Below are 56,213 nucleotides of genomic sequence, written 5' to 3'. Positions count from 1 at the left end.
GGCCACCGGCAGCGCGGAGAGGCCGTCGAGGAACCGCGCGTACATGTCGTGCTTGCGGCCGCGCGGGTTCGTGCGCCCGGACTCCCAGTGCCGGACCGTCGCCACGGTGACGCCCACGGCCGCCGCGACCTCATCGAGCGTCAGTTCCGCGGCTTCGCGCAGTCTTCGGCGCTCCTGCGGGGTGGGCAGGTCCTCGACGCTTCGTGTCATCCCACACTCCCCGCGACCCGGCAGCCCTGAGCAATAAAGTACATAAACGTATATTGGGCGACACCACGGACATTCGCCTGTTACCCGCCCATAGCGCGTGTCGTTGGCACCATGGCGGGGTGACCCAAGTGACCGAACGCGGGACCCGGTTGTCGGCGGCCCCGCGAGCCGGCGTGCGGCGGCGTTCGCCGGCCGCCGCCGCATGCGTGGTGGGCGGCGCCGTGGCGGCCGGACTCGGGCTCGGCTTCCTCGCCGTGCTCGTCATCGTCCTGTGGATCAGTTCCCCCTATCCCGACAGCGGTCCCGGCGGGGCCCTGCACCTCGCCGCCGGGCTGTGGCTGCTCGCCCACGGGACCGAACTGCTGCGGTACGAGACGCTTTCCGGCGTCCCTGCACCCGTTGGTGTGACACCGCTGCTGCTCGTCGCGCTGCCCGTCCTGCTCATGCGGCGGGCCGCCCGGCTGGGCGGCGCTTCCGACGAGGAGGACGAGGAGGTGCTGCCCGCGACGGCGGTGTTCTCGGCCGTGCTCTGCGGATACCTCGCCGTCGGGGCGTTCGCCACGGTGTACGCCGCCGGCGGCCCGATGCCGGCCGACCCGATCAGCGCCGCCTGGCACGTCCCGCTGGTCGCCGTGCTGGCCGCCGCCGGCGGGGTGTGGGGAGCCAAGGGGCGGCCGCTCGGGCCGCTGCCGAACTGGCTGCCGGGGGGCGTACGGAGGGGGTTCGTGCGCCCGCGCTACGCGCTGGCGCTGCGGGCGGGCGCGGGCGGCGCCCTGGTGCTCCTGGGCGGTGGAGCGCTGCTCGTCGGCGCCTCGCTCGCCTGGCACGGCGCGCAGGTCCAGGCCTCGTTCCTTTCGCTGACCGGGGTGTGGTCGGGCCGGTTCGCGGTCCTGCTGCTCGCGCTCGCCCTGATCCCGAACGCCATGGTCTGGGGAGCGGCCTACGCCCTCGGCCCCGGCTTCGCCCTCGGCGCCGAGGTGACGGCCACCCCGCTGGGCTTCGCGGGCGCGCCCGCGCTGCCCCGGTTCCCGCTGCTGGAGGCCCTCCCGGCCGCGGGGCCGGGCACCCCGCTGACCTGGGCCGCCGCCGGGGTGCCGGTGGTCGCGGGGCTGGCGGTGGGCTGGTTCGCGGTACGCCGGGCGCGCGAGGTCTCGTACGGGGAGACCGCGCTCACGGCGGCCCTCGGGGCGCTGGTGTGCGGCGTGGCGATGGCCGGGCTCGCGGCGGTCTCGGCGGGGCCGCTGGGCTCGCGGAGGCTGGCCGAGTTCGGGCCGGTGTGGTGGGCCACGGGTGCGGCGGCCTTCGCGTGGACGCTGGTGCTGGCCGTGCCGGTGGCGGTGGGGGTGCACGCATGGCGCTACCGCCCGGCGGAAGGGCCGGTCGCGGTGGACGCGGATGCTCCGGTGGACGACGGCTGGCACGACAGCGGGGTGCGGGAGCTGCGGTGGGAGGCGATGCGGAAGGCGGCGGGGACGCTGGTTCCGGAGATCGTTCCCGAGCCGGCGCCTCTGGTGCCTCTGGGGCCTCCGGCGGTTCCGGCGGCTTCGGCACCTGCGGCACCTGCGGCACCTGCGGTGCGGGCGCGTCGGGCGGTGACCGTGGTGGCGGGGCTGGACCTTCGCCCGGGCCCGGGCCCGGCTCCGGTGGCACCGCCGGTTCCGCCCGGGCCGCCGCCGGTGATCGGGGTACGGGTGCTGGCCCGGCGGAAGCCGCCGGCCTAGCCGGCGCGGGGCCGTTGCGGGGCCTCCGCCCCCGAGCCCCCGCGCCGCGAACGTCGGCGGGGCGTGAAGAAAGGGGCTCCGACGCCGGGCTCCCGAGCCCCACCCGCCGGCGAGGCCGGAACGGCTACTGGGGGACCTTCAGGACCTTGCCGACGAAGTTGTCCGGGAGGAGGGTGTTGCACTGGAGTTCCGCCGTCTTGGTGAGGGCGTCGTCGCGGCAGACGTAGAAGTCCTTGTACGCGAGCTGCAGTGCGTACGTGCTCATGGCCAGCAGGATCGCCAGCGAGGCGGTGACCAGGCCGCTCACCGCCGCCGTGCGCTGCGGTCGGGCCGCCGGGCCCAGGGCGTCCAGGCCCTTCGGGGCGCCCGGCTCACCGACCGTCGCGGCCGGCTTGCCGCGCAGCGCGCTGATCCCCCAGTACAGGGCGAGCACGCCCAGCAGCAGGCCGACCGACGGAATTCCGAAGATCCCGAAGAAGAAGCCCCACATGCCCGCCAGCAGTGCGTAGCGGGCGCGGCGCTGGATCGGGTCCGTCGGGTCCCAGCGCGCCGGGCCGCGCTGCCCGCCCGAGTCCCCAGGGCCGTTCCCGTCGCCGTTCCCGCCGTCGTCGCCACCGCTGCGCGGCTGCCACGGCTGGTCGGGCCGGCCCTCCGGCGGGGCCGCGAAGGGGTTGTCGTCGGTGGGGGAGTCGGGCTGACGGCGGTCCGGCATCGGGTGTGTTACTTCCCCTGTGTCATGGACGTCACGAGGACATCGAGGCGAGGTGAGGCCAGTTTGCGGCTTGTACGCCAGACGCTACCGCCCGCCCGTCCCCCCGTCCCTCGGGGGCCGTCCGGTGTGCCGGTATCGTTGCAGGCGGTCGGCGCCTTCGTATGGTTCCCCGTATATCGGTACCCCGAAGTTTCGTATGACCACACAAAGACGAACACCGCAATTCCGCGAGAAAGGGCCTCCCATGGCCGCCTCCCGCCTGGTCGTGCTGGTCTCCGGTTCCGGCACCAACCTCCAGGCCCTGCTCGACGCCATCGACGCCCATCCCGGCGGACCCGAGGGCTTCGGTGCCGAAGTCGTCGCCGTGGGAGCCGACCGGGCGGACATCGTCGGCCTGGAGCGGGCGGAGAAGGCCGGGATCCCCACCTTCGTCTGCCCGGTGAAGGACTACGGGAGCCGCGCCGAGTGGGACGCCGCCCTCACCGCGGCGACCGACGCGCACGCGCCCGACCTCGTCGTGTCGGCCGGTTTCATGAAGATCGTGGGCAAGGAGTTCATCGACCGCTTCGGCGGCCGGTTCATCAACACCCACCCCGCCCTCCTCCCCTCCTTCCCCGGAGCGCACGGCGTGCGGGACGCGCTCGCCTACGGCGCGAAGGTCACGGGCTGCACGGTCCACTTCGTGGACAGCGGCGTGGACACCGGTCCGATCATCGCCCAGGGTGTGGTCGAGGTCCGGGACGAGGACGACGAAGCCGCTCTCCATGAGCGCATCAAGGAAGTCGAGCGACAGCTGCTCGTCGATGTCGTGGGGCGCCTGGCCCGGCACGGCTACCGCATTGAGGGACGAAAGGTAACAATCCAGTGACCGCCGCAGACACCGCAGCGAGCAACGACCCGACCACGACCCAGCGGCCGATCCGTCGTGCGCTCATCAGCGTCTACGACAAGACGGGACTGGAAGAGCTGGCCCGCGGCCTGCACGAGGCGGGCGTCGCGCTCGTCTCCACGGGCTCCACCGCCTCGAAGATCGCCGCCGCCGGGGTGCCCGTCACCAAGGTGGAGGAGCTGACCGGCTTCCCCGAGTGCCTCGACGGCCGGGTCAAGACCCTGCACCCGCGCGTGCACGCCGGCATCCTCGCCGACCTGCGTCTGGAGGACCACCGCAACCAGCTCGCCGAGCTGGGCGTCGAGCCCTTCGACCTCGTCGTCGTCAACCTGTACCCGTTCCTGGCCACCGTCCAGTCGGGTGCCACCGAGGACGAGTGCGTCGAGCAGATCGACATCGGCGGTCCGTCGATGGTCCGCGCCGCCGCCAAGAACCACCCGTCGGTCGCCGTGGTCACCAGCCCCGAGCGGTACGCCGACGTGATCGCCGCGGCCCAGGGCGGCGGCTTCGACCTCACCGCCCGCAAGCGGCTGGCGGCCGAGGCCTTCCAGCACACCGCCGCCTACGACGTGGCCGTCGCCTCCTGGTTCACGAACGCGTACGCCCCGGAGGGCGAGGAGGGCGCGCTGCCCGAGTTCCTCGCCGGCGCCTGGGAGCGCAAGTCCACCCTGCGCTACGGCGAGAACCCGCACCAGGCCGCCGCCCTCTACACGGACGGCCAGCCGGGCGGGCTCGCCAACGCCGAGCAGCTGCACGGCAAGGAGATGTCCTTCAACAACTACGTGGACACCGAGGCCGCGCGGCGCGCCGCCTACGACCACGAAGAGCCGTGCGTCGCGATCATCAAGCACGCCAACCCGTGCGGGATCGCCGTCGGCGCGGACGTCGCCGCCGCCCACCGCAAGGCGCACGCCTGCGACCCGCTGTCGGCGTTCGGCGGTGTCATCGCCGTCAACCGCCCGGTGACCGTCGAGCTCGCCGAGCAGGTCGCGGAGATCTTCACCGAGGTCATCGCCGCCCCCGCCTACGAGGACGGCGCGGTCGAGGTCCTGGCGAAGAAGAAGAACATCCGCGTCCTGAAGGTGGACGGCACCCCGCACCAGCCGGGCGACCTCAAGCCCATCAGCGGCGGTGCGCTGCTCCAGCAGAGCGACCTCTTCCAGGCCGAGGGCGACGACCCGGCCAACTGGACGCTGGCCACCGGCGACGCCCTGTCCCCGGCGGAGCTCGCCGAGCTGGCCTTCGCGTGGCGGGCCTGCCGGGCCGTCAAGTCGAACGCGATCCTGCTCGCCAAGGACGGCGCCTCGGTCGGCGTCGGCATGGGCCAGGTCAACCGCGTCGACTCGGCGAAGCTCGCCGTCGAGCGGGCCGGAGCCGAGCGCGCGCAGGGCTCGTACGCCGCCTCCGACGCCTTCTTCCCCTTCCCGGACGGCCTGGAGATCCTGACCGCCGCGGGCATCAAGGCCGTGGTCCAGCCGGGCGGTTCGGTCCGTGACGAGCAGGTCGTCGAGGCCGCGCAGAAGGCCGGCGTGACCATGTACTTCACCGGGACCCGGCACTTCTTCCACTGAGTCCGGCCCACCCCGACACGGCGGAGGGGCGGCTCAGTACTGGGGACGGCGGAAGTAGTCCCCGGCCTTGGCGAGGCCGATGACGATCGTGAGGCCGAGGGCGAGGGAGACCACGGACGGCAGCACGGAGATGACGGTGAGGCCGCCGGAGCCCGTGGTGTGCTCGCTCGCGCCGAGCGCGACCAGGTTCAGCAGGATGCCGAGAACGGCGAAGAGGGTCTGGACCGAGCCGTAGATGATGCCGGAGACGCGTACTCCGCCACGTCCCTTGCCCATCTTGGCCGCGGTCAGGATGGGCCACAGGGAGAAGCCGATGAACAGGAGGCCCAGGACGACGCCCGCGGTGCCCGCGATGGCGCCCGCGTCCTCGGCGGAGGAGCTGGAGGAGTCCGAGAGCGCCGCGGCGAACACGGCACCGCCGATGATGACGAACAGGCCGCCCAGCGCCTGCAGGGCACCCATGACGAAGAGGATGACGCGAGCGGCCTTCGCCCCGCCCGGCATCTCCATCTGGGCCCCGGGGTAGCCGCCCGGGTATCCGGCGGGGCCGCCGGGGTAGGCCTGCGGGGCCTGCTGCGGGTAGGCGTAGCCGCCGCCCTGCGGCGGGATGCCCTGCGGGGCCTGCTGCGGGTAGCCGTAGCCGGGCTGGCCCTGCGGCTGCTGTCCGTACGGATTGTGCGGGTCGCCGAAACTCATCTGGGGTGTTCCTCCGTGGAAGTGCGGGGACGCACGGCAATGAGCGCGGAGGAATCCTGCACGGTGCGGTCCGCCCCCCGGCACTGCCCGCGGCACTCAGTCGTTTCATCGTGGTCCGACCGGCGAGACCTTGTCCAGTTGGTTGGCATGCGAGCCGGTCACTTGTTGTGCAAGTGCAATGAACCCTACGGTTCCGCGAGCACCTTGACTGGAACCTGGGCCACCTCATCCGGGAGGATGGGGGTATGACCGCCCAGATTCTCGATGGCAAGGCCACCGCGGCCGCGATCAAGTCCGAACTGACCGCCCGTGTGGCGGCCCTGAAGGCCCGGGGCATCACCCCCGGCCTCGGCACCCTGCTGGTCGGCGACGATCCGGGCAGCCGCTGGTACGTCAACGGCAAGCACAAGGACTGCGCCGAGGTCGGCATCGCCTCCATCCAGCGCGAACTGCCCGCGACGGCCTCCCAGGAGGACATCGAGGAGGTCGTGCGGGAGCTCAACGCCAACCCGCAGTGCACGGGCTACATCGTCCAACTCCCGCTCCCCAAGGGCATCGACACCAACCGGGTCCTGGAGCTGATGGACCCGCTGAAGGACGCCGACGGCCTGCACCCGACCTCCCTGGGCCGGCTCGTGCTGAACGAGCCGGGCCCGCTGCCCTGCACCCCGTACGGGATCGTCGAACTGCTGCGCCACCACGGTGTCGAGATCAACGGCGCACACGTCGTCGTCCTCGGCCGCGGGATCACCGTCGGCCGGTCCATCGGCCTGCTGCTGACCCGCAAGTCCGAGAACGCCACCGTCACGCTGTGCCACACCGGTACGCGCGACCTCTCCGGGCTGCTGCGCCAGGCGGACATCATCGTCGCCGCGGCCGGCGTCCCGCACCTGGTCAAGCCCGAGGACGTGAAGCCCGGCGCGGCCGTGCTCGACGTGGGTGTCAGCCGCGACGAGGCCGGGAAGATCGTCGGTGACGTGCACCCCGGCGTCGCCGAGGTCGCCGCGTGGATCTCGCCGAACCCGGGCGGGGTCGGCCCGATGACCCGCGCCCAGCTGCTCGTCAACGTCGTCGAGGCGGCGGAGCGGACCGGCAGTGCGCGCTGAACCGGGCGCCGATCACGTGAACGGGAGCGGCGCGGCCAAGTCCCGCCGCTTCCCCTCCGTCACGCGGGACACGGCCCGCCCCGAGGGGAGCGGCCGCGCCGTCCCCGGGGCCGTGTCCACGCCCGCCCGCCAGTGGCCGATGCTCAGCGTGCTCGCCGCGACCGCGGTGGGGCTGCTGACCACCGCGCTCGGGCAGGCCCGGGCCGGGTGCCTGGTGATCGGTGTGGCCCTGATCGCGGCGGCGGTGCTGCGGCGCGTGCTGCCCTCGGTGGGGATGCTCGCGGTGCGCTCCCGCTTCACCGACATGATCACTTACGGACTGCTGGGAGTGGCGATCACGCTGCTCGCGCTGGTGATGGAGCCCAGGCCGCTGCTGGAGATCCCGTTCCTGGAGAGCGCGGTCCGCTTCACCGTGCGCTGACCGTGCCGGGCGCGCCGAGTGTGCCGGGCGCGCCGGGCGCGGTGAGGACCGCCAGCGCGGCCGCGACGGCCGGCCGGTTCTCGGTGCCCGACCGACCAGGACGTCCAGCGTCCGCCCCGGGCCCGGCAGCTGCCGTACGGCGGTGCCGGGCGGCGGGGCGTCGCACAGCAGTCCCGGCAGGATCGAGACGGCCTGGCCGGTGGCGACGAGCCACAGCCCGGCGGGATTCGACGCCGTACCGGTCGCCCGAGCGGCGAACGCCTACGCCAAGTCGATCGAGGGCCACCGGACGGGCCAGATCTCCTGGTCGAACAGAAGTCCTGGAATCGACTTGACCTTCGAAACGCCGGAGCCGTGTGCCGCTCACCACAGGGACCCGGGGGTTGGCCCGCGCCCGGGTCGGATAGCCTGACCGCGGATGTCTCTTCACGTCAAGATTTACAGGGGAGCGGCGTCCTCCAGCACATGGGGCAGGGACGCCCCACCGCCAGCTGTCTAACGGAGAAGGCCATGACCCGCACTCCTGTGAATGTCACCGTCACCGGCGCCGCCGGCCAGATCGGCTACGCGCTGCTCTTCCGTATCGCGTCCGGTCACCTGCTCGGCGCGGACGTGCCGGTCAAGCTCCGGCTCCTGGAGATCCCCCAGGGCATGAAGGCCGCCGAGGGCACCGCCATGGAGCTCGACGACTGCGCCTTCCCGCTGCTCGCCGGCATCGACATCTTCGACGACCCGAACAAGGGCTTCGAGGGCGCCAACGTCGCGCTGCTCGTCGGCGCCCGTCCGCGCACCGCGGGCATGGAGCGCGGCGACCTGCTCGCCGCCAACGGCGGCATCTTCAAGCCGCAGGGCCAGGCCATCAACGCGCACGCCGCGGACGACATCAAGGTCCTGGTCGTGGGCAACCCGGCCAACACCAACGCGCTCATCGCGCAGGCCTCCGCCCCGGACGTACCGGCCGAGCGCTTCACCGCGATGACCCGCCTGGACCACAACCGCGCGATCTCGCAGCTGGCAGCCAAGACCGGTGCCGCCGTCTCCGACATCAAGCGCCTGACGATCTGGGGCAACCACTCGGCGACCCAGTACCCGGACATCTTCCACGCGGAGATCGCCGGCAAGAACGCCGCCGAGGTCGTGGGCGACCAGGCGTGGCTCGCCGACACCTTCATCCCGACCGTCGCCAAGCGCGGCGCCGCGATCATCGACGCCCGTGGCGCGTCCTCGGCCGCCTCGGCCGCCAACGCCGCCATCGACCACGTCCACACCTGGGTCAACGGCACCGCCGAGGGCGACTGGACCTCGATGGGCATCCCGTCCGACGGCTCCTACGGCGTCCCGGCCGGTCTGATCTCCTCCTTCCCCGTCACCTGCAAGGACGGCAAGTACGAGATCGTCCAGGGCCTGGACGTCAACGAGTTCTCCCGCGCCCGCATCGACGCCTCCGTCCAGGAGCTGTCGGAGGAGCGCGACGCGGTCCGCGAGCTCGGCCTGATCTGATCCACCGCTCCTCGCCGAGGAGCGCGGACACCCCCGCCACCTCGGCAACCAGTACGAACCGAAGCGCCCCGGCCCATCAGGCCGGGGCGCTTCGGCGTGCTTCCGCCCGTGCCGCAGGCGCCGGGCGCGGGCCCTCCGGCCGGGCCTGGCCGGGGCATGGGGCTCCGGCTCCGGTCAGGCCTTGTACATGCCCGGCTTGTAGTGGCCCGGCACCATGCGGGTGGTCACACCGAAGCGGTTCCACACGTTGATCGTCGCGATGACGGTGATCAGCTGGGCCAGCTCGCGCTCCTCGAAGTGCGCGGCGGCCTTCTCGAACACCTCGTCGGGCACGAAACCGTCGGTCAGGACGGTGACGGCCTCGGTGAGCTCGATCGCCGCGAGCTCCTTCTCGGTGTAGAAGTGCCGCGACTCCTCCCAGGCGCCCAGCTGCACGATGCGCTCGACGCTCTCACCGGCGGCGATCGCGTCCTTGGTGTGCATGTCGAGGCAGAACGCGCAGTGGTTGACCTGCGAGGCGCGGATCTTGACGAGCTCGACGAGGGACGGATCCAGGCCCTTCTTGGAGGCGATCTCCAGGGCCAGGACGGCCTTGTAGGCCTCGGGGGCGAGCTTCGCCATGTTCAGGCGCGGGGTGTGCTCGGGGGCGTGGGAGTGGGAGTGCGAGGGGGTCTGCTGGTTTTCAGCGGTGGTGGTCACGCGTTCCACCGTAGGAGGCAGGCGGCCCGCCGGTATGGTCCATATTCATGACGGATTCCTGGGCCACTTTCGGTGCCGACCTGCATCTGGACCTCTCCGCCGGGCGCGGCCTGCGGGCCGGGCTCACCGAGGCCCTGCGCGAGGCCGCGCGCAGCGGGCGGCTGGCGGCCGGCACCCGGCTCCCGTCGTCCCGCACCCTCGCGGCCGACCTGGGCATCGCCAGGAACACGGTCGCCGAGGCGTACGCCGAGCTCGTCGCCGAGGGCTGGCTCACGGCCCGGCAGGGCTCCGGCACCCGGGTCGCCGAGCGGGCGCGCCCGCGCCGCCCCGCGGCCGCCGCCCCCGTACGGCGTCCCGCGCGCGGTGGGCCCGCGTACAGCCTGATCCCCGGCACCCCCGACCTGGGCGGCTTCCCCCGCGCGGCCTGGCTGTCGGCTGCCCGGCGGGCGCTGACCGCCGCACCGAACGAGGCCTTCGGCTACGCCACCGACGGGCGCGGCCGCGTCGAGCTGCGGCAGGCGCTGGCGGGGTACCTGGCGCGGGCGCGCGGGGTGTACGCCGACCCGGACCGGATCGTGCTGTGCGCGGGGTTCCTGCACGGGCTGAAACTGCTCGCGGCGGTGCTGCGGGCGCGACGGGTGCGGGAGGTGGCCGTGGAGGGGTACGGCCTGGACTTCCACCGGGACGAGCTGGCGCGGGCCGGGCTGCGGACCAGGCCGCTCGGGGTGGACGGCGACGGGGCCCGTACGGGGGAGCTGACCGCGGCGGCGGGCGCGGTGCTGCTGACCCCGGCCCACCAGTTCCCGACGGGCGCGGCCCTGACCCCGGCACGCCGGGCGGCCGCGGTCGACTGGGCCCGGTCCACCGGCGGGCTGATCCTGGAGGACGACTACGACGGCGAGTTCCGTTACGACAGGCAGCCCGTGGGAGCCCTGCAGGGACTGGACCCGGACCGGGTGGTGTACCTCGGAACCGCCAGCAAGTCCCTCGCCCCGGGGCTGCGGATGGGCTGGATGGTGCTCCCGCCGGGCCTGCCGGAGGAGGTGGCCGCCGCGAAGGGGTACACGGACTGGACCTCCAGCACGCTGGACCAGCTGACGCTGGCGGAGTTCATCGAATCCGGGGCGTACGACCGGCACGTGCGCGGGATGCGGCTGCGCTACCGGCAGCGGCGGGACGAGCTGGTGGCAGCGGTGGCCGGTCGGGTGGCGGGGGTCTCGGGGATCGCGGCGGGCCTGCACGCGGTGCTGGACCTGCCGGCGGGCACGGAGCGGTCGGTGCTGCAGTCGGCGGCCTGGCACGACCTGGCCCTGCACGGCCTGTCCGCCTTCCGCCACCCGCGGGCCGAGCTCGCGCCGCGGGACGCGCTGGTCGTCGGCTACGGGACGCCGTCGGACAGCGCCTGGTCCCCGACCCTCGCGGCGCTGGCCGCCTCGCTGCCGTGATCCTGCGGTGTGCCCGGCGCGGCCGGAAGACCCGGGGCTCCGCCCCGGACCCGCGCCTCAAACGCCGGCGGGGCTGGAGTTCGGCCCCGGCGGCGACTTCGGTTCGCCGAAGCGGGACAGGGCCAGGGAGCCGGCGACCGCCACCGCGAAGCCCGTCACCGCCAGCCACGCCAGGCCCTCCCGGGTGCGGTCGCCGAGCCAGACCACGCCCACCACCGCCGGGCCGATCGTCTCGCCGAGCACCAGGCCCGCCGTCGCGACCGTCACCGAGCCCCGCGCCAGCGCCGAGGTGAGGAGCAGGAACCCCGCCGCCCCGCCCAGAAGGAGCGCGTACAGGGCGGGGTTGCCGAAGTCCCACACCGAGTCGATGAGCCGCACCGAGACCTCCACCACGCCGAAGCCCGTGCCCGACCCCAGACCGAGGACCAGCGCCCGCGGTCCGTCCGGCAGGCCGCCCGCGACCGCGCCGACCAGCAGCACCAGTACCGCCACCCCCAGCAGCCCCAGCTTCAGCGCGAGGGAACCCGTCCCGCTGCCCTCCTCCCCCGAGGCGAGCCCCAGCATCAGCAGCCCCAGGCACACCACGCCCACCGCGCCCCACTCCGCCCGGGACAACCGCACCGCCATCAGCCGCGACGCGACCACCGCCGTCACGGCCAGACTGGCGGCCAGCGCGGCCCCGACCACGTAGATGGGCACGTGCCGCAGCGCGACGATCTGCAGGACGAATCCGGCGCCGTCCAGGCCGAGGCCCAGCACGTAGCGCCACTGCCGCGCGGCCCGCAGGAGCAGCGCCGCGTCCACCCCGGACCCGCTGCCCGGTTCCACCGACCGCGTCGCGACGGCCTGCAGAACGGACGCCGTACCGAAGCACACCGCCGCACCCAGCGCGCAAATCATCCCAATCAGCACGAACTGACTCTAGGTCACGGATCTCACGGCGGCCGGATTCCATCGGCCGGTGAGCCCGCTCTACTCTGTCGGGAGCACGCCAGGCCCCAGGGGGAGCAGCAGACATGGACATCAGCAGCACCAACCAGCGCCGTATGCGCTCCGGCGCCGTCGCCCTCGGAGGCATGGGCCTGCTCGCGGCCACCCTCGTGGCCTGCGGCAGCAGCGACGAGCCGGACCGCCGCTGCGCGTCCCGCTCCACGCTGGACCACCTGAACAGCAAGGAGTGCAAGACCGGCGGAACCGGCGCCTACTACTACGGCGGCCACGTCAACAACGGCAAGGTCACCGGCGGCAGCTTTGACAAGTCCGCGGTCACCCGCGGCGGCATCGGCGGCCACTCCAGCTCCAGCGGCGGCTGATCACACGATGCAGCGGCACACCATCGAGCCCCGGCCCGGCTGGCAGAAGACCGTCGAGGAGCAGGGGCTGATCTACCCCCTCACCCGCTACCCCGACGACTCGCTGCGCCCCTACTGGGACGAGAGCGCCTACTACTCCTTCACCCTCCCCGAGGTCGAGGCGCTGGAGAACGTCGTCGAGGAACTGCACGCCATGTGCCTGGCCGCTGCCGCGCACATCGTCGAGCACGACCGCTTCGCCGACCTCGGCATCACGGACCCCAAGCTCGCCGCGCTGATCGCCGAGTCATGGCGCCGCCGTGCCGAGCAGCCCTCCCTCTACGGCCGGTTCGACCTGCGCTACGACGGCACCGGCAGCCCGGCCAAGATGCTGGAGTACAACGCCGACACCCCCACCTCCCTGGTGGAGGCGGCCAGCCCGCAGTGGTTCTGGATGGAGGAGCGGTTCCCCGGCGCCGACCAGTGGAACTCCCTCCACGAGCGCCTCGTCGACGCCTGGCGCCGCCAGGCGGAGCTGCTGGCGCCCGGCCCGCTGCACTTCGCGCACTCCGAGACCGACGAGCTCGGCGAGGACCTGATGACGGTCGCCTACCTCCAGGAGACCGCCGACCAGGCCGGCCTGGAGACGCACGCCCTGTCGGTGGAGCAGATCGGCTGGGACAGCCTGTCCGGCCGGTTCGTCGACGAGAAGCTGCGCTTCATCCGCAGCTGCTTCAAGCTCTACCCGTGGGAGTGGCTGGCCACGGACGAGTTCGGCCCGCAGGTCCTCGGCACCTACGACCACGGCGGCGGCTCCGGCACCACCTGCTGGATCGAGCCGCTGTGGAAGATGCTGCTCTCCAACAAGGCGCTGCTCGCCATCCTGTGGGAGCTCTTCCCGGAGCACCCGAACCTGCTGCCCGCCTACCTCGACGGTCCGCGCGAGCTGGCCGGGCCCGGATCGGCCGGCTACGTGGCCAAGCCCCTCCTCGGCCGCGAGGGCGCGGGCGTCACCCTGCACGGGCCGGGCCCGGACGGCGAGCCGTTCGTACCGGAGCCGGGGGAGCGGTACTGCTTCCAGGGACTGGCCCCGCTGCCCGACTTCGACGGCAACCGGGTGGTGCTCGGCGCGTGGGTCGTCGAGGACGAGGCGGCGGGGCTCGGCATCCGCGAATCGGCGGGGCCGGTCACGGACGAGTACGCCCGCTTCCTGCCCCACGTCATCCTCTAGCTCGGTCGGTGCTCGGCGCGTCCTACGCGCCGAGCACCGACCGGAGTTGGTCCAGGCCCCAGTCCAGGTCCTCCTTGGTGATCACCAGCGGCGGGGCGATCCGGATCGTCGAGCCGTGGGTGTCCTTCACCAGCACCCCGAGCTCCATCAGCTTCTCGGAGATCTCCCGGCCCGTCCCGCGGGAGGGGTCGATGTCGACGCCCGCCCACAGCCCGCGGCCGCGGACCGCGGTCACGGCGCCCCCGCCGACGAGCAGGTTCAGCTCGTGGTGGAGGTGGTCGCCCAGTTCCGTGGCCCGCTGCTGGAACTCGCCGGTCCGCAGCATCGCGATCACCTCCAGGGCGACGGCGCACGCGAGCGGGTTCCCGCCGAAGGTGGACCCGTGCTGGCCGGGCCCGAAGACGCCCAGCACGTCCCGGTCGGCGACCACCGCCGACACCGGAACCACACCGCCGCCGAGCGCCTTGCCGAGGATGTAGACGTCCGGGACGACCCCCTCGTGCTCACAGGCGAAGGTCCGGCCGGTCCGGCCGAGCCCCGACTGGATCTCGTCGGCCATGAAGAGGACGTTCCGCTCGCGGGTCAGCTCCCGTACGCCGGTCAGGTAACCGGCGGGCGGCACCAGCACCCCCGCCTCGCCCTGGATCGGCTCCAGCAGCACGGCCACGGTGTTCTCGGTGACGGCGTGCGACAGCGCGGTGAGGTCCCCGTACGGGACGATCTCGAAGCCCGGCGTGTACGGGCCGAAGTGGTCGCGGGCGTCGTGGTCCGTCGAGAAGGAGACGATCGTCGTGGTCCGGCCGTGGAAGTTGTCGGCGGCCACCACGATCTTGGCGTGCCCGTCCGGGACGCCCTTGACCTCGTAGCCCCACTTGCGGGCGGTCTTCACCGCCGTCTCCACGGCCTCCGCACCGGTGTTCATGGGGAGCACCATCTCCTTGCCGCACAGCGCGGCGAGTTCGGTGCAGAAGTCGGCGAACCGGTCGTGGTGGAAGGCGCGCGAGGTGAGCGTGACCCGCTCCAGCTGGTCCCGCGCGGCGTCGATCAGACGGCGGTTGCCGTGCCCGAAGTTGAGCGCGGAGTACCCGGCGAGCATGTCGAGGTATCTGCGGCCCTCCACGTCGGTCATCCACGCGCCTTCCGCGGACGCGACGACGACGGGCAGCGGGTGGTAGTTGTGCGCGCTGTGCGCGTCGGCGGAGCGGATGGCATCAGCTGTTGTCGACACGGGGTCTCCGATCGTCCGTCTGGCCGGTGAAGCGGTGACGAGGGTGGCGTCACCTTCTTATCGTCGCTCGTATCCCGGACGCAGAAACCTGTTCCGCGGCGCGCCCGCTAAGGTGTTCGGTACGCACGGCGACTGGCGTACGGAGAACCAACTCCGGGGGAGTCGTGCGCGCTCGACCGCATACAGGGCCGCTCGCCTGGGCCTCGCGGGGTACCGATCACATCGACCCCGGAGGAGCCCGCCGTGTCCGCGAGCCGCCATCCCGCCCTGTCCGCGACCGACCCCGACCTGGCGTCCTACGTCGCCGCGGAGGAAGTCCTCCAGGCGGAGACCCTGCGCCTGATCCCCAGCGAGAACTACGTGTCCGCGGCCGTTCTCGAAGCCTCAGGCACCGTGCTGCAGAACAAGTACAGCGAGGGCTACCCCGGCCGCCGCTACTACGAGGGCCAGCAGAACATCGACCGGGTCGAGGCCCTGGCGGTCGAGCGGGCCAAGGGCCTGTTCGGCGTGGACCACGCCAACGTGCAGCCGTACTCCGGCTCGCCGGCCAACCTGGCCGTCTACCTGGCCTTCGCGCAGCCCGGCGACACGGTCATGGGCATGGCCCTGCCGATGGGAGGCCACCTGACGCACGGTTGGGGCGTCTCGGCGACGGGCTCGTGGTTCCGCGGCGTGCAGTACGGCGTCCGTGCCGACACCGGCCTGATCGACTACGACGCGGTGCGCGAGCTGGCCCTCGCCGAGCGGCCCAAGCTGATCTTCTGCGGCGGCACCGCCCTGCCGAGGACCATCGACTTCGCCGCCTTCTCGGAGATCGCGCGCGAGGCGGGCTCGGTCCTGGTCGCGGACGTCGCCCACATCGCCGGCCTGATCGCGGGCGGCGCGCACCCGTCCCCGGCGGGGCACGTGGACGTCATCTCCACCACGACGCACAAGACCCTGCGCGGTCCGCGCGGCGCGATGCTGATGTGCCGCGAGGAGCACGCGAAGGCGATCGACAAGGCCGTCTTCCCCGGCCTGCAGGGCGGTCCGCACAACCAGACGACAGCCGGCATCGCGGTGGCGCTGCACGAGGCGGCGCAGCCGTCCTTCGTCCGGTACGCGCACGCGGTCGTCGCCAATGCCAAGGCGCTCGCCGCGGCGCTGCTGGAGCGGGGCTTCGACCTGGTCTCGGGCGGTACGGACAACCACCTGATCCTGATCGACCTGACGGGCAAGGACGTGCCGGGCAAGGTCGCGGCCAAGGCCCTGGACCGGGCGGGGATCGTCGTGAACTACAACACGGTCCCGTTCGACCCGCGCAAGCCGTTCGATCCCTCTGGGGTGCGGATCGGTACGCCGTCGCTGACGTCGCGTGGGCTGTCCGCGGAGCACATGCCGGTGGTGGCGGACTGGATCTCGCGCGCGGTGGACGCCGCCGCGAAGGGAGACGAGCGGGCCCTCGGCGCGATCCGTGCGGAGGTGCGGGACCTGATGGCCGCCTTCCCGGCCCCGGGCCTGCCGCTGTCGTAGCCCCGCGGCACCGCTGCCGGGGCTCCGCCCCCGGACCCCCGCGCCTCACACGCCGGCGGGGCTGGAACGCAGCCCCGCCGGCGTCGCGCGGCGGACGAAACCGGCCGACAGCGGGCACGAGCCCGCCGCGCACCTGAGAGAATGGGGCCATGGCTTCTGATCGTCCTCGCGCGCTCTCCGGCATCCAGCCCACCTCCGGTTCGTTCCACCTCGGGAACTACCTCGGAGCCATCCGCCAGTACGTCGCCCTCCAGGAGACGCACGACGCGTTCTACATGGTCGTCGACCTGCACGCGATCACCATGCCCCAGGATCCGAAGGACCTGCGCGCGAACACCCGCCTCTCCGCCGCGCAGCTGCTGGCCGCCGGCCTGGACCCCGAGCGCTGCACGCTCTTCATCCAGAGCCACGTCCCCGAGCACGCGCAGCTCGGCTGGGTGATGAACTGCATCACCGGCTTCGGCGAGGCCAGCCGGATGACCCAGTTCAAGGACAAGTCCGCCAAGGGCGGCGTCAACAGCGCCAGCGTCGGCCTGTTCACGTACCCGATCCTCCAGGTCGCCGACATCCTGCTCTACCAGGCGAACGCCGTCCCCGTCGGCGAGGACCAGCGCCAGCACATCGAGCTGACCCGCGACCTGGCCGAGCGCTTCAACCAGCGCTTCGGCCGGACCTTCACCCTCCCGCAGGCGCACATCGTCAAGGAGGTCGCGAAGATCTACGACCTCCAGGACCCGGCGATCAAGATGTCGAAGTCGGCGTCGTCGCCCAAGGGCCTGATCAACCTCCTCGACGAGGCCAAGACCACCGAGAAGAAGATCAAGAGCGCGGTCACCGACATCGAGGCCGAGATCCGGTTCGACACCGAGAAGAAGCCCGGCGTCAGCAACCTGCTCACGATCTACTCCACCCTCACGGGCGAGTCGATCCCCGCCCTGGAGGAGCGGTACGTCGGCAAGGGCTACGGCGCGCTGAAGACGGACCTGGCCGCCGTGATGGTCGATTTCGTCACACCGTTCAAGCAGCGCACCCAGGAGTACCTGGACGACCCGGAGACGCTGGACTCCATCCTGGCCAAGGGCGCGGAGAAGGCCCGCGCGGTCGCCGCGGAGACGCTCGCGCAGGCGTACGACCGCCTGGGTCTGCTGCCCGCCAAGCACTGACGAACGCAACTACGGACAGACGGCTCTGGCACGAAGAGGGGTCCTGGCCCCACACTGGGGCGGCAGGAGTCCACAGGGTCCAGCAGAGGAGAGATACGTGGGGACCGTAACGCTCGGCGTTTCGATCGCGGTCCCGGAGCCGTACGGCAGCCAGCTCCAGGAGCTGCGCGCGGGCTTCGGGGACGCTGCCGCGCACGGCATCCCCACGCACGTCACCCTCGTACCGCCGACCGAGGTGGAGGCGGACCGGCTCCCGGCGATCCGGGCCCACCTCACCGAGGTCGCCGCCGCCTTCCCCGCCTTCCCGATGCGGCTGAGCGGGACGGGAACCTTCCGGCCCGTCTCGCCGGTCGTCTTCGTGCAGATCGTCGAGGGCGTCGAGGGCTGCACCCGGCTCCAGGGCGAGGTCCGCGACCCCGCCGGGCCGCTCAGCCGCGAGCTGGCCTTCCCGTACCACCCCCACGTCACCGTCGCCCACGGGATCTCCGAAGAGGCGATGGACGTGGCGTTCGCGACGCTGGCCGAGTACGCCGCCGAGTGGGTCTGCGAGGGGTTCGCCCTCTACGAGCAGGGCTCCGACGGGGTCTGGCGCAAGCTGCGTGAATACCCTTTCGGGAGCGGGCCCATAGGCGTTCCGGCGCAGCCGGGCTCTCCCGTCGACCAGACCGCCGAGGCGGCGGGGGCGACCGTACGTCCTTCCTGACGGAGGGGGCGCAGGGTCAGCCGGGCGGTGCGCCGGGCGCGGAACCTCAGCCTTCGCAGGACCAGGGTGTGGAACGGACGCCCCGTCGAGGGCGCTGGGCGAAAAGTCACAATCGACGACCGTAGTACCTGAAAGCGACAATCCCGGCTATTTCCGGCGTCTCATTTACGGTGACCCCATGGACTGGCTGACGAAACTCCCGGTGATCGGGCCGCTGGCGGGCCGTCTGATGCGGACGCACGCGTGGCGCTCGTACGAACGCCTCGACCGCGTGCACTGGACCCGGCTCGCCGCCGCGATCACCTTCATCAGCTTCCTCGCGCTCTTCCCGCTGATCACCGTGGCGGCGGCGGTCGGTGCGGCGCTGCTCAGCCCCGAGCAACTGGACCGGTTGGAGAAGAACCTCGCCGAACAGGTCCCCGGCATCTCCGACCAGCTCGACATCAACGGGCTCGTCGCGAACGCGGCCACGATCGGCCTCGTCGCCGGCGCCCTGCTCCTCTTCACCGGCATCGGCTGGGTGGGCTCGATGCGGGACTGCCTGCGCGCGGTGTGGGACAAGGACGACGAGGACGACGGGAACCCGATCGTCCGCAAGGGCAAGGACGGGCTCGTCCTGCTCGGCCTCGGCGCGGTGGGCCTGCTCTCCGCCGCGGCCTCGATCCTCGGGTCCAGCGCGGTCGGCAAGTCCGCCGACTGGCTGGGCATCCCCCGCGAGGGCCCCGGCGGCGCGCTACTGCGCACCTTCGCCTTCCTGGTCGGCGTGGTGGCGGCCTTCCTGGTGCTGCTCTACCTGCTGACCCTGCTCCCCGGGGTCGAACCGCCGAGGGGCCGCCTGGTCCAGGCGGCACTGATCGGCGCGGCCGGCTTCGAGCTGCTGAAGCTGCTGCTCAGCGGCTACATGCGGGGGGTCGCGGCGAAGAGCATGTACGGGGCCTTCGGCGTGCCGATCGCCCTGCTGCTGTGGATCAACTTCATGGCGAAGCTGCTCCTGTACGTCTCCGCCTGGACGGCCACCCGCGACGACGAAGGTGACGGTGAAGGTGACGGCGCCGCGGATCCCCCGGCGAGCGGCGATGCGCGCGAAACCCCAGGTGAGGGCTCCTAGGACCCGTTCGGGGGCCGCGGCCCGGACGGACGTCTCTCCGACACCACCTTCGACCTGACCAACCCGTCCAGCCAGGCGACCTGGCGCACGGACCGCACCTTCTGACCGGCCGGTCGCGGACCCCCGCCCGCGCGGGGGTCCACGACCGACGGGACACGTCCTAGACGAGCTCCTCGTCGCGGCCGCGGCTGCGGCGGCCGCGGGGCCAGCGGCGGTTGACCACGTAGGCACCGCCCGCCAGCACCACGAGCGCACCGCCCGCGACGCCGAGCGCGGTGCCCATGCCGCCGCCCGGGACCAGGCCGTCCGCCGACGCGTTGTTCTCGTGCGACTGGGCCGGCGAGCCGTGGGGGGAGGTGTCCGCGCTCTTCGGCGGCACCAGCTCACCCACCGGCTTGACCTTCCCGGCCGCCGCGAAGCCCCAGTCGAAGAGCGCGGCGGTCTCCTCGTAGACCGAGTTCGCGCCGCCCGCGCCCGGGTTCATCACGGTGACCAGCAGCTTGCGGGAGCCCTGCTGCGCCGCGCCCGTGAAGGTGGAGCCGGCCATGGTCGTGGTGCCGTTCTTCACCCCGGCGATGCCCTTGTAGGGGGAGAGCCCGCCCGCGCCCGTCATCAGCCGGTTGGTGTTCTGGATCTCGAAGTAGTCCCGCGGCTTCCCGGGCTCCTGCAGGCCGGGGAACTTCGCGCTCGCCGTGCCGCAGTACTCGCGGAAGTCCTGCTTCTGCAGCCCGGAGCGGGCGATCAGCGTGAGGTCGTACGCGCTCGAGACCTGCTCCGGTGCGTCGTACCCGTCGGGCGACACCACGTGGGTGTCCAAGGCCTGGAGCTCCTCCGCGTGCGCCTGCATGTCCTTGACGGTCTTCTCGACGCCGCCGTTCATGGCCGAAAGTACGTGCACGGCGTCGTTGCCCGACCGCAGGAACACCCCGAGCCACAGGTCGTGGACGGAGTACTCGTGGTCCTCCTTGACGCCGACCAGGCTGCTGCCGGGGCCCACGCCGTCCATGTCCCTGTCGGTGACCTTGTGCACCTGCTCCTTGGGCAGGCTCGGCAGCAGCGTGTCCGCGAAGAGCATCTTCATCGTCGAGGCCGGGGGCAGCCGCCAGTGCGCGTTGTACGCCGCCAGGACCTCGCCGGACTCGGCGTCCGCCACGATCCACGACCGGCCCGTGAGGTTCGTCGGCAGGGCGGGCGCGCCGGGCAGCAGGTTCACCTGCGTCCCCGGTTGGCCGAGCAGCGATCCGCCGACCGTGGACATCGACGCGGGCGGTGCGGGCGCCGCCGGAGCCTTGGCGGGCCGGCCCTTCCCGTCGGCCGGGGGGGTCGGCGCGGCGTGCACGGGCGCCACCAGCATGGTGGGCACCAGCAACGCGGCGGTAAGGACCGTCAGTGCGGTCGTCTTGGCAGACACGCAGGTGAAAGTACATCCCGATGAGCTGGATGGCGTCGCGGACCGGCCATTTCGCGGCAACCAACCCCGGGACAGCCCACCCCGGCGCGTCCCTCCCGGCGACGAAACCGATACTGGGGACATGAAACTCAGCCGTGCCGCCTCCTGGTTCCTGCTCGCCTTCGGGGTGTGGACCTGGATCATCTGGGTGTCTTTCGTCCGGAACCTGTGGAAGAACGGCAGTGGCCTGGCCTTCGACACGGCGGGTGACCCCACTGCCTACTTCTGGGTCCACCTGACGCTCGCGGTGACGTCCTTTCTCCTGGGGACGGCGGTCGGTGTGATCGGGTTGCGCGGGGTCCTGGCCCTGCGGCGTGCATCACGTTCCGGCGCCGAGGGCGGTGCGGCATGACGATCCTGGTCTTCGCACTGGTCGCACTGGCGGTCTGCGCCCTGCTCGTCGCGGTGCACCGCTGGCTGTGGATCCGCCTGGTCCGGGACACCACCGCCCCGGGTGGACTGCCCCGCCGCATCGGCACCGCTTTGACCATCGCCCTGCCCCTCCTCTCCGTGGCCGCCCTGACCGCGGGCCGCGCCGGGGCCCCCTTCTGGCTGCAGCAGACGGTGTCCTGGCCGGGGTACCTGTGGCTCGCGGTGCTCCTGTACCTGACCCTGACGATGCTGGTCGCGGAGCCGATCCGCGCGCTGTTGCTCCGCCGTCTGGCCCACCGCGACCCCTCCGGGGCGGTAGCCGGACCTCCGGCGGAGCAATCCGCCGCCGGAACCGGGACGGCCACGACCACGGCGTCGTCCTCCGCCGACGGCACCGAGGCGGAGCGCGGCGCGGTGCTCGCCGCGGACGGCGCGTCGCAGGAGCCGGACGCGGCGGCTCCGGTCGGCGGGCTCAGCCGGCGCACCTTCGTCGCGCGCGCGGTGGGCGGGGCGGCCGCCGCCGTCGCCGTCGGCACCGTCGCGGGCGGCGCGCACGGAGTGCTGCGCGGGCCGAGCGTGCGGCGCGTCCAGGTCCCCCTGGCCAAACTGCCGCGCGCGGCGCACGGCTTCCGGATCGCCGTCGTCAGCGACGTCCACCTCGGCCCGGTGCTCGGCCGCGCCCACGCCCAGCGCATCGTCGACACGGTCAACCGCACCCAGCCCGACCTCATCGCCATCGTCGGCGACCTCGTCGACGGCAGCGTCCCCGACCTCGGCTCCGCGGCGGAGCCGCTGCGCGGGCTGACCGCCCGCCACGGCTCCTTCTTCGTCACCGGCAACCACGAGTACTTCTCCGGCGCCGAGCAGTGGGTCAACCACGTCCGCGAGCTCGGCCTGACCCCGCTGGAGAACGCCCGGCGCGCCCTGCCGCACTTCGACCTCGCCGGCGTCAACGACATCCAGGGGGAGCAGGAGGGGAGCGGCCCCGACTTCCGGGCCGCCCTCGGCGACCGCGACCGTTCCCGGGCCGCCGTGCTCCTCGCCCACCAGCCGGTGGTCATCCACGACGCCGTCAAGCACGGCGTCGACCTCCAGCTCTCCGGCCACACCCACGGCGGCCAGCTCTGGCCCGGCAACTACCTCGCCGAACTCGCCAACCCCACCGTCGCCGGCCTGGAACGCTACGGCGACACCCAGCTCTACGTCTCCCGCGGAGCGGGTGCCTGGGGACCGCCGGTCCGGGTGGGCGCGCCGTCCGACATCACGGTCGTCGAACTCGCCTCATACCAGGCCTGACCCGCCCCAACCGTCAACTGGCCGTCCCTGAACCGATCTTCCGGTGGCTGATATTCCGTGATGGGATATCCGGTAATCGGACAGTGGGTCGCTGTCTCCGGGACAAGGGGTGGGGTACACGGGATGCGGTCTGTCCGCTGGAAGATCATCGCGGCCGGGCTGGTCCTCGGCACGGCCGGCGTCGCCGCCTGGCAGCTGCTTCCCGAGGACGGCGGGAGCCGCGGCGCCATCCGCGTCGGGACCAGCGACGTCGTGTCCTCCCTCGACCCGGCGGGGGCGTACGACGCGGGCTCCTGGGCCCTGTTCAGCAACGTCTACCAGTCGCTGCTGACCATGAAGCCAGGCTCGGACACCCCCGTGCCCGACGCCGCCTCCTCCTGCGGGTTCGTGGGCCAGAAGCTGACCGTCTACCAGTGCGAGCTCCGCCCCGACGTGACGTTCGGCGGCGGCCGCGCGATCACCGCCGAGGACGTCAAGCACTCCTTCGACCGCATCAAGGCGATCAACTCCGACCAGGGGCCGGCTCCGCTGCTCAACACCCTGCAGTCGGTCAAGGCCGAGGGCCGTACGGTCACCTTCAACCTGTCCGCGGGCGACGCCACCTTCCCCTTCAAGATCGCGACGGGTGCCGGCTCGATCGTCGACAAGGACAAGTACCCGGCCAAGTCCCTGCGCGAGGACGGCAAGGTCGACGGCTCGGGCCCGTACGCGCTGGGCGCCTACAAGGCCGGTACGAGCGCCGAGCTCAAGCCGAACCCCTCGTACAAGGGGCAGGGCAGGCCCGCCCGCGCCGCCGTCACCGTCAGGTACTTCAAGGACTCCGAGCAGCTCGACCAGGCCTGGAACGGCCGCCAGATCGAGGTCGCCCACCGGGAGATGCCGCCGGCGGTGCTCGCCGGCCTCAACCCGGGCATGAAGGACACCCGATACCAGGCCTCCGGCGGCAGTGAGATCCGCTCGGTCGTCTTCAACGTCCGCCCCGGCTCCGCCGCCGCCCCGCTCGCCGTCCGCCAGGCCGTCGCCGCCGTCCTGGACCGCGCCAAGGTGGCCGGCGACGTCTACCGGGGTACCGTCACCCCGCTGTACTCCCTTGTCCCGGCGGGCATCGCCGGACACAGCACCCCGTTCTTCGACGCCTACCCCGCGCCCAACGGGGCCACCGCCAAGAAGCTCCTCAAGGAGGCCGGGATCAACGGCCCCGTGCAGCTCAGGTTCGGTGTGAACGTGCGCGGGGCGAACATGCCCGAGGCCGAGGAGATCAAGCGGCAGCTGGAGGCCACCGGCCTCTTCCAGGTGACGCTCAAGCCGGTGGAGGAGTGGAACGACTTCCAGAAGGGTTACGCGGCCGGCGAGTTCGACGCCTACACGATCGGGTGGATCGCGGACTTCCCGGACGCGGACAACTTCCTCGCCCCGCTCGTCGGCGCCGACTCCTCCATGAACAACGGCTTCTCGGACAAGCACGTCGACGAGCTGATCACCCGTACCCAGTCCCACTCGGAGCGCTCCGAGGCCGCCGCCGGTTTCCGGGACCTGCAGAAAGCGGTCGCCCAGCAGGCCCCGATGGTGCCGATCTGGCAGAAGAAGGACTACGTGATGTCCCGCGAGGCCGTCACCGGTGCCCAGAACCTGTCCGACGGCACCGGTGTGTGGCGTCTGTGGGAGCTCAACTGGCTCTAATCGGATTCGGGGTGCGGGTCCGAGGCCTTGCGCCGGCCCGCCGCCGTCTGGGCCATGCCCGGCAGGAAGTCCGCGAACAGCTCGTGGACCTCGCGCACCAGCGGGCGCAGCACCCGGAAGCGGGCCAGCACGATGCCCCGCGTCGTGAGCTGCGCGCCGCGCTCGGCGAGCCGCCGCGACTTCTCGCTGTCCGGGGAGCGGTCGAAGACCCAGTAGAGCACCAGGCCCATCTGCGAGAGCCACATCAGCTCCGGCAGTACGTCGGCCAGCTCGGCCGGCACCTTGGTCTTCGCACCGGCCAGCACCTCGCGGTGGATGTCGATCGCGGCCTGCCGCGCCGGCTCCGACTCCGGTGAGAAGGGGCTGAGCGGACTCTCGGGGTCCGCCGCGTTCTTGAAGAACTGCGAGGCGAACTCGTGGTACGGGGCGCCGATGTCCAGCCAGCTGGTCAGTACGCCCGCGAGCCGCTTCTGCAGATCGGTCTCGTTGTCCAGGATGGGCCGGACCGCCGCCTGGTGGGCGGCGCTGATCCGGTCGTAGAACCCCTGGACCAGGTGTTCCTTCGACTCGAAGTAGTAGTAGGCGTTGCCGACCGAGACACCGGCTTCCTTCGCGATGCCCCGCATGGTCGTCTTGTCGAAGCCGCGCTCCTGGAAGAGGCGGAGCGCGGTTTCGAGGATGAGCGTGCGGGTCTGCTCGCTCTTGGGAGCCTTCTGATCAGTCACGGTGTATGAGCCTATCGGGGGACGGAGCACTGGTCGTCACAGGCCGGTCCCTCGACGGCCCCGGGCTGCCCTTCGGTGCGCACGGCCTGCCGCCAGGCGGAGGCCGTGAACATGGCGGCCCGGGCGAACGGGCGGCCTGCCGGCGTCGCCAGCCAGTTCGCCTTCGGCCGGTGTTCGACCAGTGCCCACAGGCACACGATGAAGGCGTCGGTCCCGGTCCACACCTGCCCGGAGTCCCCGACGACGGTGATCTCGCGGAGCGTCGAGGCGTGGTCCAGCCGCGGGAACCGCCGCCGCGCCTCCCAGGACGCGGCGGGGACCAGGGCGATCGGGATGAGGCACCGCTGCGCCAGCAGCCAGTGCCGGATGTGCACGCAGAGCGGGCAGTCGGCGTCGTAGAGGACGGTCAGCCGGTGCACGGCCCCGGTGGGCGCCACGGCTCAGGCTCCGACCGGCGCGGTCCACCCCTGCGGGGGGACGGGCGGGGTCTGCTGGCGCTCCATGATCCCGCGGCGGCGCATCTTGTTCAGCACCCACACGTTGCCGAGGTGCATGACGCCCAGGACCAGCAGGACGACGCCGAGCTTGACCGAGAGCGCCTCGAAGAGCGCGCGGGCGGTGTCGATCTCCTCGTTCGAGCGCAGGTAGAGGGTCACGAACCCGATGTTGACGAGGTAGAAGCCGACCACGAGGAGCTGGTTGACGGCGTCCGCGAGCTTTTCGTTGCCGTGGAGGACGTCGCCGATGAAGACCCGGCCGTTGCGGCTGAGCGTGCGGGCCACCCAGACGGTGAGACCGATGCTGATGAGCAGGTAGATGACGTATGTGACCACGGTGAGGTCCATCGCCCCAGCCCCCTTGAACGTGTTCAAATGCTGACGTCGATGACTCTAGAACCTTTTTTGAACAAGTTCAAGCGAGTGTTCCCCCGTGTGCTCGGCGCCCCTGGAACGCAGGCGGGCCCCGGCCGTTCGGCCGGGGCCCGCCTGCGTCGTGCCGGATCCTCACATGCTCAGGGCGCGCGCGTGATTGAGCTGCGACATCACCCAGTGATAGGTGTTCGCGTCCACGGCCGGGATCATCGTGGAGTGGTGGCGGCCGCCGCTGGTCACCGTGACCTGGATGTAGCCCGTGGTGGTCTTCTCCTTCATCAGGAGGAAGAGCAGGCCGAGCAGGCAGAACAGGAAGAAGACGATCGCCAGCACGATCGCGTGGGGCGGGATCTTCTCCTCGGTGCGCGAGAAGTCCGTCGCGTTCCACATCGCGCCCCTGAGCGGCATGGCTCCCGACGGGGTGATGATCTGGTCGCCCGCGATGGTGATGTCACCGAGGGCGAAGCCGGCGCCGCCGACCGGGGCGGCGGGGTAGCCACCGGGGACGGACATGCCCGCGCCGCCGATGGTCGGCTGGTAGGCCGGGGCTGCCGGGTAGGGCTGGGGGTATCCGTAACTGGCCTCACCGGGGCCCCACTTGTAGTCGCCCTGGCCGGGCGCGCCGGGCGGGCCGCCCTGACCGGCGGGGTCGCTCGCGTACGGGTTCGGCTGCTGCTCGCTCATACGGCCGATCCTTCCACAGGCACCCCCGCCCTGTATCCCGGGTCCCGCAGCTCGGTGTCCCCCTTCAGAGCGCCTCGCTCGGCAGCCGTTCGATGTGTGTCCCGCATCAACTCCCCGTCCGTGCCCGCCGGGAGGAGGGAGCGGGCCGCGGCCCGGCGGCCGTCCCGGCGCATTGTCAGTGGCCACCCCTACTGTCCGGGGCATGGGAATGGTGACCTTCGTCGACGAGACGACCGCCGGAAGCCGTGGCGACGGCTGGGGACTTGAGATCGCCGAGGAGCGGCTCGCACTGCGCGAGCTGATCCGGCGCAGGGTGTGCCATGAGGTCGCGGAGTACCAGTCCAAGCGGCCCGAGGTGTTCCGGGGGCTGGTGCAGCCGGAGGGCGCCGAGCGCACCCTCGACGGGTACGCGCTGCGGACGCCGCGCCGCATCGACCCGGAGAAGCAGACCGAGCTGGCGCTGCGCGCGTTCGAACGCAACGGATTCCTGGTGCTGGTGGGAGACCGTCAGATCACTGAGCTGGACGAGGAGATGGACCTGCCGCTCGGCGTCGAGGTCACCTTCCTGAAGCTCGTCGCGCTGGTGGGCGGCTGACGACGGACGACCGGCTGGTGCGCCGGGTGGTCGGCTGCTCCTTCCACCACCCCGCGGTGCAGCAGCGGCTCGGCGAGATCCGGGAGCCCCCGAGCCACACCGATCCGGTGCGGCTCAAACGGCTCACACTGACCGCGCTCGTCGGCCGGGACCCGGACGCCCCCCCCGCCGGCCCGCCGGCCCGCCGGCCCGCCGGCCCGGCGGCCCGGGAGGGGCGGGCGCCCCCGGGGCCGTCGACGCACGAGGGCCCCGCCCCCGGAAGAACCGGGGACGGGGCCCTCGTACAGGCAGGGACCCGTAAGGTCAGAAGCGGCGCGTGATCAGCGCACGCTTGACTTCCTGGATCGCCTTCGTGACCTCGATGCCACGCGGGCACGCGTCGGTGCAGTTGAAGGTCGTGCGGCAGCGCCACACGCCGTCCTTGTCGTTCAGGATCTCCAGCCGCTGCTCGCCGGCCTCGTCACGCGAGTCGAAGATGAAGCGGTGCGCGTTGACGATCGCCGCCGGGCCGAAGTACTGGCCGTCGTTCCAGAACACCGGGCACGAGGACGTGCACGCGGCGCACAGGATGCACTTGGTGGTGTCGTCGAAGCGCTCGCGGTCCTCGGCGGACTGCAGGCGCTCGCGCGTCGGCTCGTTGCCCTTGGTGACCAGGAACGGCATGACGTCCCGGTACGCCTGGAAGAAGGGCTCCATGTCGACCACGAGGTCCTTCATCACCGTGAGGCCCTTGATGGCCTCGACGGTGATCGGCTTCTCGGGGTTGATGTCCTTGATCAGCGTCTTGCAGGCGAGCCTGTTCTTGCCGTTGATCCGCATCGCGTCCGAGCCGCAGATGCCGTGCGCGCACGAGCGGCGGAAGGTCAGCGTGCCGTCCAGGTCCCACTTGATCTTGTGGAGACCGTCGAGCACGCGCTCCTTCGGGTCGATCTCGATCTGGAAGTCCTGCCACTGCGACTCGTCCGAGATCTCGGGGTTGAAGCGGCGGATCCGGAAGGTGACCGTGATGTACGGGGAGGCCGCAGCCGCCTCTTCCATCTTGTCCAGGGTGGGGGTAGCCATCAGTACTTACGCTCCATCGGCTGGTAGCGGGTCGTGACGACCGGCTTGTAGTCGAGCCGGACCGAGTCCGAGCCGTCGGCTCCGACCTCGCGGTACGCCATGGTGTGGCGCATGAAGTTGACGTCGTCGCGGTTGGGGTAGTCCTCGCGGTAGTGACCGCCGCGGGACTCCTTGCGCGCCAGTGCGGACACGGCCATGACCTCGGCCAGGTCGAGCAGGTTGCCCAGCTCGATGGCCTCCAGCAGGTCCGTGTTGAAGCGCTTGCCCTTGTCCTGGACGGACACGTTCTTGTAGCGCTCGCGCAGCTCCGCGATCTTCTCGACCGCGGTCTTGATGGTCTGCTCCGTGCGGAACACCATCACGCACGCGTCCATCGTCTCCTGGAGCTCCAGGCGCAGGTCGGCGACCCGCTCCTTGCCCGTGGAGTTGCGCAGGTGCTCGACCAGGTCGGCCACCTGCTGCGCCGGGTTCTCGGGGAGCTCGACGAAGTCGTTCTCCTGCGAGTACTTGGCGGCGGCGATGCCGGAGCGCTTGCCGAAGACGTTGATGTCCAGCAGCGAGTTGGTGCCCAGGCGGTTCGCGCCGTGCACCGACACGCACGCGACCTCGCCGGCCGCGTACAGGCCCGGGACGACGGTGGTGTTGTCCGCCAGGACCTCACCCTCGACGTTGGTCGGGATGCCGCCCATGGCGTAGTGGGCGGTGGGCTGGATCGGGATCGGGTCCGTGTACGGCTCGATGCCCAGGTAGGTGCGCGCGAACTCGGTGATGTCCGGGAGCTTCGCGTCGAGCTGCTCCGGCGGGAGGTGCGTGAGGTCCAGGTACACGTGGTCACCGGCCGGACCGCAGCCGCGGCCCTCACGGATCTCGGTGTAGATGGAGCGCGAGACGACGTCACGGGACGCGAGGTCCTTCATGACCGGCGCGTACTTCTCCATGAAGCGCTCGCCGTCCTTGTTGCGGAGGATGCCGCCCTCACCGCGGGCGCCCTCCGTCAGCAGGATGCCCATGCGCCAGATGCCCGTCGGGTGGAACTGGAAGAACTCCATGTCCTCCAGCGGCAGGCCGCGGCGGTAGCAGGCCGCCTGGCCGTCACCCGTGAGGGTGTGCGCGTTGGAGGTCACCTTGAAGAACTTGCCGGTGCCGCCGGAGGCGTAGATGACGGCCTTGGCCTGGAACACGTGGATCTCGCCGGTGGCGAGCTCGTACGCGACCACGCCGGCCGACTTCTTGACGCCGTCCTCCTCGACCAGGAGCTGGTCCAGGACGTAGAACTCGTTGAAGAACTCCACGCCCTCCTTGACGCAGTTCTGGTAGAGCGTCTGGAGGATCATGTGACCGGTGCGGTCCGCGGCGTAGCAGGACCGGCGGACCGGCGCCTCGCCGTGGTTGCGCGAGTGGCCGCCGAAGCGGCGCTGGTCGATGGTGCCGTCCGGCGTGCGGTTGAACGGCAGGCCCATCTTCTCCAGGTCGAGGACCGCGTCGATGGCCTCCTTCGCCAGGATCTCGGCGGCGTCCTGGTCGACCAGGTAGTCACCGCCCTTGACCGTGTCGAAGGTGTGCCACTCCCAGTTGTCCTCTTCCACGTTGGCCAGCGCGGCGGCCATGCCGCCCTGCGCGGCGCCCGTGTGGGAGCGGGTGGGGTACAGCTTCGTCAGCACCGCGGTGCGGCTGCGCTTCGTCGACTCGATGGCGGCGCGCATGCCCGCGCCACCCGCGCCGACGATGACGGTGTCGTACTTGTGGATCTTCATTGGTTTCGCCTCAGCCCCGTTGCCTAGCGGATGTTCGGGTCGAAGGTGAAGATCACCAGCGTGCCCAGAAGGATGGTGAACACCGTGGCGGTGTAGAGCAGGCCCTTCAGCCACAGCCGCGTGTTGGCACGCTCCGCGTAGTCGTTGATGACGGTACGCAGGCCGTTCGCGCCGTGCAGCATCGCCAGCCACAGCATCAGCAGGTCCCAGACCTGCCAGAACGGGGACGCCCAGCGGCCGGCCACGAAGGCGAAGCCGATCTTGGAGACGCCGCCGTCGAGCACGAGCTGGATCAGCAGGTGGCCGATGACGAGGACGACGAGCACGATGCCCGAGAGGCGCATGAAGAGCCAGGCGACCATCTCGAAGTTGCCGCGGGTCGAGCGGGGCGTCTTGCCCGTGCGCTTGCGCGGGGCCTCGATGTACGGCGCGGGGTTGTCGACGTCGTAGAGGGAAACACCCTCCACGTCGCCGATGACCTTGGCGGAAGAAGTGTCAGAGGACATGCGCGTCACTTCCCGAACAGTTCGAGGTAGGCGTGGCCGAGCACGGGGTAGAGAGCCCCGACCATCAGCACGACCCAGATGCCCACGACCCACCAGAGCATCGTCTTCTGGTGGCGCGGGCCCTTGGACCAGAAGTCCACGGCGATGACACGGAGACCGTTGAGCGCGTGGAACAGGATGGCGGCGACGAGGCCGTACTCCAGCAGCGCGACGATCGGAGTCTTATAGGTAGCCACGACATCGTCGTACGCCTCGGGGGAGACGCGGACGAGAGCGGTGTCGAGGACGTGTACGAACAGGAAGAAGAAGATGAGGACGCCGGTGACTCGATGAGCCACCCAGGACCACATTCCTTCCCGGCCGCGGTACAACGTTCCAGCCGGCACGGAAAACCCTCCGGAAGCGGGGCGGGGGCCAGCCGGCTTCTTTGTCGGTCGGGCCCGGCCGGGTACGGTCCACCGGCCCCGGACATCGTAGCGACGAGTTGTCGGTTCCCTCGCCCGGGGTCCGGCTGTGTGATCAAACAGGCACGTACGGGCTATCCCACAGGGGCGAATAGCCCGATTTCAACCGCAGACGCCCCGTCGGGGCGGGTCAGCCAGCGTGTCAGGTCCAGCAGCCGGGACTGCGCGACACGGCGCAGCTCGTCCGCGGAGAGCGAGCGCTCCTCGTCCACCTCGTGCCCCATCCTGCGGCGGATCGCCCCCAGCAGCTGGTCGGCCTGCTCCTCCGGCGGATACCCGTCGAGGCAGATCACGAAGGCGTGGCCGAACTTCCGTTCGTACTCCGCGTGGGCCGCGTCGAGCGCCAGCAGGGCGGCGTACGGCGCCCCGTGGTCCAGCTCCGCCGAGTGCTCCGCGGCCAGCGCCTCGGTCAGGTCGGGCTGCGAGAGGTCGTACGAGGCCTCGTCCGCGGCGGCCAGCAGGGCTCCGGCGTCGGGGTACGGGCGGTGCGCCGCCACCCGGTGCGCCCAGCGGCGGCTTCCGCAGCAGTGCAGGAGGACGGCCCGGGCGGCCTCGGGGGACAGGGAGTTGAACCGCGCCAGTCCGGGGCCGTGGGAGGGGTCGGAGCAGCCGCGGGCCTGTGCCGGAAGGTGGCTGGACAGCGGGGCTCCTCGGGGCGTGGCGCGGGTGTCCCGCAACGCTATCGACGCAGGGCAGGGTGTGTCGTACCCATGCGGGGATTTCACTCGGAAGTGAGCCGAAAGGATGACGTGGGCGCCACGGGCAGGCATGGTGGGATGCCCGAAAGGGGGAGGGCGACCGAGGCCGCCACCCCCCACAGGAGAGGCCCCGGCCGCCATCCGTCACGGGCTCGTGCGACAAGCCCGTACCCCTGTCAGCGCCACGGGTGCGTTTTGTGTCACACCTCGCTCCGCGCAGGGTTGGTTGCACGTTGTATCACTCGTGGACGAGAGGTGCTTGAAGGCCGTAACGTGCTGATTTGCGCCACACGTACAGGACAGGTTGGGGACTTTGCTGGGGGACGACGCGGAGCTGACCGCCGCGGTGCTCGCGGCACAGGACGGCGACGAGAACGCGTTCCGTTCTGTGTACCGTGCCGTGCACCCACGCCTGCTCGGATACGTACGCACGCTCGTCGGGGACGGCGATGCCGAGGACGTGACCTCCGAGGCCTGGCTGCAGATAGCCCGCGACCTCGACTCCTTCACCGGCGACGCCGACCGCTTCCGCGGCTGGGCCGCCCGGATCGCCCGCAACCGGGCGCTCGACCACATACGCATGCGCGGCCGGCGCCCCGCCATCGGCGGCGACGACACCGAGCTGACGAGCTGGGCCGCCGAGTGCGACACCGCCGGCGCGGCGATGGAGTCCCTCGACACCGGGCGCACCATGGCGCTCATAGCCCAGCTGCCGCAGGACCAGGCCGAGGCCGTCGTCCTGCGGGTCGTGGTCGGCCTGGACGCCAAGAGCGCGGCCGAGACCCTGGGCAAGCGGCCCGGCGCCGTACGCACCGCCGCGCACCGCGGCCTGAAGAAGCTGGCGGAACTGCTCGCCGCGCAGGGCACGGACGGCGGCTTCGACGCAGGTCCGGGCACCGGCTCCAAGGCGGGCGCCGCCGTCGGCCATAATGCCGATGGCCATGCGTGGGACGGCGGGGGCGGGAGGGATCTCGACGCCGTACCCGCACAGCGTGGCCGGGGCGCCAGCTACGCAGAACAAACCGGTGTGACGCATTCACGTTGGCGGACGCAGAAGGACATGTGATGGCCGACGAGCGCGACAGGTGGCTGGACGAGGCCGCGGCGGAAGCATTCCTGCGCGGCGGACCGACGGAACCTGTGGGGCCCGCCGCCGACACGCGTGCCGCGATGGAGGCCGCCCGGCTGCGGGCCGCCCTGGACGCCCTGGCCGCGATGGCGGCGGCGCCCAGCGGTACGGAACTGCCCGGTGAGGCCGCGGCGATGGACGCCTACCGCGCGGCGCGGGGCGCGGCGCCCCGCGCCGCCGTGCCGTCCCGTGCCGACCTCTCCGGCGAACCCCTCATCGACCTCGGCCGTGTCATCCCCGCGCCCGTACCCGCCCGCCGGCGCGCCCGGACCGTGAGCTTCGGCCTGGCCGCGGCCCTCGCGAGCGTCGCCGCGGGCGGACTGGCCGCCGCGGCGGGCGCCGGGCTGCTGGACCGGTCCCGGCACGACACCGCGGGACCCGGACCGGCGATGTCCGTGAGCGCCGGCGAGAGCCCGGTCCCGGGCATCGGCACCAGTGCCCCCACGCTCGCCCCGAAACTGCTGCCCACCCCGCAGCCGGACGCCTCGAACCCGGCGTTCGCCCCCGTGGCGCCCTCGCCGAGCGCGGACGGGCGTACGGTGTCCGGCACCGGAACGGCCCCCGACACCTCCTCGGGCACCTCGACGACCGGCGGCTCGGGCAAGCACGCCCCGGACGACCGCAGCGGTCCGGGAGACAGGGAAGGCAGCCGGGACAACCTGGGCACCGGGGAGCTCGGCACGGACCGCCAGCGCGAGCTGGACCGCCGGCTCAAGGCCGACCTCTGCGAGGAGTACCGCAAGGGCCGGCTCAACGACGACCGGCGCGAGCGGCTTTCACGGCTGGCCGACGGACTCCTGCGGATACCGGCCTACTGCGCCTCCGTGCTGGACGGGGACTCCGACGGCACCCAGCGCCGCGACTCCCCGCTGGGAGGCGGCGGGACGCTCAGGGCGCCGAGCCTGACGCCCGCCGTTCCGCAGGGCTCGACACCCCTGCGCGCGGTTCGCTGACACATACGCTGACCCGCCTGTAACACTTTTCGAATCGGCGGCGCAGTACTAATCGAGCCGACTGGTCATCGGCCGCGCATGAGCCGGGGTTCCCCCCGTACCCCTGGGCTCTGCGCAACCGGCGCGGGCGGGGCACGTTCCCCCGGCCCTGCCCGCGCCCATTACTTCGACCCGCTCGACGGGACAGCCGCTCAACGCGACAGGCCGTCCTTTTCGCAGTCCGCCGGTGCGGCGGGATGCGGAAAGGACGGCCTGTCGCGTTTCACCGGCTCGCGGCCGGCTGCACGGTCGGGGCCCGGAACCCGGGCCCCCGGCATCACCCTCTGCGGGCTCACCAGTAGACGACGACCTTGTCGCCGACCTGCACGTCGTCGAAGAGCTTCGACAGCTTGCCCTTGTCGCGGACGTTCACGCAGCCGTGCGAGGCGCCGTTGTAGCCGCGGGCCGCGAAGTCGGCCGAGTAGTGGACCGCCTGGCCGCCGCTGAAGAACATCGCATACGGCATCGGCGTGTGGTAGATCGTCGACGTCCAGTCCTTGGCCTTCCAGCCCACGTTGAACACGCCCTCGCGGGTCGGGGTGTTCTCCGAGCCGAAGCGGACGTCCATCGTCGAGACGACCTTGCCGTCGATCATCCAGGCGAGCGTGCGGCTCTCCTTGCTGATGCACATGACGCGGCCGGTCATGCAGCGCGGGTCGGGCGCTGCGACCTCGTTGACGGTCGGCGGGCGCAGCTCGTCGGCGGTGGGCTTCTTGCTGGAGCTCTGGATCTTCTTCCAGGTCTTCTCGTCGACCCCGCCGGTCGCGTCCAGACCGTTCTTCGACTGGAAGGACTTCACCGCGGCCGTGGTCTTCGAGCCGTAGAAACCGGTCGGCGCCACCGTCATGAGCTTGAGCTGCTTCAGACGGGCCTGGAGCTCGCGGACCTGCTCGCTCTCGTCGCCGTTGGCCATGATCTGCTTCACCGACGGCGAAGGCGAGGCCGACGCGGAGGCGGAGGCGGACGCCGAGGCCGACGGCGAGGGCTCGCCGGGCTTGTTGTCGGTGGACGGGGAGGCCTCGGGGGTGGCGCCCGCCGTGGGCGAGGACGGTGCCGCGGAGGAGGAGCCGGCGGACTCCGTCTTCTGCGGACCGCAGGCGGTCGCGGCGAGCGCGACGGCGGTGGCCACTCCGATCGTGCGGATTATGACTCTCTGGCGCTGCATTGCAGTCCCCCGGTTTCTACGTCGTGTATCTAGGTGATGCCTGGCGCGCGTGGAGAGTTGCACAGGGTTCCGGGATGTTGCGCCATTGTGACCAGCAACCGTCCACGGCCTTAAGAAGCGACGCGCGGGCACGGTTGTATCAGCCCCGGGCCCGGTTGCTCTACGGAGGACTTCGTCACATGGCAAGCACGGAGAGCGGAATCCCGGTCGAACCGGTCTACGGGCCGGGCGATCTGACGGAATGGGACCCCGAGGTCCAATTGGGTGTACCTGGGGACTTCCCGTACACGCGGGGGATTTATCCGAACATGTACACCGGTCGGCCGTGGACCATGCGGCAGTACGCCGGCTTCGGCACGGCCACCGAGTCCAACGCCCGCTACCGGCAGCTCATCGCGGGCGGCGGCACCGGGCTGTCCGTCGCCTTCGACCTGCCGACCCAGATGGGCCACGACTCCGACGCGCCCCTCGCCCACGGCGAGGTCGGCAAGGTCGGAGTGGCCGTCGACTCCCTCGACGACATGCGGACGCTGTTCGACGGGATCCCCCTCGACCGGGTCTCCACCTCGATGACGATCAACGCGCCCGCCGCGCTGCTCCTGCTGCTCTACCAGCTGGTCGCGGAGGAACAGGGCATCCCGGGCGCGCAGCTGACGGGGACGATCCAGAACGACGTCCTGAAGGAGTACATCGCCCGGGGGACGTACATCTTCCCGCCCGGGCCCTCGCTGCGCCTGACGGCCGACACCTTCCGCTACTGCCGGGCCGAGATCCCCCGGTGGAACACCATCTCCATCTCCGGCTACCACATGGCCGAAGCCGGCGCCTCGCCCGCGCAGGAGGTGGCCTTCACCCTCGCCGACGGCATCGCCTACGTCCGTACCGCCCTCGCGGCCGGGATGGCGGTCGACGAGTTCGCACCCCGGCTCTCCTTCTTCTTCGTCGCCCGCACCACCCTGCTGGAGGAGGTCGCGAAGTTCCGCGCCGCCCGGCGGATCTGGGCCCGCGTCATGCGCGAGGAGTTCGGGGCGCGGGACCCGAAGTCGATGATGCTGCGCTTCCACACCCAGACCGCCGGCGTCCAGCTCACCGCGCAGCAGCCCGAGCTGAACCTCGTACGCGTCGCCGTGCAGGCCCTGGCCGCGGTGCTGGGCGGCACCCAGTCGCTGCACACCAACTCCTTCGACGAGGCCATCGCGCTGCCCACCGAGAAGTCGGCCCGCCTGGCGCTGCGCACCCAGCAGGTCCTCGCGCACGAAACGGACGTCACCCACACCGTGGACCCCTTCGCCGGTTCGTACGCGGTCGAGCGGATGACGGACGAACTGGAGGCGGCGGCCCTCGACCTGATGCGGCGGGTCGAGGAGCAGGGCGGGGCGGTGGCCGCGATCGAGGCCGGCTTCCAGAAGGCGGAGATCGAGCGGAACGCCTACCGCATCGCACGGGAGACCGACAGCGGGGAGCGGGTGGTGGTCGGGGTCAACCGCTTCGCACTGGAACGCGAGGAACCGTACGAGCCGCTGCGCGTGGACCCGGCGATCGAGGAGCGGCAGTGCGCGGCGCTGGCGCGGCTGCGTGCCGAGCGCGACGGGGCGGCGGTGACGGCCGCGCTCGGAGCGCTGCGGGAGGCGGCGGCGGGCACGGCGAACGTGCTGTACCCGATGAAGGAGGCGCTGCGCGCGCGGGCCACGGTGGGCGAGGTGTGCGGGGCGCTGCGGGAGGTCTGGGGGACGTACGAGCCCACCGGTTCCACATGGTGACCCCGCGCATTGGAGGAGGGCACTGGACTGTCAGGTGTGTCCTCATGGGACACTCCTGCGCATGCTGGGTGTCACCGATCTGCCGACGTACCTCGCCGGCCTCGTCCTGATCATTCTCCTGCCGGGACCGAACTCGCTCTACGTGCTGTCCGTCGCCGCCCGCCGCGGTGTGCGCACGGGCTACAAGGCCGCCGCCGGGGTGTTCACCGGCGACGCCGTCCTGATGGCGCTGACCGCCGTGGGCGCCGGGGCGCTGCTGCGGGCGAGCCCGCTGGTCTTCACCGTGGTGAAGTTCCTCGGCGCCGGGTACCTGGCCTGGCTGGCCGTCGGGATGATGCGGGGTGCCTGGGCGCTGTGGCGCACGCGCCGGGAGCGGGACGCGGCGCGCGCCGCGGCCCCCGCAGACCCGGCCGAGAACGAGCGGCCCTACCGGCGGGCCCTGCTGATCAGCCTCCTCAACCCGAAGGCCATCCTCTTCCTGATGTCCTTCTTCGTGCAGTTCGTGGACCCCTCTTACGCCTACCCGGCGCTGTCGTTCCTCGTCCTCGGCGGTCTGCTGCAGACCGGCAGCTTCCTCTACCTGACGCTGCTGATATTCGGCGGCACCCGCCTCTCGGAGGCGTTCCGCCGCCGCAAGCGGCTCTCGGCCGGGGCGACCTCGGCGGCGGGCCTGCTGTTCCTGGGCTTCGCGGCCAAGCTCGCCGTCAGCTGACGTCCCCCGGCCCGGGGCGCGTCGGGTCGGGGCGCGTCAGTTCAGGACGCGGCGCAGGGTCCGGGCCATGCGCCGCACGGTCCGGCTGCGCGGCAGGAACGACAGCTGGGCGGGGATGCCGCCGGGCAGCCCCAGCGTGGTCAGCCGGCGGCGCGTGAAGTACCGCCAGGTGCCGGGCGTCAGGTGGGCGGCCAGGTACGCCTCGGCCGCGGCCCGCCGCGCGGACAGGATCTGCGGCTGCATGGTGAACCCGACGGCGGTCAGGAGCCCGGCCCGCTCCGCTCCCGCCCGCCCCACGGACGCGGGCGTCCAGGCGCGGACCGCCTCCGGGTCCGCCAGGTCCGGCAGCAGCGAGTCCACCAGCACCAGCGGCACCCGGTTGCTGTTCTGGTACGGGGCCAGGCGGGCCAGCACGGCCCCGGTGCCGGTGCGCGCGACGGGCAGCCCGTACAGCGTGGCGGCGGTCAGCAGCCCCGTGGAGAAGCAGCCGACCACCAGCGCCGGGCGCAGCCGCTGGTAGAGGGTCTCGGCCAGGGCCGGGCTGCTCGTCACGGTGAGCCGGGCGCCGAGGCGTTCGGCCTCCGCCGCGGCCCGGCGGGAGTACTCGGCCGGTGCGCTGGGATGGGGCTTGAAGACCAGCTCCCGGTGGCCGAGCGCGAAGGCGCCCCGGACCATCGAGGCGTGCAGCTCCTCCTCCTCGTCCGGGGTCATCAGGTCGAGCGCCGACAGGTACTGGCCCAGCAGCAGGGCCGGGGACTCCCCGAGGCCGTCCAGGTCCGCGCCGTGCGAGGGGAGCTCCGCGAGGACCTTCAGGAAGGACTCCGCGGGCACCAGCTCCGGCCGCGCCCCGAACTCGGTCAGCAGCAGCGGCTTCAGGCCGGGCACCAGATCCAGGTGGAGCACCCGCCGCACCCGCATCCCGAGCTGCGGGTCGAGGCGGAAGCGGGTGGGACCGTAGCTCATCAGCCCGTCGGCGTAGACGTCGACCGCAGCGCCCGGGAAGAGCCGGCACAGGGACTGGGCCGGCGGCACCTGGAGGGATTCCACGATCAGCTCGACCCGGTCTTCCCCGAGTCCCCACAGCGTGCGCAGGTGCCGTTCCCAGATGGGGACGTCCTCGGCGCGGGGGGCCCAGGTGCTCGGGTGCTGCGGCTCGATCACGGCGTTCCAGTCGAGCACCTCGTCGAAGCGGGTGCACAGCGCGGCGAAGCCCGGCATGCCGGCCACCCCCGGGGTCACTTCGGCGGTGACGGCGTGGTTGCTGGTCAGCAGGATCCGGCGGCCCGCGGGCGGGAAGGAGCCCGCGTCGACGCCCGCCGCGAGCGTGGCGGCACCGTAGAGGGTGGAGGCCAGGAAGATCTGCGTGAGCATCAGACGGTCGCCCCCGACGGGGTGCGGCGGCCGCCGCGCAGCCGGCGCAGGAGCGCGGAGCGTTCGGCGTCCATCGAGTCCAGGACCTGGCCCAGCACGTCCTGGGGCATGCGGCCGAGCGCGGCCGCGCTCATGAGGCGGAGTTTCTTGGCCACGGCCGGTTCGTACCTTTCGATGGATCCGAAATGGTGCGCGATAATTGCGCAGTACGTTCGTACGGATTTCGGGAGAAGCAGATCGGATTCCCGGTCGGCGGCGACGCCGGCGAGGACCTCGTCGAATGCCCGGATGAAATCGAGCTGCCGTTCGTCCTTGATCTGCGTCAACGACGTGGAAACACCGCGCCGGTAGAAGATCCCGGGCAGTCCGACCGCCGCGAAGGACTCGGCCTCGCGGTGCAGCCGCCAGATCCACGGCCGGTCCTCCGCCGTGCGCAGCCCGTCGGTGAAGTGCAGCAGGCCGCGGTCCAGCAGCCGCCGGTGGTACATCCCGGCCCAGGCGTACGGGTAGTCCACCGAGGTCGCCCGGTCGGCGGGCAGGATCGCGCCGCGCGGATCGGCGACGACGGACTGCGGGCCGAAGGGCACGCGCTGCACGCTCCGCGTCCGGCCGGTGCACCGCACATGGTCGGTGCGGATGAAATCGCAGTTCAGGGACTCTATGGCGGCCAGCGTTCGGGCCAGGTGGCCGGGGGCCAGCCAGTCGTCCCCGTCCAGGAAGGCGAGGTACTCGCCGCGGGCCGCGTCCAGCCCGGTGTTCCGTGCGGTCGCCAGGCCGCCGTTGCTTGCGTGTCTGAGGTGCACCGCCCCGGGCAGCTCGCCCGCCGCGCGTTCCAGCAGGTCGGGCGTCCCGTCCGTCGAGCAGTCGTCGACGAGCAGGAACTCGAAATCCTCCCGGGCGTTCAGTTCGAGACTCTTCAAGGCGTCCGGTGCGTATGTCTGCACGTTGTAGAACGGCACGACAACAGAGAGCTTGGGCACCCGCGAGACATTAGGACGCCGCCCGTCATTCACTGTGGCCCGGATGCGGATTTCACGTGAACGGCGCGGGGCGGTCGGGTTAACCCGTGCGCTTTCGCATTCAGTAGACGCTTTGTTAACCCGCTGTTGTGCGCTCGTTGGGCCGATCACCGAAATCGCCGAATAGCTTCTGCCGCGTGCCAGAACGCAAACGCGTCGCCGTACTCGCCGATTCCGACACGAGATGGAAATGGGGCGCAACCACCGCCCGCCGCCTCGTCCCCGACCACCAGCTCACCGGGTACCTGCTGCGCGGCCGTGCCACGCCCACCGCGCGCCAGCTCGGCGAGGTGGGGGTGCGGGCCGACCGGCTGGCCGAGGTGACCTGCGCCGAGTTCCTCGCCGAGATCGAACGCGAGCGCTACGACGTGGTCGTCCTCGCGCTCGTCGGCGGAGCCGTCCAAGCCGTCGTGCACGGGGCCCGCGCCCTGTGGCCGACGCCCGCCAGGCGCCCCGTACTCGTCACCGGATACGTCGGAGTCGTATACGAGAAGCTCGCCGACGGGCTGCTGCTGCGGCACGGGGCCGACCTCGTCCTCGCCAACTCCCGGCACGACGCCGAGCGCTTCCGCGCCGTGTACGAAGGGGTCGGCGCGGACGCCGGCGCCGTCACCGAGACCGCGCTGCCCTTCCTGGGCGGGGCCCCGTACGAGCCGGCCGGGAGCCGCGCCCACACGGTGGTCTTCGCCGTGCAGCCCTCCGTGCCCGACAGCCGCGCCGACCGCGCCTACCTGCTGGAACGGGCGGCCGGCCACGCCCGCAAGCACCCCGACCGGGAGGTGCTGATCAAGCTGCGCAGCAAGCCCGGGGAGCACACCACGCACCTGGAGGAGCAGCCCTACCAGCGGCTCGCCGAGAAGATCCCCGGCGGACTGCCCGCCAACTGCCGACTGGTGTACGGGAACATGGGCGAGGTGCTGGACGGCACCGACCTGCTGGTCACCGTCTCCTCCACGGCCGCCCTGGAGTCCCTGCACCGCTCCATCCCGACGGCGGTCCTCACCGACCTCGGCATCCGCGAGGCCCTCGGCAACCACCACTTCCTGGGCTCCGGCTGCCTGGCCTCCTGGGACCAGCTCGACGCGGGGCTCCTCCCGGAGGGCGACCCGGTCTGGCTGGCCGCCCAGGGCGTACGGACCCCCGGCGCGCCGAACCCGGCAGACGCGGGTCCGGCCTACGCGGGCCCGGCCGGCGGTCCGGCTTCGGCCGTACCCGGCGCCGCCGCGGGCGGCGACGCCTACGCCGTCGCCCGGGCCAAGGTCGCCGGCCTGCTCGCCGCGACCCGGCTGCCCTCGCCCGCTCCCTATTACACGCTCACCACCGCGCCCGGATACCTGCCCGGCATCCTGGCCCGGCACCGCCTCGCCCCCGACGGCCGCCCCCTGCCCGGCGCCGCACGGCAGGAGGCGGGAGAGTCCCGGCTGCGCCGCCGGCTCCGTGCCCACCTGCGCGAGGTGGCCCGCGGGGCGTACCGGCACGGGGTGCAGCGCGTCGCCCCGGTGATCCGCAGGCTGGGGGAGCTGTGAGGGTCCTCGCCGTCATCCCCGCCCGCGGCGGCTCCAAAGGGGTCCCCGGCAAGAACCTCGCCGAGGTCGCCGGCACCCCGCTCGTCGCCCGCGCCGTCCTGGCCTGCCGGGCCGCGCCGACCGTCACCGACGTGGTGGTCTCCACCGACTCCGAAGCCATCGCCGAGGCCGCCCGCGCCGCGGGCGCCGACGTGATCGCCCGCCCCACCGCGATCTCCGGCGACACCGCGAGCAGCGAGGCCGCCCTCCTGCACGCCCTCTCCGCCTTCGAGGAACTGCACTCGCTCACCGTGGACGTGGTCCTCCTCGTCCAGTGCACCAGCCCCTTCCTCGCCACCTCCGACGTCGAGTCGGTCGCCGTGGCCGTCGCCTCCGGGGCGGCCGACTCGGCCCTGACCGTGGCCCCCTTCCACGGCTTCCTCTGGCGGGACGACCCCGACGGCTCCGGGACCGGGGTCAACCACGACCCGGCGTACCGGCCCCGCCGCCAGGACCGGCCGCAGGACCTGCTGGAGACCGGCGCCGCCTACGCCATGGACGCCGCCGGCTTCCGCACCGCCCGCCACCGCTTCTTCGGCCGCACCCTCCCCGTCCCCACCGACCCCGCCCGGGTCCTGGAGATCGACGACCCGCACGACCTGGCCCGCGCCCGGCTGCTCGCCCCGCTGCTCGACCCGCGCCCCGGCGGCGCACACGCGGACCCGCAGCCCGGCGCGGAGCCGGCCCCGCGCCCCGACCCGCACCGCCCGGACCCGCAGCCCACACCCCGAACACCCCCGCACCGAAGGACGCCTCCTGCCATGACCTCCCTGCCCGACCCCCGCCTGCGTACCTTCGGCTCCCGCACCGCGGGCCCCGGCCGCCCCGTCTACGTCGTCGGCGAGATCGGCATCAACCACAACGGCGACCTCGGCAACGCCTTCGCCCTCATCGACGCCGCCGCCGAAGCCGGATGCGACGCCGTGAAGTTCCAGAAGCGCACCCCGGAGATCTGCACCCCGCGCGACCAGTGGGACATCGAACGCGACACCCCGTGGGGCCGCATGACCTACATCGACTACCGCCACCGGGTCGAGTTCGGCGAGGACGAGTACCGCGCCATCGACGAGCACTGCGCCAAGCGCGGCATCGACTGGTTCGCCTCCCCGTGGGACACCGAGGCCGTCGCCTTCCTGGAGAAGTTCGACGTCCCCGCCCACAAGGTGGCCTCCGCCTCCCTCACGGACGACGAACTGCTGCGCGCCCTGCGCGCCACCGGCCGCACCGTCGTCCTCTCCACCGGCATGTCCACCCCGCAGCAGATCCGCCACGCGGTCGAGGTGCTCGGCAGCGCCAACATCCTCCTCTGCCACGCCACTTCGACGTACCCGGCCAAGGCCGAGGAGCTCAACCTGCGGGTGATCGACACCCTGCGCGACGAGTACCCCAACGTCCCGATCGGCTACTCCGGCCACGAGACGGGCCTGCAGACCACGCTGGCCGCCGTCGCCCTCGGCGCCACCTTCGTCGAGCGCCACATCACCCTCGACCGCGCGATGTGGGGCTCCGACCAGGCCGCCTCCGTCGAGCCCGGCGGCCTGACCCGCCTGGTCCGCGACATCCGCACCATCGAGACCGCCCTCGGCGACGGGGTCAAGCGGGTCTACGAGTCCGAGCTCGGCCCCATGAAGAAGCTCCGCCGCGTCCGGGGCGAGCTGGCCTCGGTCTAGGCCCTGTCCGGCTCACGTCCGGCGCGCGTACCAGCCCCGCCCCCCGACAAGGAGTACGTGTGAGCACCTCCGCCTCCACCCTGGCGTTCGTCGAGAGCCCGGTCCAACTCCTGAACGTGCTGGAGTGGGCGTACGCGCGCGCCACCGCGGCCGGCAGACCGCTGGACGCAGTCCCGAGCCAGCGCGGGCGCCGCGCCGCCGGACCGGGGGCGGAGCCCGGACCGCGCCCGGCGGGCACGCTCGCCCCCGTGCGGATCGTCGTCCTGCCGCCCACCGACCCCATGTCCCGCGGCCAGCTGCGCCGGATGGCGGCGCTGGCCCGGGACGAGGGCTGCGAGGTGCAGTGGCAGGAGGCCCGCGGCAGCCGGCTCGCGCCGCTGAAGGCGCTCGCCGCACTGGCGCGCGACGTCCGCGCGGCGAGCACGGTCGTCGTCGGCGACCCCTTCTCGCGTTACGTCCAGCTCCTGCTCACCCTGGTGCGCGCCGAGGAGCTCGTCGTGGTCGACGACGGCACCGCGACCATGGAGTTCGTCGCGCAGACCGCCCGCGGCGAACGCCTCGTCCGCTGGCACCGGGTCGGCGGCGCAGGGCTGCCCGGCCGCGTCCGCGAGCTGGCGTACGCGCCGGTCTCGGCGGCCGCGCGGCGCCGCTTCGCCCCGGAGGCGGCCGTCGGCACGGGGAAGGCCCGCCGCGTCGAGGTGTTCACCTCGATGCCGGTCGCCCCGCACGGCGGGATGACGCTGCGGGCCAACGAGTTCGCCTGGACCCGCGCCCGCTTCGGCCCGCCCCGCCTGACCAAGGGCACCGACCTGGTCGGCACCTCGCTCGTGGAGACCGGCGTCGTCGACCCGGACCGCTACCTCGACGCGGTCCGCTCCCTCACCCTGGAGCACGGCGCCACCCGCTACTTCGCGCACCGCCGGGAGTCCCCGGAGAAGCTGCGCGCGCTGAGCCGGGAGACCGGGCTGGAGATCGTACGCCCGGACCTGCCACTGGAACTGATCGCCCGTCGGGGTCCTGTCGGCCGGACGATCCTCAGCTTTCCGTCCACGGTCGTCCACACACTGCCGTACGCCCTGACCGGTACCGGTGTCACCGTCGCCGTATGCGATGTGGACCCGGCCTGGCTCACCGGGTCCGCGTCCCCGCGTGCGAAGAGCTTCCTCGCGGGGGTCACCGACACCGCTCGTGATGTGCACAGACTGCCTGCCCAGGCGGCGCCCACGGCCGGATGAGCGCGCGAGTTTACCCCCGGGCTCACCCGGTCATGCGTCCAGAGGCTGGGTTTCTTTCCCCTAACGGCATGAACTTTTCGTGATCCCCGGCCAGTTGAGCCATCCGTGCGCCTACCCTTCAACGGGTGAACCAGTTGATGTCCCGCGAGTCCCAGCCCCTCCAGCCCGTCGCGTCCGACCGGCCCGAGCTGCCCGGCAAACTTCCGGACCACCTGCGCACCGAACTGATCGCCTTCCGCCGGGACTTGCACATGCACCCGGAGCTCGGACACCAGGAATTCCGCACCACTGCGGCGATCAAGGCCAGGCTTGAGAAAGCCGGCCTGCGACCACGGGTCCTGAAGTCCGGCACGGGCCTGATCTGTGACGTAGGCACCTGGGACGGGGGCCGGCCGATGCTGGCCCTGCGCGCGGACATCGACGCCCTGCCCATTCCTGACACCAAGACGCACGTCTCGTACCGCTCGACCTCCCCCGACCGCGCCCACGCCTGTGGCCACGACGTGCACACGGCCGTCGTCCTCGGAGCCGGCCTCGTCCTCGCCGAGCTCGACCGGCAGGGACTCCTGCCGCGGCCCGTACGGCTCCTCTTCCAGCCCGCCGAGGAGGTGCTCCCCGGCGGAGCCACCGACGCCATCGAGTCCGGGGTGCTGGACGGCGTGGGCCGGATCGTCGCCGTGCACTGCGACCCCCGGGTCGACGCCGGCCGGATCGGACTGAGGCCCGGCCCCATCACCTCCGCCTGCGACCGGCTGGAGGTCACCCTCACCGGCTCCGGCGGGCACACGGCACGGCCGCACCTGACCACCGACCTGGTGACCGCCGCCGCCCGGGTGGCCGTCGACGCCCCCGCCCTGCTCGCCCGCCGGATGGACGCCCGCTCGGGCATGTCGGTCACCTGGGGCCGGATCGAGGCCGGGCACGCCTGCAACGTGATCCCGATGCACGCCGAGCTGTCCGGAACTGTTCGGTGCCTGGACCTGGCCGCCTGGCACGAGGCGCCGGACATGATCCACGCGGCGATCGACGAGATCGCGACGATGCACGGGGCCAAGTTCGAGATCAACCACGTGCGCGGGGTGCCGCCGGTGGTCAACGACCCGGTGATCACCGAGCTGCTCCGCGAGGCGATGGGGGCCCGCTGCGGCGCCGAGTCGGTCGAGGACACCGAGCAGAGCCTGGGCGGGGAGGACTTCTCCTGGTACCTGGAGCACGTCCCGGGCGCCATGGCCCGCCTGGGAGTGCGCGCTCCCGGCGACACCGCCAAGCGCGACCTGCACCGCGGGGACTTCGACGTGGACGAGGACGCGATCGCCGTCGGCGTCGAGTTCTTCACCGCCGCCGCCTTGATCGACGGCCGCCGCACGCCGCCTTCCCGGTAGGGACAGGGCCGCTCTCCTTACAACATCGGCGAGCCTCCCGGCCGACGCGTCCAGCCCTTGGTACACAAGGGCTGGACGCCTTGGCAGTTACCGATCGGTCACTGTCCGGTTCACGACGATCCGATAACGACTCATGAACGGGCCTTTAACTGACATCTACGCGCGTTACGATCGCCGCGAAACCAGCGCCGGTCGTGGCGCTTCGGTCAGGTTTTGAAGGAGCCTCCCCTTGCGCCGGATCACCAGGATCGCCACCGTGGGCATCGCGTCCGCGGCGCTGGCCCTCTCGGCCACCGCCTGTGGCGGTAAGAAGTCCTCTGACGCTGCCGCCTCCCCCTCGGAGTCGGGCGGCCAGAAGTCCGCAGCCATCGCGTACGACATCGGTGGCCGCGGCGACCAGTCGTTCAACGATGCCGCCTACGCCGGTCTGAAGAAGGCCGAGACGGAGCTGAAGATCAAGGGCGCCGAGGCGGAGCCCACCGACGGCGAGGGCGAGGCCGACAAGGTCCAGCGCCTCACCGAGCTGGCCCGCAAGGGCAACAACCCGGTCATCGGCGTCGGCTTCGCCTACGCCCCGGCCATCAAGAAGGTCGCCCCGAAGTTCCCGAACACCACGTTCGGCATCATCGACGACACCTCGGTGACCGGCCCGAACGTCGCCAACATGGTCTTCAACGAGGAGCAGGGCTCCTACCTGGCCGGCGTCGCCGCCGCCAAGGCGTCCAAGACCGGCACGGTCGGCTTCATCGGCGGTGTCGAGGTCCCGCTGATCAAGAAGTTCGAGGCGGGCTTCGCCCAGGGCGTCAAGGACACCAACCCGAACGCCAAGGTGCTCTCCGCGTACCTGACCCAGCCGCCGAACTTCGACGGTTTCGCCAAGCCCGACCTGGGCAAGGCCGCCGCGCAGGGCCAGCTCGACGCGGGCGCCGACGTGATCTACGCCGCCGCCGGTCTGGCCGGTTCCGGTGCCATCGAGGCTGCCTCGGCCAAGGGCAAGTGGGCCATCGGCGTCGACTCCGACCAGTACAACCAGGCCGGTCTGGCGAAGTACAAGGACTCCATCCTGACCTCGGTCACCAAGGACGTCTCGGACTCCGTCTTCAACCTGATCAAGTCGGTCGAGGACGGCAAGCCCACCACCGGTGAGATCCGCTACGGCCTGGACAAGGACGGCGTCGGCCTGGCCGACTCCAACCCGAAGTACAAGGAGATGGCCGACGTCATCGCCGCGGTGGAGAAGGCCAAGGCCGACATCATCGCCAAGAAGATCACCGTCAAGACCGCTCCGTAAGGTCGTCTTGAACGTGTAGTCCTGGTCTCCGGGGTCCGGGAAGCGGTCGACATCGCTCCCGGGCCCCGAGCCTCGTTCTGTGATCACTAGTCTGTGACCTAGCAGCCTTCGTGGCCGCGAGTTTTCACTTCCGACAGTGCTACGCGCGTAGAAGCATCGTGGACGCGATACTTTCACTCCCCGCCCTGTCCTCCCTGCCTTCCGCTCCTTTCGCGCCAAGGAGAGTGCGTCATCAACGCGTCCAGCCCGCCCCTCGCCGTAGAACTGCACGGCATCACAAAGCGCTTCCCCGGCGTCGTCGCCAACAAGGACATCGCGATCACCGTCCGCAAGGGCACGGTCCATGCCCTCATCGGTGAGAACGGCGCCGGCAAGTCGACTCTGATGAAGATCCTCTACGGCATGCAGAAGCCGGACGAGGGCACCATCGCCATCGACGGGGAACAGGTCGCCTTCAACAGCCCGGGCGACGCCATCGCCCGCGGCATCGGCATGGTGCACCAGCACTTCATGCTCGCCGACAACCTCACCGTCCTGGAGAACATCGTTCTCGGCGGCGAGAAGCTGTACGGCATCGGCGCCAAGGCCCGCAAGAAGATCATGGAGATCTCGGACGCGTACGGCCTCGGCGTGCGCCCCGACGCCCTCGTCGAAGACCTCGGCGTCGCCGACCGCCAGCGCGTGGAGATCCTCAAGGTCCTCTACCGCGGTGCGAAGATCCTCATCCTCGACGAGCCGACCGCAGTGCTCGTGCCGCAGGAGGTGGACGCACTCTTCGACAACCTGCGCGAGCTCAAGTCCGAGGGCCTGACCGTCATCTTCATCTCGCACAAGCTCGGCGAGGTCCTGAAGGTCGCCGACGACATCACCGTCATCCGGCGCGGCACCACGGTCGGCACCGCCGACCCGAAGACCGCCACCCCCAAGCAGCTCGCCGAGCTGATGGTCGGCGCGGAGCTGCCGTCGCCGGAGACCCGCGAGTCGACCGTCACGGACGTTCCGATGCTGAAGGTCGAGGGCCTGACCGTCCTCGAGACCGGAGGCGTCGCTCTCGCCCCCGAGACCTCGGCGCGCTTCGTCATGCCGACGGACTCCATCGTGCGCGAGGGCGCGGAGGTCGGCCGTCGGCTGCTCGACGACATCAGCCTCACCATCCACAAGGGCGAGATCCTCGGCATCGCCGGTGTCGAGGGCAACGGCCAGACGGAACTGATCGAGGCCCTCATGGGCATGATCCACCCCGCGGCGGGCGTGATCACCCTCGACGGCGCGGACATCACCAAGACCTCCGTGCGCAAGCGCCGTGAGGGCGGCATCGGGTACATCCCCGAGGACCGCCACCGCCACGGCCTGCTGCTGGAGTCCCCGCTCTGGGAGAACCGCATCCTCGGCCACGTCACCGAGGCGCCCAACTCCAAGAAGGGCATCCTCGACCCGAAGGCGGCCCGCAAGGACACCGAGCGGATCGTGCGCGAGTACGACGTGCGCACGCCCGGCATCGACGTCACCGCGGCCTCGCTCTCCGGCGGCAACCAGCAGAAGCTGATCGTCGGCCGCGAGATGAGCCACAACCCGAAGTTCCTCATCGCCGCCCACCCCACCCGCGGTGTGGACGTCGGTGCGCAGGCGCAGATCTGGGACGCGATCCGCGAGGCCCGCCGCGAGGGCCTGGCCGTGCTGCTGATCTCCGCCGACCTGGACGAGCTCATCGGCCTGTCCGACACCCTGCGCGTGATCTACCGCGGTCGCCTGGTCGCGGACGCCGACCCCGCCACCGTCACCCCCGAGGAGCTCGGCACCGCCATGACGGGCGCCGCCTCGGGGCACCTGGAAGCAACCGACAACCACTCCGCCGCTGCCGACGGTGACACGACGGAGGACGAGGCCCGATGAAGACATTCGACAAGGACCGGCTGATGCTCGCCATCGCCGGGCCCCTGCTCGCGCTGGTCAGCGCCTTCGTACTGACCATGATCGTGCTGGCGGCGACGGGCATCAACCCGATCGAGCCGCTGCGCCTCATGGTGGAGAACGGCGGTTACGAGGACATCCAGGTCCTCATCGTCAACCAGGCCGGTACGTACTACCTGGCAGCCCTGGCCGTCGCCATCGGCTTCCGGATGAACCTCTTCAACATCGGTGTCGACGGCCAGTACCGCCTCGCCGCGATGATCTCCGCCGTGGTCGGTGGCGCCATCGCGCTGCCCGGGCCGCTGCACATCCTGCTGATCGTCCTCGTCGCGATGCTCACCGGTGCCTTCTGGGCCGGTATCGCCGGTGTCCTCAAGGCCAAGCGCGGCGTGAGCGAGGTCGTCTCGACGATCATGCTCAACGCCATCGCCACCAGCCTCATCGCCTGGCTGATCCTGCCGAAGAACCTCGGCGTGCAGGTGGAGGGCTCCAACGACCTCACCACCGGTGAGATCGCCCAGTCCGGCTGGTTCCCGGCCCTCTCCCTGGGCGACTCGGGCGAGATCTACGGCTTCACCTTCATCGCCTTCGCCCTCGGCGTCGTCTACTGGTTCGTGCTCAACCGCACCCGCTTCGGCTTCGACCTGCGCGCCAGCGGCGCGAGCGAGTCCGCCGCCGCGGCCTCCGGCGTCGACTCCAAGAAGATGATCATCACTGCGATGCTCATCTCCGGCGCCGTCGCCGGCCTGTCCGGCATGCCCGTGCTGCTCGGCGAGAGCCACACGTACACCCTCGTCTTCCCCGTGGGTGTGGGCTTCACCGGCATCACCATCGCCCTGCTCGGCCGCAACAACCCCGTGGGCATCTTCTTCGCCGCCCTCCTGATGGCCTTCATCGACAAGGCGTCCGCCGGTCTCGACACGGCCGGCTACGCCAAGGAGATCGGCACGATCATGAAGGGTCTGATCGTGATCGCGGTGGTCGTCTCCTACGAGCTGATCCGCCGCTACGGCATCCGCCGCCAGCAGCAGAAGGTCGGCGAGGAGCTGGCTGCGGGCCACGCCATGAAGACCGAGAAGGAGGTCGCGGCGTGAGCGCCAGCACCGTTTCCACGAAGAAGGCGGCACCCGCGCCGGGCGCCCGCAAGAAGCTCACCCTTCCCTGGATCCTGCTGATCATCGCGGGCGGCCTCGCGCTCGTCTCGCTGGTCCGCCTGATCTCCGGGGCCAACGACCTGACCTCCGTCGGCCAGGTCTCCGGCGCCCTCTCCCTCGCCGTGCCGATCGGCCTCGCCGGCCTCGGCGGTCTGTGGGCCGAGCGCGCGGGCGTCGTCAACATCGGCCTCGAAGGCATGATGATCCTCGGCACCTGGTTCGGTGCCTGGGCCGGCTACCAGTGGGGCCCCTGGACCGGTGTGCTCGTCGGCATCGCCGGCGGCGCCGTCGGCGGCCTGCTGCACGCGATCATCACGGTGACCTTCAACGTCAACCACATCGTCTCGGGTGTGGCCATCAACATCCTGGCGCTGGGCTTCACCCAGTACCTGTCGAACTTCACGTTCGCCGAGGCGCCGGGCGGCTCCTCCAAGCAGTCCCCGCAGGTCGAGCCGATCACCAAGATCACCATTCCGGGGCTCTCGGACTGGATGGCGGACCTCCAGGGCAAGCACTGGTTCTTCGTCTCGGACCTCGCCGGCGTCATCGGCGGCCTGATCACCGAAATCTCGCTGCTGACCATCGTGGCCCTGCTGCTGATCCCCGCCACCTGGTGGGTGCTGTGGCGGACCTCCTTCGGTCTGCGCCTGCGCTCCTGCGGTGAGAACCCGGTCGCCGCCGAGTCCCTCGGCGTCAACGTCTACAAGTACAAGTACATCGCCGTGATCGTCTCGGGCGCCCTCGCGGGCCTCGGCGGCGTGTACCTGTCCGAGGTCGCCAGCCCCATCTACCAGGAAGGCCAGACCGGCGGCCGCGGCTACATCGGTCTCGCCGCGATGATCTTCGGTAACTGGATGCCGGGCGGCATGGCGCTGGGTGCGGGCCTGTTCGGCTTCATCGACAGCCTCAAGCTGCGCGGCGGCGCCGAGAACGTCCACGCGATGCTGCTGCTGATCGCGATCCTGCTGGTCATCGTCTGCGTCTGGCAGCTCTACAAGAAGAAGTACATCCAGGCCGGCATCTCGGCGGCCTTCGCCGCGCTGCTGTTCGTCTGGTACGCCACGACCGACGCGGTGCCGAGCCAGTTCGTCGACGCGGCCCCGTACCTGACCACGCTGCTGGTGCTCGCCCTCTCGGCGCAGCGCCTGCGGATGCCCAAGGCGGACGGCATGCCGTACCGCAAGGGCCAGGGCAAGTGACCGTGGAGCACGCGGTGGACTGGGAAGCCCTGCGGACGCACGCCCGGGAAGCGATGACCCGGGCGTACGCCCCCTACTCGGGCTTCCCGGTCGGGGTCGCCGCCCTCGTGGACGACGGCCGCATCGTGACCGGCTGCAACGTCGAGAACGCGAGCTACGGGCTGGGCCTGTGCGCCGAGTGCGGCCTGGTCTCCTCCCTCCAGGCCACGGGCGGCGGCCGCCTCACGCACTTCACGTGCGTGGACGGCAAGGGCGAGATCCTCGTCCCGTGCGGGCGCTGCCGCCAGCTGCTGTACGAATTCGGCGGCGACGAGCTGCTGGTGGACACCCCGGACGGGGTCCTTCCGCTGGCGGCGATGCTGCCCCAGGCCTTCGGGCCCGGCCACCTGAGATAGCCGTGCCGACGGCCCTTCGCCCCTGCCGGGGCGGAGGGCCGTCGCACTTCCGTTCCCTGATCCCCTCTCCTCCCTCTCTCTATGCGCGTAGAAGGAAGCACCTCATGGACGTCATCTCCGTCATCCGGACCAAGCGGGACCGCGGTGAGCTGAGCCCCGAGCAGATCGACTGGGTCATCGACGCCTACACCCGCGGCGTCGTGGCCGACGAGCAGATGTCCGCCCTGGCCATGGCCATCCTGCTCAACGGCATGAACCGGACCGAGATCGCCCGCTGGACCGCGGCGATGATCGCCTCCGGCGAGCGCATGAACTTCGACGCCCTCTCCCGCCCGACCGCCGACAAGCACTCCACCGGCGGCGTCGGCGACAAGATCACCCTCCCGCTCGCCCCGCTCGTCGCCGCGTGCGGCGCGGCCGTGCCGCAGCTGTCGGGCCGCGGCCTCGGCCACACCGGCGGCACCCTCGACAAGCTGGAGTCCATCCCCGGCTGGCGTGCGCTGCTCTCCAACGAGGAGATGATGCACGTCCTCGACACCACCGGCGCGGTCATCTGCGCGGCGGGCGACGGCCTGGCCCCGGCCGACAAGAAGCTCTACGCGCTGCGCGACGTCACCGGCACGGTCGAGGCGATCCCGCTGATCGCCTCCTCGATCATGTCGAAGAAGATCGCCGAGGGCACGGGCTCGCTCGTCCTGGACGTCAAGGTCGGCACCGGCGCCTTCATGAAGAACCTCGCGGACGCGCAGGAGCTGGCCCACACGATGGTCGGCCTCGGCACGGACAGCGGGGTGAAGACGGTCGCGCTGATCACCGACATGTCGACCCCGCTCGGCCTCACCGCCGGCAACGCCCTCGAGGTCCGCGAGTCGGTCGAGGTCCTGGCCGGCGGCGGCCCCTCGGACGTCGTGGAGCTGACCATCGCGCTGGCCAAGGAGATGCTGGACGCGGCGGGCATCAAGGACGCCGACCCGGCCAAGGCCCTGGCCGACGGTTCCGCGATGGACCACTGGCGCCGGATGATCGCGGCCCAGGGCGGCGACCCGGACGCGACCCTCCCGGTCGCCCGCGAGCAGCACGTGGTCATCGCCCCCGAGTCGGGCGTCCTGACCCGCCTGGACGCGTACGGGGTCGGCGTCGCCGCCTGGCGCCTGGGCGCCGGCCGCGCGCGCAAGGAGGACCCGGTGCAGGCGGGCGCGGGCGTCGAGCTCCACGCGAAGCCGGGTGACATGGTGACGGCGGGCCAGCCGCTGATGACCCTGCACACGGACACCCCGGAGAGGTTCGACTACGCCCTCGCGTCCCTGGCGGGCACGTACGACATCGCCACGGCGGGTACGGCCTTCTCCGCCACGTCGATCATCCTGGACCGCATCGCCTGACCTGCGGCTTCCCTTTCGGGTGAACGGGACCGGTGGACCCCCGCCGGTCCCGTTCGGCATGCTGGGACCGGCGACCTCACAGCCGCGGCAGGGCCTCGCCCGGTCGCGGTACGCGCCGCTGGTCCCCCTCCGGCCGTGCCGATGAGTTCCGGCGGGCCGAGGAGTCATCCCCTCGTGGAGACCACCCGACTCGTGCTGCCAGGACCCGCCCCGACCGCGCGCGACGCCGCATCCCTGTGCGCGCGCCTGGCCCGGCTGTACGAGGACGGGGCGCGCGCGGTGGAGTGCGACGCGCGCGCCGTCACCGCGCCGGGCCTGGGCGCCGTGGAGGTGCTGGCCCGGCTGCGGCTGACCGCCCGGGGGCGGCCGCTGCGGGTGACCGGGGCCGCGCCCGCGCTACGCGCCCTGCTGGGCCTCGTCGGACTCGTCGAGCTGCTCGGGGAGGCCGAAGAGCGGGAACCACCGGGCCGTGTCCAGGAAGGCGTTGAGGCCGACGATCCGGCCGTCTGAGACCTCCAGCACCTGCAGCGCCCACGGGGTGTGCCCCGGCTTGCCGTCCTCGCGCGGGCGGTACTGGCCGAAGGCCGGCATGCCGTTCGCGGTCGTCGGGATCAGGCGGGAGCCCTTGCAGCCGATGCCCTGGTTGAGGTGCCACGCCGCGATGTCCGCCTTGCCCTGCAGCCACAGGTCGAACGGCGGCATGGACAGGACGGCGTCCTCGTGCAGCAGCGCCGTGAGGCGCGAGATGTCGTAGGACTCGAAGGCGGCGAGGTACTGCTCCAGCAGCTTCGCCTGCCCCGCGTCCAGCGGGTCGGCCGACTCGCTCTCGCGCATCCGCTGCCCGGCCAGCGTGGCCCGCGCGCGCTGGAGCGCGCTGTTCACCGACGCCACCGTGGTGTCCAGCAGCTGCGCTACCTCGTCCGCCTTCCAGGCCAGCACCTCGCGCAGGATGAGCACCGCGCGCTGCTTGGCCGGCAGGTGCTGGAGGGCGGCGACGAAGGCGAGCCGCACGGACTCCTTCGCGAGCGCCATCTCGGCCGGGTCCGCGGTCTGCGGCAGCACCCGGCCGTCCGGGACGGGCTCCAGCCAGGTCACCTCGGGCCGCTGGTTGAGCACGGCGGAGGACTGGTGCTGCGGGGCGGTCAGGTCCATCGGACGGGCCCGTTTGTTCCCGGCGTTCAGCAGGTCCAGGCAGACGTTGGTGGCGATCCGGTAGAGCCACGACCGCAGTGAGGAGCGGCCCTCGAACTTCTCGTAACTGCGCCAGGCGCGGATGTAGGTGTCCTGCACCGCGTCCTCGGCGTCGAAGGCGGAACCGAGCATCCGGTAGCAGTAGCCCGTGAGCTCGACCCGGTACCGGTCCATCGCCGCGTCGAGGTCGCTACTGGTGGTGGCGAGGTCGCTCATGTCGGTCCATCCCCCTGAGGTTCGTGGCTGCTTCGGAACCTACCCGAGGGGTCTGACAAGGGCAGCCGGAAGCGCGGAGACGCCCAGGTGTATCGACATCAAGTATCTTGACGTCAAGATTAATTTGATGCAGGCTTCCCCTGTATCTCGATGTCGAGATACCTGGACGGCGGGCGGGGAGGCCTGGGATGCGGCGCGGCGGGGAGATCCGGAAGGCACGGCGCGAGGACCGGGACCCCGGTCTGGTGGCGCAGCTGCGGCGGCCGCCCGGCGGCCGCGACGCGCGGATCATGCTCCTCGCCCAGCTGCTGGACCGCGCCGGCACCGGCGTCTGGGCCGCGGCCTGCGTCCTCTACTTCACCTTCGTCATCGGCCTCGACGCCGGACAGGTCGGCATACTGCTGGGGGCGTCCGGGGTCGCGGGCATCGCCGGCTCGCCCCTGGCGGGCCACCTCGCCGACCGCTTCCCGGTGCGCTCCCTGCTGATCTGCGCCCACCTGCTGCGCCTGGTCGCCCTCTGCCTGCTGCTCGTCGTCACCGACTTCGCGCTGCTGCTGCCCGTGGTGGCCGTCACCCACCTCGGAGACCGGGCGGCCAAGACCCTGGAGATGCTCTTCGCCACCCGGGTCGCGGGCGATCGGCGCGCCACCTACCAGGCGCTCTCGCGCAGCTCGGCGAACGCCGGCTACGCGCTCGGGGCCGGACTCGCCGCCATCGGCCTCGCCGTCGGCACCCGCGGGGCCTACCACGTGCTCATCCTGGCCGACGCGCTGTCGTTCCTCGTGGCCGCCGCCCTGGTGTGGCGGACCCGGGAGCCGCGCGGCCGCGGGCTCGTGACCGCACCCACCGCCGATGCCGATGCCGCCGCCCCGCAGGCCGCACCCGCTGCCGGGGGGCCGAGTCCGTGGCGGGACCGCGGCTACCTCCGGTTCGTCCTGCTGGACATCCCGATGCACCTCGACGACTCGATCCTGGCCATCGGCATCCCGCTGTGGCTGGTCAGCCGCACCACCGCGCCGCACGAACTGGTCCCGGCCTTCCTGGTCGTCAACACCGTGCTCGTCGTCGTCCTCCAGCTGCGCGTGTCGGCGAAGGTCCGGGGGCCGCGCCAGGCGGCGGGAGCCGTCGCCCTGTACGGACTGACCACGCTCCTGTGCTGCGCCCTCCTGGCCGCCGCGACCGGCGGCGGGGCCTGGGCCGCCTCGGCCGCCCTGCTCGCCGCGGCGGTGCTGGCCACCGCGGCCGAGCTGATGCGCTCGGTGAGTTCGTGGGAGCTCGCCGTCACCCTCGCGCCCCGTCAGGCGCGCGCCTCGTACCTCGGCGTGGCCGGCATGGCGCAGTCCGTGCAGAAGTCCGCGGGCCCGCTGCTGCTCACCGGGGCGGTGATGGCGGCCGGTCCGGCCGGGTGGATCGCCCTCGGGGCGGCGGTGGCCGGCCTGTCCCTCGTCCAACGCCGCGCCAGCCTGCGCAGGTTGGACGCCCTGGCCGGGGCTCCGGCCCCGGCTGCCGCCGCCGCGCCCGCCTGAGGCGGGATCCGGAAGAGACGGCCTACGTGCCCGGCTTGCGGCCGTACACGTAGACGTCCTCACCCTTCCCGAGCAGGTTCCAGTACGCCTTGGCGTCGGCGGACCGCATGTTCACGCAGCCGCCCGAACCGGGCGGGTTCCACATGCTCTTGGCGGTCGAGTGGAAGGCGATGCCGCCGTCGAAGAACTGGGCGTACGGCATGGACACGTTGTAGACCGTCGACCAGTGGTCGATGCTGCGGTGGTAGATCCTCTTCAGGCCGGTCCGGGTCTCCGTGCCGTCCTTGCCGGTGCGGACCGGAACGGGGCCGTACCTCAGGGTGGCGCCGTCCTGGATCCAGCTGAGCTGCCGCGTCAGGTCCACGCAGGCGATCCGCCCCCGGTCCACCGGGCAGTCACCCGCCCTGTTCGGGGCGCTGCCCGCCGCCCGCTGGGCCAGCATCGTGCTCATCGCCTGCCAGGTCAGCGGTCCGGCGTAGCCCTGGGCCGGGCTTATCCCGTGTTTGGTCTGGAAGGCCCTGACGGCCGTGCAGTCGGCTGCCGACTGCCTGCCGTCCACGGGCCGTCCCAGGAACTTCTCCAC

General features: G+C 71.7%; 54 protein-coding genes, 1 pseudogene and 1 riboswitch (2 of these 56 running past the window's edge). Of the genes and pseudogenes, 34 read left to right on the top strand and 21 right to left on the bottom strand.

Annotation, left to right across the window (positions count from 1 at the left end):
• Positions 1–210 carry the 5' portion of a helix-turn-helix domain-containing protein gene (locus OHA91_RS15265; RefSeq protein WP_328739431.1) on the bottom strand. Its footprint begins 1,047 nt before the window's first position, so only the first 210 of its 1,257 coding nucleotides appear in the window; it begins with the start codon at positions 208–210; its stop codon lies beyond the left edge, outside the window.
• Positions 211–329: 119 nt separating this feature from the next.
• On the opposite strand from OHA91_RS15265, the gene OHA91_RS15260 reads away from it, so the two are divergent.
• Complete coding sequence (locus OHA91_RS15260) at positions 330–1,931, top strand: cell division protein PerM (RefSeq protein ID WP_328739430.1); 1,602 nt, start codon at positions 330–332, stop codon at positions 1,929–1,931.
• Between the two features lie 124 nt (positions 1,932–2,055).
• Here the strand turns inward: OHA91_RS15260 and OHA91_RS15255 are convergent, their stop codons facing one another.
• Positions 2,056–2,643, bottom strand: a complete 588-nt coding sequence (locus OHA91_RS15255; protein ID WP_031149607.1) for a hypothetical protein — start codon at positions 2,641–2,643, stop codon at positions 2,056–2,058.
• 244 nt (positions 2,644–2,887) lie between these two features.
• Between OHA91_RS15255 and purN the strand changes: the two genes are divergently transcribed.
• A complete protein-coding gene (purN, locus tag OHA91_RS15250; protein WP_031149609.1) occupies positions 2,888–3,511 on the top strand; it encodes a phosphoribosylglycinamide formyltransferase in 624 nt (207 codons plus the stop codon).
• Positions 3,508–5,103 carry a bifunctional phosphoribosylaminoimidazolecarboxamide formyltransferase/IMP cyclohydrolase gene (gene purH / locus OHA91_RS15245; protein ID WP_051893079.1) on the top strand — a complete coding sequence of 532 codons (1,596 nt, stop codon included), beginning with the start codon at positions 3,508–3,510 and terminating at the stop codon, positions 5,101–5,103. Before purN ends, purH begins: the two co-directional genes overlap by 4 nt.
• Positions 5,104–5,136: 33 nt before the next feature.
• Here the strand turns inward: purH and OHA91_RS15240 are convergent, their stop codons facing one another.
• A complete protein-coding gene (locus tag OHA91_RS15240) occupies positions 5,137–5,799 on the bottom strand; it encodes a hypothetical protein (protein ID WP_031149613.1) in 663 nt (220 codons plus the stop codon).
• A 245-nt stretch (positions 5,800–6,044) separates the two neighbouring features.
• On the opposite strand from OHA91_RS15240, the gene OHA91_RS15235 reads away from it, so the two are divergent.
• From OHA91_RS15235 to OHA91_RS15225, 3 genes are all read left to right on the top strand, one after another.
• Positions 6,045–6,905 carry a bifunctional methylenetetrahydrofolate dehydrogenase/methenyltetrahydrofolate cyclohydrolase gene (locus tag OHA91_RS15235; protein WP_031149615.1) on the top strand — a complete coding sequence of 287 codons (861 nt, stop codon included), beginning with the start codon at positions 6,045–6,047 and terminating at the stop codon, positions 6,903–6,905.
• The gene (locus tag OHA91_RS15230) at positions 6,895–7,326 is read left to right on the top strand and encodes a DUF3017 domain-containing protein (protein WP_051893080.1); all 432 of its coding nucleotides are present in this window, start codon (positions 6,895–6,897) and stop codon (positions 7,324–7,326) included. The genes OHA91_RS15235 and OHA91_RS15230 overlap by 11 nt, the downstream gene beginning before the upstream one ends.
• A gap of 510 nt (positions 7,327–7,836) precedes the next feature.
• Positions 7,837–8,826 (top strand): malate dehydrogenase, encoded by a 990-nt coding sequence (locus OHA91_RS15225; RefSeq protein WP_031149620.1) that lies wholly within the window; start codon positions 7,837–7,839, stop codon positions 8,824–8,826.
• A 174-nt stretch (positions 8,827–9,000) separates the two neighbouring features.
• Here the strand turns inward: OHA91_RS15225 and OHA91_RS15220 are convergent, their stop codons facing one another.
• Positions 9,001–9,447, bottom strand: coding sequence for a carboxymuconolactone decarboxylase family protein (locus tag OHA91_RS15220; protein ID WP_328741138.1), 447 nt, complete (start codon positions 9,445–9,447; stop codon positions 9,001–9,003).
• A 125-nt stretch (positions 9,448–9,572) separates the two neighbouring features.
• On the opposite strand from OHA91_RS15220, the gene pdxR reads away from it, so the two are divergent.
• Positions 9,573–10,970, top strand: a complete 1,398-nt coding sequence (pdxR, locus tag OHA91_RS15215) for a MocR-like pyridoxine biosynthesis transcription factor PdxR (protein ID WP_266498326.1) — start codon at positions 9,573–9,575, stop codon at positions 10,968–10,970.
• Between the two features lie 57 nt (positions 10,971–11,027).
• Here pdxR and OHA91_RS15210 read toward each other — a convergent pair whose 3' ends face one another.
• Positions 11,028–11,870, bottom strand: coding sequence for a DMT family protein (locus OHA91_RS15210; RefSeq protein ID WP_037632147.1), 843 nt, complete (start codon positions 11,868–11,870; stop codon positions 11,028–11,030).
• Positions 11,871–11,986: 116 nt separating this feature from the next.
• On the opposite strand from OHA91_RS15210, the gene OHA91_RS15205 reads away from it, so the two are divergent.
• Both OHA91_RS15205 and OHA91_RS15200 read left to right on the top strand, forming a co-directional pair.
• Complete coding sequence (locus tag OHA91_RS15205; RefSeq protein WP_031149628.1) at positions 11,987–12,283, top strand: hypothetical protein; 297 nt, start codon at positions 11,987–11,989, stop codon at positions 12,281–12,283.
• Between the two features lie 7 nt (positions 12,284–12,290).
• Entirely contained in the window at positions 12,291–13,493 is a 1,203-nt protein-coding gene (locus tag OHA91_RS15200; protein ID WP_031149630.1) for a glutathionylspermidine synthase family protein, read from the top strand.
• A gap of 22 nt (positions 13,494–13,515) precedes the next feature.
• On the opposite strand, the gene rocD is transcribed toward OHA91_RS15200, so the two are convergent.
• Entirely contained in the window at positions 13,516–14,721 is a 1,206-nt protein-coding gene (gene rocD, locus OHA91_RS15195) for an ornithine--oxo-acid transaminase (RefSeq protein WP_031149632.1), read from the bottom strand.
• Positions 14,722–14,839: 118 nt separating this feature from the next.
• Positions 14,840–14,930: riboswitch (ZMP/ZTP riboswitch) on the top strand.
• A 34-nt stretch (positions 14,931–14,964) separates the two neighbouring features.
• On the opposite strand from rocD, the gene OHA91_RS15190 reads away from it, so the two are divergent.
• From OHA91_RS15190 to OHA91_RS15175, 4 genes are all read left to right on the top strand, one after another.
• Complete coding sequence (locus tag OHA91_RS15190) at positions 14,965–16,233, top strand: serine hydroxymethyltransferase (RefSeq protein WP_031149634.1); 1,269 nt, start codon at positions 14,965–14,967, stop codon at positions 16,231–16,233.
• 149 nt (positions 16,234–16,382) lie between these two features.
• A complete protein-coding gene (gene trpS, locus OHA91_RS15185) occupies positions 16,383–17,396 on the top strand; it encodes a tryptophan--tRNA ligase (RefSeq protein ID WP_266498320.1) in 1,014 nt (337 codons plus the stop codon).
• A gap of 97 nt (positions 17,397–17,493) precedes the next feature.
• On the top strand, positions 17,494–18,099 hold the full coding sequence (locus tag OHA91_RS15180; protein WP_031149638.1) for a 2'-5' RNA ligase family protein: 606 nt from the start codon (positions 17,494–17,496) through the stop codon (positions 18,097–18,099).
• 178 nt (positions 18,100–18,277) lie between these two features.
• Positions 18,278–19,207: a YihY/virulence factor BrkB family protein gene (locus OHA91_RS15175; protein ID WP_328739418.1), complete on the top strand. Its 930-nt coding sequence runs from the start codon at positions 18,278–18,280 to the stop codon at positions 19,205–19,207.
• Positions 19,208–19,367: 160 nt separating this feature from the next.
• Here OHA91_RS15175 and OHA91_RS15170 read toward each other — a convergent pair whose 3' ends face one another.
• Complete coding sequence (locus OHA91_RS15170; RefSeq protein WP_031149641.1) at positions 19,368–20,618, bottom strand: D-alanyl-D-alanine carboxypeptidase family protein; 1,251 nt, start codon at positions 20,616–20,618, stop codon at positions 19,368–19,370.
• Positions 20,619–20,739: 121 nt separating this feature from the next.
• Between OHA91_RS15170 and OHA91_RS15165 the strand changes: the two genes are divergently transcribed.
• The 3 genes from OHA91_RS15165 to OHA91_RS15155 all read left to right on the top strand — a co-directional run bounded on the left by OHA91_RS15165 (position 20,740) and on the right by OHA91_RS15155 (position 24,005).
• Positions 20,740–21,009 (top strand): SCO4848 family membrane protein, encoded by a 270-nt coding sequence (locus OHA91_RS15165; RefSeq protein ID WP_031149643.1) that lies wholly within the window; start codon positions 20,740–20,742, stop codon positions 21,007–21,009.
• Entirely contained in the window at positions 21,006–22,325 is a 1,320-nt protein-coding gene (locus OHA91_RS15160) for a metallophosphoesterase (protein ID WP_031149646.1), read from the top strand. Before OHA91_RS15165 ends, OHA91_RS15160 begins: the two co-directional genes overlap by 4 nt.
• Before the next feature lie 123 nt (positions 22,326–22,448).
• On the top strand, positions 22,449–24,005 hold the full coding sequence (locus tag OHA91_RS15155; RefSeq protein ID WP_266498313.1) for an ABC transporter substrate-binding protein: 1,557 nt from the start codon (positions 22,449–22,451) through the stop codon (positions 24,003–24,005).
• Here the strand turns inward: OHA91_RS15155 and OHA91_RS15150 are convergent.
• The 4 genes from OHA91_RS15150 to OHA91_RS15135 all read right to left on the bottom strand — a co-directional run bounded on the left by OHA91_RS15150 (position 24,002) and on the right by OHA91_RS15135 (position 26,286).
• A complete protein-coding gene (locus OHA91_RS15150; protein ID WP_031149650.1) occupies positions 24,002–24,730 on the bottom strand; it encodes a TetR family transcriptional regulator in 729 nt (242 codons plus the stop codon). The two genes, OHA91_RS15155 and OHA91_RS15150, sit on opposite strands and share 4 nt — an antisense overlap.
• An 11-nt stretch (positions 24,731–24,741) precedes the next feature.
• Complete coding sequence (locus OHA91_RS15145) at positions 24,742–25,167, bottom strand: thiol-disulfide oxidoreductase DCC family protein (RefSeq protein WP_245240074.1); 426 nt, start codon at positions 25,165–25,167, stop codon at positions 24,742–24,744.
• A 3-nt stretch (positions 25,168–25,170) separates the two neighbouring features.
• On the bottom strand, positions 25,171–25,575 hold the full coding sequence (locus OHA91_RS15140; protein ID WP_031149654.1) for a hypothetical protein: 405 nt from the start codon (positions 25,573–25,575) through the stop codon (positions 25,171–25,173).
• A gap of 159 nt (positions 25,576–25,734) precedes the next feature.
• Positions 25,735–26,286, bottom strand: a complete 552-nt coding sequence (locus tag OHA91_RS15135) for a hypothetical protein (protein WP_031149656.1) — start codon at positions 26,284–26,286, stop codon at positions 25,735–25,737.
• Between the two features lie 202 nt (positions 26,287–26,488).
• Between OHA91_RS15135 and OHA91_RS15130 the strand changes: the two genes are divergently transcribed.
• Positions 26,489–26,881: a hypothetical protein gene (locus OHA91_RS15130; protein WP_266498308.1), complete on the top strand. Its 393-nt coding sequence runs from the start codon at positions 26,489–26,491 to the stop codon at positions 26,879–26,881.
• A 303-nt stretch (positions 26,882–27,184) separates the two neighbouring features.
• On the opposite strand, the gene OHA91_RS15125 is transcribed toward OHA91_RS15130, so the two are convergent.
• The 5 genes from OHA91_RS15125 to OHA91_RS15105 form a co-directional block, all read right to left on the bottom strand.
• Positions 27,185–27,943, bottom strand: a complete 759-nt coding sequence (locus OHA91_RS15125) for a succinate dehydrogenase iron-sulfur subunit (protein WP_030663937.1) — start codon at positions 27,941–27,943, stop codon at positions 27,185–27,187.
• Entirely contained in the window at positions 27,943–29,697 is a 1,755-nt protein-coding gene (gene sdhA / locus OHA91_RS15120; protein WP_031149662.1) for a succinate dehydrogenase flavoprotein subunit, read from the bottom strand. Before sdhA ends, OHA91_RS15125 begins: the two co-directional genes overlap by 1 nt.
• A gap of 23 nt (positions 29,698–29,720) precedes the next feature.
• A complete protein-coding gene (locus OHA91_RS15115; protein ID WP_030663932.1) occupies positions 29,721–30,203 on the bottom strand; it encodes a succinate dehydrogenase hydrophobic membrane anchor subunit in 483 nt (160 codons plus the stop codon).
• A 5-nt stretch (positions 30,204–30,208) separates the two neighbouring features.
• The gene (gene sdhC, locus OHA91_RS15110; protein WP_075970878.1) at positions 30,209–30,589 is read right to left on the bottom strand and encodes a succinate dehydrogenase, cytochrome b556 subunit; all 381 of its coding nucleotides are present in this window, start codon (positions 30,587–30,589) and stop codon (positions 30,209–30,211) included.
• Between the two features lie 152 nt (positions 30,590–30,741).
• The gene (locus OHA91_RS15105; RefSeq protein WP_408059172.1) at positions 30,742–31,344 is read right to left on the bottom strand and encodes a 2-oxo-4-hydroxy-4-carboxy-5-ureidoimidazoline decarboxylase; all 603 of its coding nucleotides are present in this window, start codon (positions 31,342–31,344) and stop codon (positions 30,742–30,744) included.
• Positions 31,345–31,678: 334 nt separating this feature from the next.
• On the opposite strand from OHA91_RS15105, the gene OHA91_RS15100 reads away from it, so the two are divergent.
• Both OHA91_RS15100 and OHA91_RS15095 read left to right on the top strand, forming a co-directional pair.
• Positions 31,679–32,431 carry an RNA polymerase sigma factor gene (locus OHA91_RS15100; protein ID WP_328739405.1) on the top strand — a complete coding sequence of 251 codons (753 nt, stop codon included), beginning with the start codon at positions 31,679–31,681 and terminating at the stop codon, positions 32,429–32,431.
• A complete protein-coding gene (locus OHA91_RS15095) occupies positions 32,431–33,447 on the top strand; it encodes a hypothetical protein (protein WP_328739403.1) in 1,017 nt (338 codons plus the stop codon). The genes OHA91_RS15100 and OHA91_RS15095 overlap by 1 nt, the downstream gene beginning before the upstream one ends.
• 331 nt (positions 33,448–33,778) lie before the next feature.
• Here the strand turns inward: OHA91_RS15095 and OHA91_RS15090 are convergent, their stop codons facing one another.
• On the bottom strand, positions 33,779–34,651 hold the full coding sequence (locus OHA91_RS15090; RefSeq protein WP_078959227.1) for a L,D-transpeptidase family protein: 873 nt from the start codon (positions 34,649–34,651) through the stop codon (positions 33,779–33,781).
• A gap of 179 nt (positions 34,652–34,830) precedes the next feature.
• On the opposite strand from OHA91_RS15090, the gene OHA91_RS15085 reads away from it, so the two are divergent.
• Both OHA91_RS15085 and leuE read left to right on the top strand, forming a co-directional pair.
• Entirely contained in the window at positions 34,831–36,411 is a 1,581-nt protein-coding gene (locus tag OHA91_RS15085; RefSeq protein ID WP_031149675.1) for an acyl-CoA mutase large subunit family protein, read from the top strand.
• Positions 36,412–36,472: 61 nt separating this feature from the next.
• Complete coding sequence (gene leuE / locus OHA91_RS15080) at positions 36,473–37,123, top strand: leucine efflux protein LeuE (protein WP_328739399.1); 651 nt, start codon at positions 36,473–36,475, stop codon at positions 37,121–37,123.
• 36 nt (positions 37,124–37,159) lie between these two features.
• Here leuE and OHA91_RS15075 read toward each other — a convergent pair whose 3' ends face one another.
• Both OHA91_RS15075 and OHA91_RS15070 read right to left on the bottom strand, forming a co-directional pair.
• A complete protein-coding gene (locus tag OHA91_RS15075) occupies positions 37,160–38,494 on the bottom strand; it encodes a polysialyltransferase family glycosyltransferase (RefSeq protein WP_328739397.1) in 1,335 nt (444 codons plus the stop codon).
• A complete protein-coding gene (locus tag OHA91_RS15070) occupies positions 38,494–39,474 on the bottom strand; it encodes a glycosyltransferase family 2 protein (protein ID WP_328739395.1) in 981 nt (326 codons plus the stop codon). The genes OHA91_RS15075 and OHA91_RS15070 overlap by 1 nt, the downstream gene beginning before the upstream one ends.
• Positions 39,475–39,650: 176 nt before the next feature.
• Here OHA91_RS15070 and OHA91_RS15065 point away from each other — a divergent pair, with 176 nt between their 5' ends.
• The 12 genes and pseudogenes from OHA91_RS15065 to OHA91_RS15010 all read left to right on the top strand — a co-directional run bounded on the left by OHA91_RS15065 (position 39,651) and on the right by OHA91_RS15010 (position 53,207).
• Complete coding sequence (locus OHA91_RS15065) at positions 39,651–41,039, top strand: DUF6716 putative glycosyltransferase (RefSeq protein WP_328739393.1); 1,389 nt, start codon at positions 39,651–39,653, stop codon at positions 41,037–41,039.
• Positions 41,036–41,401 (top strand): annotated as a pseudogene (locus OHA91_RS15060) (acylneuraminate cytidylyltransferase family protein); the annotation flags it as partial. The gene OHA91_RS15065 and the pseudogene OHA91_RS15060, both read left to right, overlap by 4 nt.
• Before the next feature lie 447 nt (positions 41,402–41,848).
• Positions 41,849–42,748, top strand: coding sequence for an N-acetylneuraminate synthase family protein (locus tag OHA91_RS15055; RefSeq protein ID WP_245240081.1), 900 nt, complete (start codon positions 41,849–41,851; stop codon positions 42,746–42,748).
• Positions 42,749–42,807: 59 nt separating this feature from the next.
• A complete protein-coding gene (locus OHA91_RS15050) occupies positions 42,808–43,983 on the top strand; it encodes a hypothetical protein (RefSeq protein ID WP_328739391.1) in 1,176 nt (391 codons plus the stop codon).
• A 137-nt stretch (positions 43,984–44,120) separates the two neighbouring features.
• The gene (locus OHA91_RS15045; protein ID WP_031149684.1) at positions 44,121–45,365 is read left to right on the top strand and encodes an amidohydrolase; all 1,245 of its coding nucleotides are present in this window, start codon (positions 44,121–44,123) and stop codon (positions 45,363–45,365) included.
• A 229-nt stretch (positions 45,366–45,594) separates the two neighbouring features.
• Positions 45,595–46,656: a BMP family lipoprotein gene (locus tag OHA91_RS15040; RefSeq protein ID WP_030851266.1), complete on the top strand. Its 1,062-nt coding sequence runs from the start codon at positions 45,595–45,597 to the stop codon at positions 46,654–46,656.
• Between the two features lie 231 nt (positions 46,657–46,887).
• Positions 46,888–48,549, top strand: a complete 1,662-nt coding sequence (locus OHA91_RS15035; RefSeq protein ID WP_078959229.1) for an ABC transporter ATP-binding protein — start codon at positions 46,888–46,890, stop codon at positions 48,547–48,549.
• Entirely contained in the window at positions 48,546–49,661 is a 1,116-nt protein-coding gene (locus OHA91_RS15030) for an ABC transporter permease (protein WP_031149688.1), read from the top strand. The genes OHA91_RS15035 and OHA91_RS15030 overlap by 4 nt, the downstream gene beginning before the upstream one ends.
• Complete coding sequence (locus OHA91_RS15025) at positions 49,658–50,920, top strand: ABC transporter permease (protein WP_328739387.1); 1,263 nt, start codon at positions 49,658–49,660, stop codon at positions 50,918–50,920. Before OHA91_RS15030 ends, OHA91_RS15025 begins: the two co-directional genes overlap by 4 nt.
• Positions 50,917–51,315, top strand: a complete 399-nt coding sequence (locus tag OHA91_RS15020; protein ID WP_031149692.1) for a cytidine deaminase — start codon at positions 50,917–50,919, stop codon at positions 51,313–51,315. Before OHA91_RS15025 ends, OHA91_RS15020 begins: the two co-directional genes overlap by 4 nt.
• Before the next feature lie 104 nt (positions 51,316–51,419).
• Positions 51,420–52,697 (top strand): thymidine phosphorylase, encoded by a 1,278-nt coding sequence (locus OHA91_RS15015; protein WP_328739383.1) that lies wholly within the window; start codon positions 51,420–51,422, stop codon positions 52,695–52,697.
• Between the two features lie 174 nt (positions 52,698–52,871).
• Positions 52,872–53,207, top strand: coding sequence for an STAS domain-containing protein (locus tag OHA91_RS15010; protein WP_031149696.1), 336 nt, complete (start codon positions 52,872–52,874; stop codon positions 53,205–53,207).
• Here the strand turns inward: OHA91_RS15010 and OHA91_RS15005 are convergent.
• On the bottom strand, positions 53,094–54,104 hold the full coding sequence (locus OHA91_RS15005) for a sigma-70 family RNA polymerase sigma factor (protein ID WP_031149698.1): 1,011 nt from the start codon (positions 54,102–54,104) through the stop codon (positions 53,094–53,096). The two genes, OHA91_RS15010 and OHA91_RS15005, sit on opposite strands and share 114 nt — an antisense overlap.
• Before the next feature lie 188 nt (positions 54,105–54,292).
• On the opposite strand from OHA91_RS15005, the gene OHA91_RS15000 reads away from it, so the two are divergent.
• Entirely contained in the window at positions 54,293–55,630 is a 1,338-nt protein-coding gene (locus tag OHA91_RS15000; RefSeq protein WP_328739379.1) for an MFS transporter, read from the top strand.
• A gap of 22 nt (positions 55,631–55,652) precedes the next feature.
• On the opposite strand, the gene OHA91_RS14995 is transcribed toward OHA91_RS15000, so the two are convergent.
• Positions 55,653–56,213: the 3' portion of a L,D-transpeptidase family protein gene (locus tag OHA91_RS14995; protein ID WP_328739377.1), read on the bottom strand. 153 nt of this gene lie beyond the right edge of the window; the window shows 561 of its 714 coding nt (coding positions 154–714); its start codon lies beyond the right edge, outside the window; its stop codon occupies positions 55,653–55,655.

This window comes from Streptomyces erythrochromogenes (genome assembly GCF_036170895.1).
Lineage (GTDB): Bacteria > Actinomycetota > Actinomycetes > Streptomycetales > Streptomycetaceae > Streptomyces > Streptomyces erythrochromogenes.
This window is presented reverse-complemented; position numbering and strand designations above follow the sequence as displayed.

Coding starts and splice junctions, on each gene's coding strand:
- OHA91_RS15255 (WP_031149607.1), bottom strand. CDS start 2,643: ATGCCGGACCGCCGTCAGCCCGACTCCCCCACCGACGACAACCCCTTC.
- purN (WP_031149609.1), top strand. CDS start 2,888: ATGGCCGCCTCCCGCCTGGTCGTGCTGGTCTCCGGTTCCGGCACCAAC.
- OHA91_RS15240 (WP_031149613.1), bottom strand. CDS start 5,799: ATGAGTTTCGGCGACCCGCACAATCCGTACGGACAGCAGCCGCAGGGC.
- OHA91_RS15235 (WP_031149615.1), top strand. CDS start 6,045: ATGACCGCCCAGATTCTCGATGGCAAGGCCACCGCGGCCGCGATCAAG.
- OHA91_RS15225 (WP_031149620.1), top strand. CDS start 7,837: ATGACCCGCACTCCTGTGAATGTCACCGTCACCGGCGCCGCCGGCCAG.
- OHA91_RS15220 (WP_328741138.1), bottom strand. CDS start 9,447: ATGGCGAAGCTCGCCCCCGAGGCCTACAAGGCCGTCCTGGCCCTGGAG.
- pdxR (WP_266498326.1), top strand. CDS start 9,573: ATGACGGATTCCTGGGCCACTTTCGGTGCCGACCTGCATCTGGACCTC.
- OHA91_RS15210 (WP_037632147.1), bottom strand. CDS start 11,870: ATGATTTGCGCGCTGGGTGCGGCGGTGTGCTTCGGTACGGCGTCCGTT.
- OHA91_RS15205 (WP_031149628.1), top strand. CDS start 11,987: ATGGACATCAGCAGCACCAACCAGCGCCGTATGCGCTCCGGCGCCGTC.
- OHA91_RS15200 (WP_031149630.1), top strand. CDS start 12,291: ATGCAGCGGCACACCATCGAGCCCCGGCCCGGCTGGCAGAAGACCGTC.
- trpS (WP_266498320.1), top strand. CDS start 16,383: ATGGCTTCTGATCGTCCTCGCGCGCTCTCCGGCATCCAGCCCACCTCC.
- OHA91_RS15175 (WP_328739418.1), top strand. CDS start 18,278: ATGGACTGGCTGACGAAACTCCCGGTGATCGGGCCGCTGGCGGGCCGT.
- OHA91_RS15165 (WP_031149643.1), top strand. CDS start 20,740: ATGAAACTCAGCCGTGCCGCCTCCTGGTTCCTGCTCGCCTTCGGGGTG.
- OHA91_RS15160 (WP_031149646.1), top strand. CDS start 21,006: ATGACGATCCTGGTCTTCGCACTGGTCGCACTGGCGGTCTGCGCCCTG.
- OHA91_RS15155 (WP_266498313.1), top strand. CDS start 22,449: ATGCGGTCTGTCCGCTGGAAGATCATCGCGGCCGGGCTGGTCCTCGGC.
- OHA91_RS15140 (WP_031149654.1), bottom strand. CDS start 25,575: ATGGACCTCACCGTGGTCACATACGTCATCTACCTGCTCATCAGCATC.
- OHA91_RS15135 (WP_031149656.1), bottom strand. CDS start 26,286: ATGAGCGAGCAGCAGCCGAACCCGTACGCGAGCGACCCCGCCGGTCAG.
- OHA91_RS15130 (WP_266498308.1), top strand. CDS start 26,489: ATGGGAATGGTGACCTTCGTCGACGAGACGACCGCCGGAAGCCGTGGC.
- OHA91_RS15125 (WP_030663937.1), bottom strand. CDS start 27,943: ATGGCTACCCCCACCCTGGACAAGATGGAAGAGGCGGCTGCGGCCTCC.
- sdhA (WP_031149662.1), bottom strand. CDS start 29,697: ATGAAGATCCACAAGTACGACACCGTCATCGTCGGCGCGGGTGGCGCG.
- OHA91_RS15115 (WP_030663932.1), bottom strand. CDS start 30,203: ATGTCCTCTGACACTTCTTCCGCCAAGGTCATCGGCGACGTGGAGGGT.
- OHA91_RS15095 (WP_328739403.1), top strand. CDS start 32,431: ATGGCCGACGAGCGCGACAGGTGGCTGGACGAGGCCGCGGCGGAAGCA.
- OHA91_RS15090 (WP_078959227.1), bottom strand. CDS start 34,651: ATGCAGCGCCAGAGAGTCATAATCCGCACGATCGGAGTGGCCACCGCC.
- OHA91_RS15085 (WP_031149675.1), top strand. CDS start 34,831: ATGGCAAGCACGGAGAGCGGAATCCCGGTCGAACCGGTCTACGGGCCG.
- leuE (WP_328739399.1), top strand. CDS start 36,473: ATGCTGGGTGTCACCGATCTGCCGACGTACCTCGCCGGCCTCGTCCTG.
- OHA91_RS15075 (WP_328739397.1), bottom strand. CDS start 38,494: ATGCTCACGCAGATCTTCCTGGCCTCCACCCTCTACGGTGCCGCCACG.
- OHA91_RS15045 (WP_031149684.1), top strand. CDS start 44,121: ATGTCCCGCGAGTCCCAGCCCCTCCAGCCCGTCGCGTCCGACCGGCCC.
- OHA91_RS15030 (WP_031149688.1), top strand. CDS start 48,546: ATGAAGACATTCGACAAGGACCGGCTGATGCTCGCCATCGCCGGGCCC.
- OHA91_RS15015 (WP_328739383.1), top strand. CDS start 51,420: ATGGACGTCATCTCCGTCATCCGGACCAAGCGGGACCGCGGTGAGCTG.
- OHA91_RS15005 (WP_031149698.1), bottom strand. CDS start 54,104: ATGAGCGACCTCGCCACCACCAGTAGCGACCTCGACGCGGCGATGGAC.
- OHA91_RS15000 (WP_328739379.1), top strand. CDS start 54,293: ATGCGGCGCGGCGGGGAGATCCGGAAGGCACGGCGCGAGGACCGGGAC.